Genomic DNA, 57,671 nt, shown 5'->3' on the forward strand with positions numbered 1-57,671 from the left:
TCAGCCAAAGAACAGCCGACGCGGGTAGGGGCTATTAGAACGGCTCTATTTAGCGACCTTGACCACGCCCGGGAAGTCCGGGAGAGGCTGGCGGCCATTGCTCCCCGCCGCCTCCTAGTGATCAGCACCTCCCGGGAAATGGCAGAGCGCATAACCAGCCGCCTGCAGCTGCCGCCGCCGTCCGTCTGGGTGGATATCACCGAAGTGGCCACGCCGAAAGAGATTGCCCGCGCACAGCAGATTCGTAACCAACTTGGAAAACACGTCATCCCGGCACCCACGGTGGAGGTCAAACCGCGTTTTAACGGGCCTTTCATCGAACCGTTAAAAACTTTTTTGCGCCGGCGCCAGGCACCGCCGGGTAAAAAGAAAAACCTTTGGGTGGAACAGACCACCGTTAGGCCGACTTTTAACTCCCTGGGCCACTTCTATATTGCCCATAATGCCGTGGGGCAACTTGCCGCTTATCTTGTTACCGCTGCCGGGCTGGCCAACCCCCGCGTCCAAGTGGAAAGCAGGAATGGCAATTTGGTTTTAAACCTGGAGGTTGCCGCCCCTTACGGTGTTTACTGGCCCCCTCTTCTACAGACTGCGCAAAAACGGGTAAAAGCAATGATTACCAATATGACGGCCCTGGAAGTTGAGGCTGTCAACATTACGGTCCGCGGGATTAAATTTGCTGGCGACCGGCTCTAGCTGGCTTCTTCCTCCAGGTCCTGGTTTAAAAGAGCCGCTATTTGTTGCAGTTTATGATTGACGGCGGCGTATTCCTGCCGGGCAAAACCAGCTTCTATAAGGGCTTTGAGCTGCACCAGGATGCGCTGGTAGGTGGCTTCGGCTTCGGCGGCTGCAGCGCGGGCCGCCAGGGTAGCCGGCGAGGCTGCCGGCAGACTTTCCGCTAGCGGCAGGAGCCGGGCGGCAGCCAGCCATGACGGGACTTCTGTTGCCAGGCCCAGCTCGGCATTTACCAGCCTTGCGAACTCCCTGGCTGCTTCTTCTTCCCCGTGGGTTATAAAAACTTTGCGGGGGGGTCGGGCAAAGGATTTAAGCCATTTTAATAAACCTGCCTGGTCAGCATGGGCGGAAAAGCCGTCAAGACTGACAATTTCAGCCCGTACGGCAATTTCTTCGCCGTGGATGCGCACCCGCTTTTCTCCGTCGAGCAGGCGCCGCCCCAGGGTACCTGCTGCCTGGTAGCCCACCAGGAGGACTGTACTTTCCGGCCGCCAGAGGTTGTGCTTCAGGTGGTGCTTGATGCGGCCGGCGTCGCACATGCCGCTAGCGGCAATGATGATGGCTCCTCCCTGGATCTTATTGATAGCCATGGATTCCTCGGCGGTGCGGCTTAAGTGCAGCCCCGGCAGATAGAAGGGACAGGTGGCGCCGTTATTACTTAACTCCTTGGTTTCCGCGTCAAAATAATCCTGGTGGCGGCAGAAGATCTCGGTGGCCGCCACTGCCAGGGGGCTATCGAGAAAAATTTTGTCTACTTTAATGGCTCCCTGACGCAGGAGGACATTAAGGGCATAGAGGAGGTCCTGGGTACGCTCTACGGCAAAGGCCGGGATAACCAGGTTGCCTCCCTTTTTCATGGCCTTGTTAATTACTTCTTTGAGACGCTCAATTTTGTCCCCCTGGACGTTATGGTGGCGGTTGCCGTAAGTAGACTCCATGACCAGATAATCGGTGGACTCAATGGGCGCCGGGTCATTGACAATGGGTTGTCCCGGGTTACCTAAATCGCCGGAAAAGGTAACCTTGACTTCTTGGTCCCCATCGCGCACCCAGATTTCCGCTATCGCTGAACCCAGGATATGACCGGCGTCCTGGAGGCGCAGGCGAAAGCCCGGTAAAATCTCCTTTTCTTCTTGATAATCCAGGGTATGAAAATGCTCCAGGCAGGCAGCGGCCTGGGCGGCGGTATAGATAGGGGTTAAAAGGGGCAGGCCGGCGCGGCTGTTTTTCCGGTTTTTGCGTTCAACTTCCATTTCCTGAATATGGCCGCTGTCCGGCAACAGGACGCCGGCCAGCTCAGCACTGACCGGCGTAGTAAATACCGGTCCCTGGAAGCCTTGCAGGTAAAGTTTGGGGATCAGACCGCAGTGGTCGATGTGGGCGTGGGTCAGGACCAGGGCATCGATAGTGGCCGGATTAAAGGGAAAAGGGCCGTAGTTGCGTTCTTTAACGGCTTTGGAACCCTGGAAAAGCCCGCAGTCAATAAGGAGGCGGTGCCGTCCGTTATCGATAAGGTAACAGGAGCCTGTTACCGTCCCGGCAGCCCCGTAGAAATGTAAATTGATCATTTTTCCTCTCCCTGTTTTAATTATTTGCCGGTCCCTAATTACCCTGCCGCCAATCTTTGTTAGGCGTGGGCAGCGGCCCGGTGCTTGAAGGCCAGGCGCCGGGCGACAAAGCGTTCCATACGGTTCATGGCTTCCATCAATTCGGCCAGGGAAGTGGCGTAGGAACAGCGGATAAAGCCTTCCCCGCTGCTGCCGAAGGCCGGGCCTGGGACCACGGCCACCTTTTCTTCTTTCAGGAGTTCTTCGGCAAATTGGGTGGAAGTTAAACCCGTAACTTTAATAGATGGGAAAACGTAGAATGCGCCCCGGGGTTCAAAACACTCCAGGCCCATTTCCCGCAGGCGACTGACGACCAAGCGACGGCGCCGGTCATACTCGGCCACCATCCGCTCCACATCCTGGCGCCCGTGGCGCAGGGCCTCCAGGGCTGCCATCTGTCCCATCACCGGGGCACAGAGGATGGTATACTGGTGGATCTTGACCATAGCGGCCAGGAAGTCGGGGTGGGCCGCCACATAACCCACCCGCCAGCCGGTCATGGCAAAGGCCTTGGAAAAGCCGCTGACCAGGATGGTCCGTTCCTGCATGCCCGGGAGAGCGGCAAAGGAGCGGGGCGGGCCGTCATAGCGCAGCTCGGCATAGATCTCATCGCTGATTACCAGCAGGTTATACTTCTTCACCAGAGCGGCAATGGCCTGCATTTCGGCATCGTTAAGGACGGCACCGGTGGGATTGTTGGGAAAACACAGGATCAGGACCTTGGTACGGGGTGTGATATATTTTTCCAGGCGCGCCGCCGTTATAGCAAATTCATCCTCCATGGTGGTGGGCACCGTGACGGGTACGCCGCCGGCCATCTGGACGATGGGCTGGTAGGAAACATAACACGGCTCGGGGATCAGGACTTCGTCGCCAGGATTGATGACCGTCCTTAAGGCCAGGTCAACAGCTTCGCTGGCACCAATGGTGACCATGACTTGCTTCTGGGGATCGTAACTTAAGCCAAAACGTTCCGCCAGGTAGCCGGCTATAGCCTGGCGTAATTCGGGCAGGCCATAGTTGGAGGTATACATGGTATAACCCCGCTCCAGGGATTGGACGCAGGCTTCCCGGATATGCCAGGGGGTGACAAAATCCGGTTCCCCCACGCCCAGGGAAATCACCCCCCGGGTGCTGGCTACCAGGTCAAAGAAGCGGCGGATACCAGATGGTGGTAGACTTTTGACCGTGGGATTAATAAAGCGCTGGGCCTCAAAACCGCAGGTAATGGTCATGGTTGCAACACCTGCCTCCGGTCTGCTTCTTGATCCTCAAAAATTACCCCATCCTGTTTATACCTTTTCAGGATAAAGTGGGTCACTGTACTCTGGACGTGTTCCAGGGTAGCCAGCTTCTGGGAGACAAAGGTGGCCACTTCCTTGAGACTCTTTCCCTGGACCAGGACGGAAAGGTCATAGCTGCCGGACATGAGGAAAACGGATTTTACTTCCGGGTAACGGTAGATACGGCCGGCTATCTCGTCAAAGCCCACATCCTGCTGGGGTGTTACCTTGACATCGATTAAGGCCGCTACCTCCTCTTCGCCGGCCTTTTCCCAGTTAATCAAGGTGTGATAGCGCAAGATGATTTTTTCTTCCTCCATGGCGGCAATTTCTTTAGCCACCTGGTCTGCCGGCAGGGCCAGCATGATAGCTATCTCTTTAGCGTTTAATTTGCCGTTATTTTCCAGGAGCTCAAGTATTTTTTTACGCATGGTTAAACCTCCGTATGATATATGAAAACCTCCCGCCCCGGAAAGGGACGGGAGGTTTATTCCCGCGGTACCACCCTCATTGGTCGTACGACCCTACTCTGTAGCGCCTTTATTAGTGCGCTTTGGCCGTTAACGGGGCCAGCGTCCTGCCTTAATGGGGAACCCCTTCAGGCGGCGGCTCCAGGGTGGCTTTCGACAGGTCTGCTACCGGGCTTGCACCCTCCCCGGTTCGCTGGCGAGCAGGGGGCCTGCCTACTCTTCCCTTCACTGCCTTTAAACTTGCTATAAATTTTAATGCTATTTTAGCACCGGCCCGGCTTTGGTGTCAATAATAAATTAAGTTAGCTGGTGCCAGCCGGCTTCCCTTCGCAGGCGGCGGGCCAGGTAGACCGGATTGGCCAGTTCATCGGCGGCGACTTTGCGGATGCTTATTCCCTGCTGGCGGCAGTAAAATTCATGGCGCCAATCGTAGTGCGTACCGGCCGGTGCAAAACCCAGCTGCAGGCGGGGCAGGAAAAAGGGAATTTTTCCTCCCCGGGTTTCATAGTTGATGACAAGTTCTTCGTCAGGGTAGGCCTGGAGGAGAGCCAGACGCAGGGTCTCCATGGCCTGACTTAAGGGATCTGCTGCCGTAGTTTGCTCCGGGAAGGACTTTCCCTCTTCCCCTTCACTGATGACTGGCAGCGTTTTATCTTCCACGACACTTTCAGGTTTTAGACCCGGTTCCTTTACCGGTTCTTCTGACATATTGCCAGCTGTAGCTTCAAGCGGAAACTGGTCGGTATCTATCTGCCCCGCTTGGGCGGCCGATGATACCGTATTTGCAACATCAACTGCTTCCCCGGGTGCAAGGGGTACACTTTCCTCAGAGGAAGTCTTTTCCTTTTCTTCCCTGGTCTTTAAGTAACGTGCTATACCCTCGCTGATTATATACTGGATGTCGCGGGGAAAGTTGCCAAAGCTCTGCAGGATACGACGGTCGGGTAGACGCTGGGCCACCAGCTGCTCAAGTATAGCCTGGAGATGTTGCTCCCGTCCTTCCAGGACTTCCAGGAGCAAGTCGCCCATTTTCTGAACCATGTCTATACCGCGGGCCAGCTGTTCGGCCCGGGTGGATTCGTCTTTAAGGCTTATGGATATGGCACACTGAACCAGTTCATCGACACGCTGCAGGATTTCATTTTCCAGCCGGTTATTGCGCAATATCCCCACCTCCTGGCAGCTCTTCCTCCCAACAATATATGCGGGTAGGTCGCCGGAAAGAACTGCAGGGTGAAAAAAAACCGGGGTGCAAACCCGGTGTCAAAATTTATTCCACCTTGGGCCGGGGGTAGAGGCCGGCTTCCTTGACGATGGTGGGGATAATCTCTTCCCACATTACAGCCATTATGTGTACACCGGCTACCCCTTCAATAGTCTTGAGGTGTTTAATCTGTTCGACACAGATGGCCACCCCTTCGGCCCTGGGGTCGGCAGCTTTTTCCATCCGGTTGACAATCTCATCGGGAACAATCATCCCGGCCACCGACTGCTGCATATATTTGGCGGCTTTAGCCGACTTCAGGGGCATGACGCCGGCAATGATATGGGCTCTTTTGTGCAGGCCTCTCTCCCTGACCAGAGCCATGAAGCGCTCGAAACGCTCCATATCAAATATGCACTGGGTCTGGATGAAGTCGGCGCCGGCGTTGATTTTCTTTTCTAGGCGCAGGACCCGGAACTCAAAGGGATCGGCGAAGGGATTGGCAGCGGCGCCGATGAAAAACCGCGGTTCATTGCCCTTCAGTTCTTCCCCGCAGGCAAATTTTTTCTCGTCCCGCAAGTCCTTGACGATTTTAATGAGCTGGATGGAATCCACATCATGCACGTTTTTGGCCGTCGGGTGGTTGCCGAAAGACTGGTGGTCCCCCGACAGGCAGAGGACGTTACGCATTCCCAGGCTATAGGCCCCGAGGAGGTCGCTCTGCAGGGCGATGCGGTTGCGGTCCCGGACCGTCATCTGGATAATGGGCTCGCCCCCCGCCTGGAGGACATGGACGCCGGCGGCTATACTCGAGAGGCGGACAATGGCCGTCTGGTTGTCCGTCAAGTTCATGGCATCAACATAGTCTTTTAACAGGGCGGTATGTTTTTTAATACCCTCGGGGTTGGCATGTTTGGGCGGGCCTATTTCGCCGCTGACCACAAAATGACCCTGGGAAAGGATTTTTTCCAGTTTGCTTTCTGTTTTCATGCCAGCCTCACATCCTCTCGTACCACTTTCCGGGGACCACCGTCCCGGGACTTGGACCAGTCCTTGGGTGGCTGAATTTCCATAAGGAGATCAAGTTTACCCAGGGCCTGCATCCGGTCGTAGATGAGCTGCCAGGCACAGGGGATTTCCGGGTTAACTTCACACTTACCATTCTGGGAACCGCCGCAGGGACCGTTTAAAATGCTCTTGGAGCAGCGGATAATAGGGCAAATACCCCCTGTTTTATAGAGGATACACTCACCGCAGAGGCCGCAGCGTTCTTCCCAGACGCCGTGTTCCACGGTCCCACCGGCAAACTTGGTGTTCAGGGCCGGCACTACCCACTTGTTATAGCGTTCAGCCAGGAACTGGACGCCGACACCGCAGGCCAGGGAGACAATGGCTTCAACATCGTCAGTGACATATTTAGCCAACATCTCTACATATTCCGGGTCACACTGGCGGGTCAGGGTAACCTCCACCGTCTCCAGGGGATTGCCTTCCTTTTGCCTCAGCATCCGCAAAGCGGCGGCCAGGATCCCCGTTTCTTTCTCCCCACCGGCCAGGCAAACGGTCACGCAGCCGCCGCAACCGACTACCAGTACCTTTCTGGCCCCTTGAATCAACCCGGCAACTTCAGCCAGGGGTTTACCCTCGGCGATAATCATTCCTGCTCACCTGCTTTCATCGAATTTGCAGCCTGCCGGCCGTCCTCTCCTTGCCTGGAGGAAGCATAATTCTTGTTTAACGGGCTGGGACCTAATTTGCGGATACGCTCGGTAAACTCCCGGGCAATTTCCGCGAAACGCGGTCCCATGGCCGCCGAGAGGTTGTACATCTCCAAGCGCTCACCACCGATACCGATCTCGTCCAGGATTTTTTTCGCCTGCTGGACCCGGCGTTTGGCCCGGAAATTCCCCTTCAGGAAGTGACAATCGCCTTCCATGCAGCCCAGGACATAGACACCGTCGGCGCCATCTTCAAAGGCTTCCAACAACACCCGGACGTCGGTTTTACCAGAACAGGGCATTTCAATCACCCGGATATTGGCCGGGTACTGCAGGCGTAAGGAACCGGCCAGGTCGGCGGCGGAATAGGCGCAGTAGAAGCAACAGAAGGCTATAATTTTCGGTTCAAACTCCTGCAAGCGGTTACACCTCCCCGAAGAGGCCGGCCACCTTGGCCAGCAGCTGGTCGTCTTTATAGAATTGGAGCTGGATGGCTTTGGCCGGGCATTCACCGGCGCAGGTGCCGCAGCCCATACATTGGACGGCATTGATCTCGGCTACGTTGCGTTCATTAATGCGCGGGACGCTGTAGGGGCAGACCCGCACACAGGTCAGGCAGGCAGCGCACTTGTTTGCATCGACCACGGCTACCACGCCGCCCACCATCAGGTTTTCCCGGCTCAAGACTGTACAGGCCCGGGCCACGGCACCTTCGGCCTGGGCAATGGCTTCACTGGCAAATTTGGGCGCATGACCGGCACCGCAGAGGAAAATCCCGGCCGAGGGGAAGTCAATGGGCGCCAGCTTGGCATGGGTTTCAACGTAGAATTTATCTTCGTTTAGAGGCAGTTTCAGCATGGTAGCCAGTTTTTCCACCCCATCCGGGGCTACGGCACCTGTGGCCAGGACCAGTTGATCGGGCCAGAGGACCAGGTCTTTGCCGGAGTCGGGGTCCTTAACTAATACCTCCAGCAGGCCGATGTCCCGCCGGCGTACCTCAGGTGGTCTTTCTGGCTCATAGTGGATAAAGAGGACGCCCTGCTCCCGGGCCTGGCGATAATAGTCCTCCATGAAGGCATAGGTGCGGATGTCCCGGTAAAGGATGTAAATTGAAGCCTCGGGATTACGCGCTTTAATGGCCAGGGCGTTTTTAATGGTCTGGGCGCAGCAGGTGCGGCTGCAGTAGGGGTGCTCGCCATCCCGGGAGCCCACGCATTGGATAAAGACCACCTGTTTGTTCTTGCCGGCATCCCAGTGGCCGTCGGCAAGGGCCTGCTCCAGCTGGGTATTTGTTACGACCCGCTCGTCCTGGCCATAGAGATAGGCGTCGGTTTTTAATTCCTGGCTGCCGGTAGCGACGATTACCACGCCGTGTTCCAGTTGCAGGGTACGGCGTACGTGTTCTTTTCCGGGTTCACTAAGGGATATGGTGGTGGTAAAGTGTCCCTGGTGGCCGCCAAAGTCTTCCAGGTGGGCACCAGTGAACACCTGGATACGGGGGTTGGCCCGGACTCTGGCGATCAGGTCTTTTAAGAGGGCCTGCAGGTCTTCCCCTTCCAGGGTGTTCCGTAAATACCGTACCTGCCCGCCCAGCTCGGCTTCTCGCTCGACGATAATGGCGTCAAATCCCTGCTCGGCGATATTTAATGCTGCCGTCAAACCGGCGATGCCACCGCCGATGATCAGGGCCTTCTGGACAACCGGTACCGGTTGCAGGTGCAGGGCTTCGTGGCGTTTGACCTTGGCCACGGCCATGCGCACCAGGTCAATAGCTTTTAAAGTTGCATTGGCCGGTTCGTTGCGGTGCACCCAGGAACACTGGTCGCGGATATTGGCCATTTCAAAGTAGAACGGGTTTAAACCGGCCTCCTTTAAGGCTTCCCGGAAAAGGGGCTGGTGGGTGCGAATGGTGCAGGAGGCCACTACCACCCGGTTCAGGTTATATTCCTGGATGGCGGCTTTAATCTTGTTCAGGGTGTCCTGGGAACAGGTGTAGAGGTTATCCTCGGCATGGACCACTCCCGGGAGTTTGGCGGCAGCCTCAACTACTGCCTTGACATCGACTACACCAGCGATATTAATGCCGCAGTGGCAGATAAAGACACCTACCCGCGGTTCTTCCCGGCTGACGTCCCTTTCCGGCGGGTATTCCTTGGGCGTTACCAGAGTGTTGCGGCCCGAAGCTATGGCGGCACCGGCTAAAGAGGCGGCAGCGCTGGCATTGACCACCGTTTCCGGGATGTCCCGGGGACCCTGGAAGACGCCGGCCACATAAACGCCCGGCCGGGTAGTGGCTACCGGCTGGAAGGGCAAGGTCTTAGCAAAGCCATAAAGATTAAGCTCAATACCGGCAGCAGCCGCCAGCTTTTCCGCCCCGGCCGGCGGCCTGACACCAACCGCTAGCACCACCATATCAAACTCTTCCCGGGTTATCCTGCCGTCGGCATAGTACTGGATGGTAAGGTTTTTGGTCTGCGGATCTTCTTCCACCCGGGAAATCATAGCCCGCACATAACGTACGCCGGCGGCTTTAGCCGCCTCGACGTAGCGATCGAAGTTTTTACCGTAGGCGCGGATATCCAGGTAGAAGATGGTCGGCTCAATATTGGCGTCATGTTCCCGGGCAATAATGGCTTCTTTGGTGGAATACATGCAGCAGATGGCTGAGCAGTAAGGACTGCCTTCCCCCTCGCAATCCCGGGAACCCACGCACTGGATGAAGGCCACCTTTTTGGGCGGCCGCTGATCGGAAGGCCGTACCACGTGGCTTTCCGTGGGGCCGGTGGCGCTGAGCAGCCGCTCAAACTCCAGGCTGGTCACCACATTGGCATAATAACCGTAACCGTATTCGCCGGCCAGGGTGGCATCAAAGAGTTCATAGCCGGGGGCCAAGACCAGGGAGCCAACCTTGAGTTCCACCACCTTTTCCTGCTGCCAGTGCTCCACAGCCTTCTTTTTACAAACAGCTTCACACTGGAGACATTCCGAGCAAATGCCGCAGTTCAGGCAGCGTTTGGCCTCCTCGATGGCTTCTTCCGGGGTAAAGCCCTGGTAGACTTCGCGGAAATCCTGGATGCGCTCTGCTACCGGCGCCATGGCCTGGATTTTGCGCCGGCCGGGGAAGGGTATAACATTGGGCGGCGGGTCCAGCTTGGGTTCCTTTGCCAGGGAACGGCCGGCAGCCAGGTCTTCACCCTCGAGGTAGCGTTTCACGGATTCCGCTGCTTCGTGGCCGCTGGCTACGGCTTCTACTACCGAGGCAGGCCCGCGGACGATATCGCCGCAGGCAAAGATGCCGGGTACGCTGGTAGCCAGGGTCAGGGGATCAGCGGCAATCAGGCCGCGGCTGGTAGCTATGTTACCGTGTTCGCCTAAGAAAGAAAGATCGGCAACCTGGCCGATGGCCAGAATAACGGTGTCGGCAGCAAGGGTTTGGTTAACTTCGGGATTATACTGGGGATTAAAACGGCCTTGTTCATCGAAAACCCGGGTACACTGCATTAGTTCAATACCCGTGACCCGGCCGCCTTCGCCGAGGAAACGTTTGGGGCCCCAGGAAGGATGGATGATAACGCCTTCTTCCAGGGCTTCTTCGACTTCCCATGGATGGGCCGGCATCTCATTTCTGGATTCCAAGCAGGCCAGGTGAACTTCCTTAGCCCCCAGGCGCAGGGCCGTCCGGGCCACGTCGATGGCTACATTACCGCCGCCGATGACGACAACCCTTGCCCCTACTTCGGGCCGGCCGCCCAGGGCGGTTTCCCGCAAGAAAGCTACCCCCGGTAGAATACCCTTTAAATCGGCACCCTCAAGCTTAAGCATGCGGCTCTGCTGCAGGCCGGTGGCGATGATAATGGCGTTGTACCGCTTTTGCAGTTCCGCCAGGGTAATATCTTTGCCGACAACGGTATTGGGTTCAAACTTAATCCCCAAAGCAAGGATGCGCCCGGTTTCCCGGTCGACTACCTCCAGGGGGAGGCGGTACCGGGGAATGCCCCCGCGCAGCATGCCGCCGGGCTGGCTCATAGCATCATAAATAGTAACCTGGTAGCCTGCCAGGGCCAGGTCCTGGGCGGCCGTAAGTCCTGCCGGTCCGGCGCCGATGATGGCTATTTTTTCCTGCCTGGCGGGAAGCTCTGGCCTCTGTTCCTGCTCCCGGGCGGCTTCAGCTTCCCAGCCGTAGTCATAGGCCGCCCTTTTCAGAGTCGCGATGGCAATGGGGTCGTCAAACTGCCCCCGATTACACTCGGTTTCGCAAGGGTGGTGACAGATGCGGCCGCAGATGCCGGCAAAGGGCATACGGCGATGGATTACTTCCAGAGCCTCAGCAAATTTACCCTGGGAGATCAGGGCCACATAACCCTGGGCATTAGTACCAGCCGGGCAAGTGCTGCGGCAGGGAGGTATACCCCTTTTGGTAATCAGGTATTTATTGGGCACCGCCTGGGGGAACATCTTGTGGATGGCCTTCCGGCTGCCCATATTCTGATTGTACTCATTGGGTACCGATACCGGACAAACCTGCTCGCAGTCGCCGCAGGCAGTACATTCCTCGATATTAACATAGCGGGGCTTTTGACGGATCTGGACGGTAAAATTACCCTTTTCCCCTTCTACCTTTTCCAGGGAGGCGCAAGTATACAGGCGGATGTTGGGATGGTTCAAGGTATCTGTCATCCGGGGACCCAGCAAGCACATGGCACATTCGTTGGTGGGGAAGGTTTTGTCCAGCTGGGCCATACGACCGCCGATGGAAGAACTTTCTGTCACCAGGTGTACCAGGTAGCCTGCATTAGCCAGATCAAGGGCCGACTGCATACCGGCAATACCGCCGCCGAGGACCAGGACCGCACCTACGGCCGGGACATTTTCCTGTTTTTCCTTCATGGCGTCTCACAACCTTTCTGCTAGGAGGCTACCAGCAACCCCTGCTGCCGTATAAGGGGCAGGGGATCGACTAAATGTTTCTTCAACCAGGGAGCGGCATCCAGCCCCAGGGCCAGGCCGATGACTTCCGTGATGAAAAAGATGGGTAGCGGATCTTTCCCGGCCGGCTGGCGGCTGTCCAGGTTGGTCTGGCACAGGGGACAGGCCGTCACTATGGCTACAGCTCCGGCATGGCGGGCGGCGGCTACAATTTTTCCCACCAGTTGCTCTACGATTTGGGGCTGGGGGATGGCGAGACTGGCCCCGCAACACTCGTTTTTATGGGTCCAGGCTATCGGAGTGGCTCCACACCAGGCTAATAGCCGGTCCATCAGCTGGGGTTGTTCGGGATTGGCCTCAAAACTGGCTACTTTCGGCGGCCGGGTCAGCAGGCAGCCGTAGTAGGACGCCAGGGGGAGGCCGGCCAGGCTTTTCTTTACCTTCCCATCCAGCAGAGCCTGGATGCGGGGATCGGCCAGCATGTCGACGACATGACGCACCCGCACTTCTCCCCGGTATTCCCGTCCCAGGATTTGACCTGCCTGCCGGTTGAGCTGCCGGGCTTCCTGGCTGCCGCCGGCCATAAAGGTTTGGGCTGCTTTTAAGGAGTTATAACAGGCGGCGCAGGGTACCAGCAGATCGTTACCGGCAGCCTCGGCCAGGACCAGGTTATGCAACGGTAAGGCATGGCTCAGGTAACTGCTGAGGGAGTGGCCGGAGGTGGCGCCGCAACAGCACCAGTCTTCCAGTTCCTGCAACTCCACTCCCAGGGCTTTAAATACAGCTTCGGTGGAGGCGGAATATTCGGCCGCCGTTGCGTGCAGGGAACAGCCGGGGTAATAACTCAATTTCATACCTGTCCCCCCTTTTCCCCTTGCCACAAGGACCGGAAGCGAGCTTTGTTTTTAAGCCCTTCGGGTAAAAGCCGCAGTTTACCGCGGCTAAGCATTTTCAGCCCTAGGGGAACATCCTGGAAGTAGGTACCTGTCTTCATTTTGAAGGCAATGATCATCCCCAGTTCATGGACCCGACCCTTGCTTTTAACCGAAGCCAGGAAGGCCTGGTGGAAAGCAGCCACTTCCGGCAGGGCCGGCCGGACGCCTTTAGCCAGGGCCCGTTGCTTCAAAGCGTCATTAATGGCGGCAATGTCGATACCGTTGGGACAGCGGGATACACAGGTCCGGCAGCAAGCACATTGCCAGATAGTTTTGCTTTTTAAAAGTTCTTCTTCCAAACCTAGCTGGACAAAACGTACTACCTGGTGGGGCATCAGGTCCATGGCCATGGTTACCGGACAGCCGGCTGTGCATTTATGACACTGGTAACAGCGGCTGACAGGTTGACCCGATTGCCTGGTCACGGCAGCAACAAGCTGGTGGGAAGGTATAATTTGTTGCTCAGCCAATCCCCTTCCTCCTTTCTACCCTGAAAAAGAGAGGACCAGCGTTAAGACAATACGCCGGTACCTCTCTCTTTTCCCGCGCATATTCCTACAGGTATCAACGTATTCCTGTAACGCTGCTATATGGAGTTCCTCCCCAATAAGCTTCGACGTTGTTGATAAAAGTCCTACCTGGTTTTAAACATCTTGACAAAAGAATCACAGTAAACCGTCTGGTTGAGCAAAATTTCTGCAGCTGCCGCTGTTTCCATGAGGGCTTCGTCGCAAGCATCGGCTATAGCGGCATCCAGGCCGCAGGCCATGGCCATGGCCAGGAAAGTCCGGTTGATAAGGGGCCGGTTCTGGCAGTTCTGGGACACGTTGCTCAATCCCAGTACGGTCCGGGGAGCCGGGTCGGCCAGCATTTTAATCTGCTGCAGGGTCTTTAAAACTTCAGGAGCGTGATCCTGGGCGACGTTGGCCGGGAGAATCAAGGGGTCTATATACAGGTCATCCATGGGCAGGCCGAATTCATCGGCAGCAGCTACCAGTTCCATGGCAAAGGCCAGGCGGGTATCGCTGTCCTTGGGAATGCCGGTTTTATTCATGGTGAGGCCGATGAGGGCCGCACCGTGCTCAACGGCCAGGGGGAACAATTTTTCTATTTTTTCCCGTTCGGCATTGGTGGAGTTGATGATAACCCTGTTCCTGGCTTTTTTCAAACCCGCTTCGATGGCCGCGATATTGGTGGAATCCAGGCACAGGGGCAGGCTACTGACTTCCTGGGTAACCTCTACCAGCCATTCCATGGCACTAACCTTATCCTGGACGGCCGGTCCGACATTGAGATCCAGGGCGCGGGCGCCGCCTTCTTCCTGGCGCCGGGCCCACTCTTGTACAGGGGCCGGGTCCCGTTCCTGGATGGCTCTTTTAATGTCGTTGAACATGCCGTTAATCCTTTCGCCAATGATAAGCATGCTTTAGACCTCCTTTTTACTTTATTAATAAGCGTTGCTGGCCATTAGCTGGTCGATATTTTCCTTCACTTTGGCCACGGCTTGCGGGTGACGCATGAGGAGAATATGGGCGCCGGCCTGGAGGAGGGCGGTGGCGGTAACGGCTTCCCAGAGGATACCACGCTCCACCTCTTTACCCCAGCCGGGGTATTCGCTAACCGGAGCCACAGCTTCCTTGGCGCGCCAGGCCTCATATCCAACCGTACAGATTACCGGCATGGATAGCATTTTATCACCTTGAAGGGCGCCCAGGCGGATGCGCTCCATAATGGAGTAGGCGTATTCTATCCCGTAACCCAGGCCGCCAATGGATGGGTCGATAACGATGCGGTCCAACCCCAGATTCATTTCGTTGATGAGGATGTTGAGCTGCTTGCAGATATTGATATCCAGGGGTGAACGGGCAATAATGTTGTGCTTGTGTACCATGCAGGCCGCCGTCAGGGATTTGTAGTTGTCCTGCTCGGCGTTACCCAGGAGCAGGTTTTCCCCTGCTGCCGCTTCGGCCACTGCCTCCAGGACGTCGTGGTCTTTCTCCACGTCGCCGCAGCCGACGACAATCAGCGGCACGCCGACCGCCTGCAGGACTTCCTTGACGGTAGCCACACACTGGTCTACCGTGCGGTTGGCTCCCTCGGGATCGGCACCGTCGAGTTTCAGGTAAATCAGGTCGGCGCCGTATGCAGCTACGCATTTCTGCGCCCAGCGGCCGGGCTCATTGATTACATCATTAAAGGGATCCTTCAAAACATCCGGCCAGTCGGGAACGATATCCTGGACTTCCATGGCAATGACGGGGCGGCTAACCTCGCCTTCAAAATGGTGGAAGGGAAGGGCGGCATCGCCGCCGACCACAACGGTGTGGCTCCGGGTACCGCCCTGCTCTTTGGTGGCACCCAGGACAACTTTTTGTACCGCGGCACGGCTGCGCTCACGTAAAATCTGGACGGCCATGAAAAACACTCCTTCCGCATAAATAGTTAAATACGGCACCTGCTAAGAATGGTATTGACTGCCTGCACGGCCGGGGCATCTGCCGGTAGGTCAAAAAGGGGTTTGCCGTAGGTGTCAAAAGCGACGACCTGTTCATCATAGGGAACCGTCCCGGCCAGGGGCAATCCTGTCCGCTCGATCTCTTCCCGGAGGGGACCAGGATCACCGGTAGTTTTGGTTACAACAAGGTACATATGGGGAATATCGAGCTGCAGTTCCCGGACCAATTCCCGTACCCTCCCGGCGGAGCGAATCCCCCGCACCGAGGCATCGCTGATGACGAAAAGAACCCCTACATTCTGGATAACCCGCCTGCTGATATGCTCCAGGCCGGCTTCACTGTCAATAACCATATAATCATAGTTGGCGCTCAAAGTTTCCAGGTGCTTGCGCAAAAGGTCGTTGGGATAACAGTAACAGCCCGGCCCCTGGGGCCGGCCCATGGTTAACAGGTCAAAGCTTCTAGTTTCTACCAGGGCCTGGGCCAGCTGGTATTGGATGAACATATCCTTGCTCATGCCAGCGGGGATGGCCCGCGGGTTTTTGGTGGCGTCAAGGATATCGGCAATAACGGTATCGACTTTAACGCCCAGGGCTTCGTTTAAATTGGCGTTGGGGTCGGCGTCCACGGCCAGGATGCTCCCCTTATGGTTCAAAACCAGATAGCGTACCAACAGGGCGGCAAAGGTAGTCTTTCCTGTACCCCCTTTACCGGCAACGGCAATATGGCGGGCCACTTACCCTTCCCTCCTTTCCAGACCGGTTTCCCCGGTTACAGAGGGAAAGAGTTCCAGCCGGGTATGGGGCAGGAACAGGGCCGAGACAAATTCCTCCATAAAGAGGTTGCCGGCGGAAAGTTCCAGATAGGTCATCTTGTGGCCCAGTTCCAGGGCTTCTTGCCAGGCCGGCCGGGAAAGGAGGGCCAGCTCGGCACCCTTGAGGGAAGTGTTGCCGGCAAAAATGTATTTTTCCGCCGGCAAATCGGGTAAGAGGCCGATTTCGACCGCATTGGGAACGTGCAGGTAATTGCCGAAACCGCCGGCAATGATAATCCTGTCGACTGCTTCCAGGTCCAGGGAAACGGTCTTTAACAGGCTCTGGATACCGGCAAAGACGGCTCCCTTGGAGCGGATGAGATTTTTGATGTCGGCGGCGGTAATGACGATATCCTTGCCGTGGCTGCTTTCTGCCGCCCAGGCCAGGACAAACTCGTAGCCTTCATCAGTAAGCCTTAGCCGGGGTGTGGCTACTTCCTGGAAGTTACCGGTCCGGTCGATGATGCCGGCCCGCCTGAGCTTCGCCAGGCAGTCGATTAAACCGCTGCCGCACAGGCCGGCCGGGCGGCCGCCGCCGATTACCTCCAGCTCTACTTCAAAGGTTTCCGGGTCGATGGTTACTCCTTCAACCGCTCCTTCCATGGCCCGCATACCGCAAGTGATACCGCTGCCTTCAAAGGCTGGCCCCGCCGAACAGGCACAAGCGATGAGCCATTCTTTATTCCCCAGGACCATTTCCCCGTTGGTGCCGATGTCAATGAAGAGGGTCAGTTCTTCTCCCCTGGCAAGGCGGGTAAAAAGGACGCCCGCGACAATATCGCCGCCCACATAGCTGGCAACGCTGGGGAAGACCTGGACGGTAGCCAGGGGATTAATGGCCAGCCCGATTTCCCCGGCAGTGAGGGCCGGCCACTCGGTAGCAGCAGGGATATAGGGTTGCAGGCGGATATACTTGGGATTTACGCCCAGGAGCAGGTGGCTCATGGTAGTGTTGCCGGCGATGGCTGCCGCCGTCACCTCCGCCGGGTCAATCCCGTGTTTGGCCAGTAAAGAATTACTGATCTCGTTAATGGTGGCCAGGGCCGCCTGGCGCAGCTCCTCCAGGCCCCCATGGTTACTGGTGGCGTGGATGATGCGGGAAATGACATCATCACCATACGCCGCCTGGCGGTTATAACTACCGCCCTGGCCAATCCTCCGGCCGTTACGCAGGTCCAGGAGGGAGACCACTACCGTCGTGGTGCCCAGGTCGATGGCCAGGCCGAAGCTCCTGCCTGACCCGGCAGGGGTAACCCGTAAGAGGCGGTTATCAGCCCTGGCCAGGGTGACATCAACCTGCCAGCCGGCCTGGCGCAAGCTCTCCGGCAAATCCTGGAGCAGGGCCAAGCTTACCTTCCCCTCCATCCCTTTTTCCCTGCGCAAAGCCGCCAGCAGGCGGCTGGCATCGCTGGTGTTTTCCGTCAGGGTAGGCTCGGCGAGATGCAGGGTTACGACTTCACAGGCAGCCTCCAGGGGATAGGAACCCGGTAAATCAGCCAGACCGTCCTGCAGCCGCCCCTTATCCTGGAGGAGCACCTGATGTTTGCCGAGAAGGGATTCTGCCGGGATCTCGATGGCTACATCACCCTGGATGATGGTCTGGCAGGCCAGGGTATAACCTTCTTCCTTCAATGCGGCCGGCAGGTGTCCTCCTTTTAACTGAACTTCTCCCCGGCAAATTTTAATGATACAGCGGCCGCAGGTACCGGCACCGCCGCAAGTACTTTTCAAGGGGAGGCCGGCCTTCTGGGCCGCCTCCAGGACGGTGGTGCCTGCCGTTACCAGAACAGTAATATCGGCGGGTAAAAAAGTAACGGAACACTGATTCACGGGCTTCTTCCCCTTCTTAAATAATAGAGATGATTTAGGACGCTAAATTGGCCCGGGCAAAGGCCACGATACCGCTGGCTTCCCGGGGTCCTACCAGTACCTCCCAGCCGGTCAGGTCTTCCAGCTTGCCCTTCAGGACGGCCACTGCTCCGGGAATAATAATCCGGCGATGCTTGACTTTATTTTCCAGACCAACTTTTTTCATCACGCTGGCAATTTTTTCAGCCTCAAACTTACCGTCGGCATAGGCCGTCAGCACGGACAGGCCATCGGTATCGACGGACAGCAGGTAACTGGGTATCTTGGTGCTTTCAATTTCTCCTTCTACCGAGTAATAGGTCAGGGAGAAGTTGGTGGTCACATAAACCGGTGAATTTTCATTAACGGCTCCTATTTCATTGAGTTTCTCCTCTACCCGGATAGGTACCTGCGGGTCGGTATAGAGATTCTGGCGCCAGGACAGCAGGGGCAACAGGTGTTCTTTGGCGGCGGTACGCAAGACTACCAGGCTGGCATACTTGCTGATATAGTTTGTAGCCTGGAGGATTTCCGCCAGGGGATCGCTTGCCGTCGTCAGGGCAATAATGGGATAGCCGAAAGAGCGGAAGCGTTTTTTAATGGCCAGGCGGCGGATCTGGGTAAAGTCGGCAACGGCGCGTGAAGTTTCCCGGGCTCCGGGGTCGAGGACCAGCTGCTTGTGGCCCAGGGCGACGATTTTGTCCACTAAGCCGGCCAGTTCTTCCAGGCCGTTGCCGTATACCGCCAGGGGGCAATTAAACTCTTTTGCCAGGGCAGTCATGGCCTCGTAATTGGCAGCAGTGGCCGCATATAACAGGGGCTTGCGGTCGGCTACTCCCGCCAGGGCAGGTTTTATCACAGCGGCATCGTCAGCCATGAGAATAAGGTTTAACGAGGTGGCGGCAGCAACCCGAGCTACTGTTGCCTGAAAAGCGGCCGGGTCATCAGCATCGTGGCGGATGGCAATAGCCTGGATGGTATAATGCTGCCCCACCCGGTCAAACTGCAGCTCGTTAATAGCAGCAACTTTAGCCGTTAACTCTTCGGTGCTGAGGTTATCGCTTACCTGGATGGCAATGGCCGTTTCATGATAGAAGCGCTTATCGTGGCGGAAGAGTTCGGTCTCATCCCCCATTTCTACTGCTGCCGAACCTGTGCCCAGGATCACCTTGGCAATGGGCGGGGCCGCGGCGGCATTAAGGGCCTCCCGGGCGGCTTCGGAAACGTAGGGACAAGAGTCCAGGCTGGCTTTACCGGCAGCCAGGTTCATGGCAAAGGCCAGGCAGGTAGGCGTACCGCATTCGCCACAGTTCTTTTTAGGCAGCTGCTTGTAAATTTCCAATCCCGTTAAAGCCATAACTGTTAACTCCTTTCCTTCAAGATTTAAATATTCCGGGCCGGGTATATACAACGAACAGGCATATACCCGGCCTTACCAGCAACAGGGGGTAGAGCCTACATGATGGGATCCAAGCTCAGGGCCGGATGGCCCACCTCTTCCAGGTAGGGCAGGATTTCATCAACGGTGGTGCCTATGGTTTCATCGGCAATTTTATCGATAAAGTCCTCGCCCAGGCCTTCCTCGATGCTGCGCCGTACCAGATCTTCACGGAGGAAGTCCTTCAAAGCTTTGGGCATCCAGACAATGCGGGCGATACCGCCGTCGGCCTTAATAAATTTTTTGCTGACAATATAGGTGCGGCCGATGCCCATAAAGCCGGGGGTCTGGACGCCGCCGCCGATCATACCGGCCAGGGTGGAGAAGGTCATCCCGGAAGGGGTCATACCGGGATGGTCCCGTGTGGTAATCATAATACCATTACATTCGGGTACAATGGCCATGATGGCCTCGAAACAACCGCAAGAGGTCATGGGGTTCTCCATAAGGGTGTACAGGCAAACCTGTTCCAAGTTGCGGTTGGAAGCCGTGTAGAGGTAGTCGTTGACGCTCTTCCAGATGCCTTTAACGGGATCAATCTCCCCTTGTTTAGGTATGGGCTGGTTGGGCCCGGCATGGTTGATTTCATAAGAAGCCTTGGCGTCCAGCCAGCTGACAGCGCCGCACAGGCCTACCCGCTCGGGGGTGACAATACAGACATGATTGGGGGCAAAGGACTGGCACAGGACGCAGGAATAGAAAGTATCCACCGACTCGTCGGTCAGACCGCGCATACGGTCGTCGCGCTCTTTATATTTCTCCCGGGCAATGGCCAGGTACTCTTTCACTTTTGCTTCATCGGTAAAGATGGTTACCTGGACGCGGTCAACAATGGCCGGGAATTCTTCTTTCATTTTCGCCACCAGGATTTCTCCATAGTGCTTGAATCGGAACCCTTTGGCCACGGCATCTTTGCTCACCCGCAGCCAGTTGATGGCGCGCTGGCCGGTGTGCCACAGGCCTTCACCGTAGTTAATGAAGTCATGGATTCTCCGTTCCAGGACCCCTTCAAAATCGGCCTGCATTTTACGGCCGTAAATATCCACCAGGATACCCAGGGGTAAAGTGCTGCCCTCCGGCACCTGGTCAATATCCGGGCCGACAAGCTCGATCTTACCGTCGGTAATCTCCGCCTCGGAAACGGTACGTACCAGTTCAAAGGCCGGGCTCCGGTTGCCGCCCATTTCGACATACATATCGTTCTTACGGATACTCTCCCCTTCAAAGGCCGGGCCGAAGTTGATGGGCAGGTCGAGCTTGATCTTGGTCAGCTTGATACCCCGGGTCTCCATAGCTATCTGGACTATTTTATCATAGTCTTCGACGCTGAAGAACCAGTCGGGAATCTGCTTGTCTTCCGGCAGGGGTTGGTCGGTAATCACCGGGAAGCCGGTGAAAATGGCCCCGAAGGCGGCGGCCGTTTTGACCATGTCGTGTTCGCCCAGGTAAAGGACGAAAGCGCGGATGCGGCGCCGCTGGTAGTCGCGCTGCTCATCGCGCAGGCCCGGCGTTACGCCGCCGAACATCATCCCGGCCCGCAGGGCGTAGTTGGCGGCGTGGACGATCTGGGTGAAATTGCCCAAGGGGTAGGCGATGTAGTCGATACCCAGCTTGACGTTTTCCTCCAGCAGCTGTTCTACCGCCTCATCGCAGATGAAAAGCATAAAGCCCATACCCATGAGGTCCTTGACGATCTTCGCCAGAGCTTTGGAATCCCTGGCCCGGCCCATGATAATGGCTTCTCCGGGAATGGTCCAGTCTACCATTTTAATACCAAAACGGCGGACGACCGGGTCGCCGATAAAGCCGGTCCAGGGCTCGGGCAAGAGCGGATCTTCCGGTTTATATTTAAGATAACGCAGGGCTTCGATGATTTCAGCCGCGTACCAGGTGGCTTCTCCCGCCAGGCGGGCATTTTCAAAATTAAGCACCGGGCTTATTTGCGCCCGCTTGCGGTTGAGGATGGGCGGCAAGTCGCCGAGTTTCTTTACTTCTTCCCCGCTGTAGCAACGAATAACCGGTAAATAATAGGCGGTATCCGGATAACCGACGGGATGGTCGGGACCGTAGGTCCGGATGGCCTGGTTTAAAAGGATTTCCGCATAGCTGGTGGCTGTAATGGCGCCGTGATAAACTTCGCGGAAAAGGGCTACAGGTTCTTTGCCTTCGGGAATGGCACCTTCAAAGATCTTGTCGAAATCAGTCATGGCCTGACCCCCCCTTTTAGTAACCCTGGCAGAGTTTGGTTTCATAACGCTCAGCAACATTTTTGTGCACGCCCAGCTTCCAGGTGCGATATTCCAGGGCGTCGAGGATCTTCCGGGCAGCTACGTGGGGATCCATTTCAAACATAAAGTAACCGCCGTAAACGTCGCTGGCAATCTGGGTGAGGATACTGTAGATCAGGTCGCTGCCTTCCACCGGCGGCATGGTACCGACGTGAGTCGGTACACCCAGGGATACCCACCAGGTGCCGATGGCTACCGCTTTGCCGCTCATGGCTTCCGGGGCCGAGGCTACGAAAGGAACTTTCGGCGTATCGACGCCAAGGTCGTTGGCCATGGCCATTAAGAGGTCGGCGGCCCGGGAGTTATCCACGCAGGAACCCATGTGGAAAACAGGCGGCAGGCCGATTTCAATATTGGCTCCTTGGCTGAGGCGGTTGAGGAAAGCTCTTAGGCCATCGCCACAATAGGTTTCTACATTGGCCGGGTCCATTAAACCGGCTTTGGCCGCTCCCTGGGCCGAACACCCGGTAGCGATGACAAAGACGTTATTCTTCAATAACTCTTTCATAACTACCAGGTGCGAGTTATCCTGGAACCCTTTCAGGTTATTACAACCGCAGATAAGCGCCACCCCGGCCAGCTCGCCGTCAAGGATGGCTTTATTGAGCACGCGGATGGGATTTTCAGCATCTTGGGTAGCCAAAAGCTGCTTCAGGGCCTCTAGGCTCCAGCCGGCGACCACCCTGTTTTTGATTTGAGGGATAAAAACCGGCCGGTTGCTTTCTTTGCGCTCTTTGAAGGCTTCAATGGCCATGCGGACAGCGGTTTTGGCATTATCCAGAGCCGTAGTCGTCTGGTAGTCGAGGTGATAGGCGCCCGGGATCTTGACGTTGTCGGCAGTGGTAATGATCCGTGTATGATAACATTCAGCCACGGCGCTAATGGAAGGCATAATGCACTGGACGTCGACGCACATGGCGTCGATGGCACCGGTGCAGATTGCCAGTTCCTGGGACGCGAAGGAGGTGACCAAAGGTATACCCTGGCGCATCAGGACTTCATTGCCGGTGCAGCAAATGCCCACCAGGTTGATACCCTTGGCACCGGCAGCCCTGACCTCCCCTTCCAATTCCCGGGCGGCCTGGACGATAATTTCACTAAGTAAGGGGTTATGGCCGTGGAGGACAAAGTTAACCTGATCCGGGTCCAGGACGCCCATGTTGGCTTCGCTGACCACCGGCTGGGGGGTGCCGAAAAGGATATCGGAAAAATCAGTGGCAATATGTTCACCGGTATAATCGGCCAGGGCGACGCGGATAGCACTGAAGACCAGGTTCACGGGGTCGTTATCCATACCCATATGCGCCTGGTTGACCAGTTCGGAAATAGAGGCATGGATACCGTAGGGACAACGTTATGAGTGCGGAATTTTTCCCGGCGGCCTTCAGTTATAGTTGTCATCAGCCAGGTGGCCTCACCCTCGCCCTTCAGGCGGCGGAAGTCTTCCAGGGCTTTTTCCCCTACTTCCAGGGCCAGTTCCATCACGCTTTTGCCTTCTACTTCGATACCCACGCGCCGGCAGACTTCCCTTAACTTGGCTTCATCCTTGACGGTATAGTCCGGCGCTTTGCCTTTGGCCATTTCTACCAGGGCATGGGCAATATGATTGCCGTGCTCGCTGTGGGCGGCGGAACCCGTAAGGAGCATTAAACCGACGTTACGGGCAACGATGGTCCAGGCTGAAGCGCCGCAAATGCCGCGGCTCCCGGGACCATCGGCGGCCTTGATGCGGCAGGGGCCAGCCAGGCAAAAACGGCAGCAAATACCTTCATACCCGATTTTACACTGGGGCTGCTGGGCAACAAAGCGATCAAAGGCGGTTATTACCTTGTCGTCCCTGCTTTTAGCCAGCATTTCCAGGGCCGCCGGATCGACCGTGCGGTCCCTGCTTTTGGGTTCCATAACCCGCGGGGCCCCTGAAGGCCTGGAAGTGTGGGTGAGATCGCGGAACCTGGGCATATTACTTACCTCCTTGGCTTTATTCCATTTTTACAATATCTCTCCGGAGAACTCCGGTTCTCCTGCATATGCCCTGGCAACATCCAGTTAGTTAAGCAACCTGGTAGCCAGCTCAGCAATACCTGCTGCGGTAAAAGACTGCTCACCGGTAAAACCAGCAGCTTGATCTAAAATTTCTGCTTGGAAGGGTATCAGGCCGATGACATCGTCCGGCGGCAGGTGGCTGAGGATAAATTCCTTATCCCTGGGTTGACGCAATTTGTTGCCCACAAACTTTATTTGCTCAATACCAAGTTCTGCGGCCAGTTTTTGGACGACCAGGGCGGTCCGGATGCTGACCAGGGTGGGCTCGGTAACAATCAGCATCAGATCTACCCCCCGGGCCGTACCCCGGGTCAGGTGCTCAATGCCCGCCCCCATATCCAGGACCACCATTTCCCGGCGTTTTAGGATGAGGGAATTAACCATGGCATTTAAGACAGCATTTTCCCGGCAATAGCAGGTTGACCCCCCAGGTTTGATGGCTCCCATTTTTAAAAAAAGAATATTATTGCTTCTAATGGTGTAATCCTGCAGCAGGCTATCTACTTCCGGGTTTAAAGAAAAGAAGGCACCGCTACCGCCGGTATATTCGGCAATTAGCTCTCGCATCTCCACAACGGGTTTAAGAGAACCGAGCCTTTCTCCGGGAAGTCCCAGGACCATCCCCAGGCTGGTATCGGGATCGGCATCGACGGCATATACCTGGTAACCCTGCCGGGCAAAATGCGTAATTAAACCGGCAGCGATGGTGGTTTTGCCGACGCCACCTTTCCCGGAAATGGCCAGCTTCACTCGAACACCTCCTTTGTTCAAAAAAGTGAACATACATTTTTCCGGTTATATTAGTGAACTTCTACACAAAGTCCGTTTTTCCTGCCATCTTTTCCTTTAACTAGTTGTTAATTTTTGCTCTCTTCTCTACCCGGTCAACAAATCATTCAACTTTTTTTAACTGTCCTTTTTCCTTTCAATCCTATGTTTTATCCACTTGGCCAATATTATAGACTATTTAGCGCAAAAATGGAATAATTTTTGTCAATTAAGAATGCGCTCACAATATAAAGCCTGCCATTACATATTGACTAAATCATAACGGCAGAACTTATTTGTGTCAATAGTTTGAGGCAATAACAATTCTTTACGCAAGCAGTTAATTTCCCTACTAAAAATTTCCTGGAGAAGGGTCTGCGGTTTTCAAGATATAACACCCAGGCCAGTAAAAAACTTAACGATGAGTGCCAGCTTATTCCTTCCGGATTATTGTACTATATTCTGTCCGGGTTATATTTGGTGGGGTAATAAAAAAGCTCCTTAAAGGAGCTTAAGGGGTAGTGGCATCTTTTTTGGTAAAGGAATCTTTGGCACCACATTCGGGGCACTTGCGGGGTTTGCAACGGGCATCCTTTTCATAACCGCACTGGGTGCATTGCCAGACTGCCATGGCTTGTACCTGCCTTTCTAATAATAGTAACTGATATGAGTATAAGCTATCCGGGGCTTCCTGTCAAGGTTTAAGTTACCTTGACTTGATACACCGGTTGTGAAAAAATATGAATATATGTAATCAAGGAGGCTCTTGCTTTGCCCCCCCAAAATAATACCCTTTTTGCTCCCCACCCCCGACGCTGGCTTATCCTTTTTGCTGTCATGACCGCCGGCATAATGGGGCCTATTGATGGCAGCGTAGTAAATGTCGCCCTGCCAACTATTAGCAGGGTGTTTAATGCCGATTTAAATACGGTAGGCTGGGTGGCCATGGCCTATCTTTTAGTTTTGGGAAGTTTGATTTTGACCTACGGCCGCCTTGGGGATATGTACGGTTTTCGCCGGGTGCTTTTAATGGGGATTGCCATTTTTACAGTAGCTTCCGGAATTTGCGCCCTAGCCCCCAATATCTGGGTCTTGATTGCCTTCCGCGCCATCCAGGCCATTGGTGCCGGGATGTTCATGGCCATGGGCCCGGCCATTATAACCTCAGTTTTCCCTCCTTACGAACGCGGGCGCGCCCTGGGGACCAACGGCATGATTATTGCCACCGGCCTGGCCGTGGGACCAACCCTGGGCGGTTTGCTAGTAACGGTAGCCGGGTGGCAGGCCATTTTTACTATTAACATTCCCATTGGTATCCTCAGTTATATCTTATGCCGACAGGTAGTACCTGCCACGAAAGATTTGCAGCCGCAGCGGTTTGATTTAACCGGTGCGGCCCTTGGTTTTTCCTCTTTGAGCGCTTTCCTGCTGGCCGGTAGCTATGGTGAAGAATGGGGCTGGACATCACCGGTCACCTTATTGCTGGGTTTGGTATTTTTAGCGGGTACCTGGGCCTTTATCCGCTGGGAGAGGCGAGTTGAACAACCCATGCTGGATTTAACCCTGTTTCATAATAAGGTGTTTACAGCTGCCAACTTTGCGGCCCTAATGAATTTTATGTCCCAGTATGCAGTTATTTTTTTAATTCCCTTTTACTTGCAGCAAGTATTGAACTACAGTCCCGGGCAGGCTGGTTTAATTTTAACGGCTTCTCCCCTGGTGACTCTTTTAATTGCGCCTGTTAGCGGGGCCTTATCGGACCGCGTGGGAACGCGCAGGTTGGCCTTTACAGGGCAGTCTATCGTCAGTATGACCCTCTTTCTGATGGCCGGTCTTAAAGTTACTTCCCAGGCCCTGGATATTATCTGGCGCTTATGCCTTTTTGGTTTGGGTACTGGTATCTTCCAATCCCCCAATAATAGCGCTGTAATGGGCAGTGTCCCCCGCCATCGGCTGGGGATTGGCTCTGGCGTCCTGGCTACGGTCCGCAATGTTGGTATGGTGCTGGGGATAGCCGTTAGCAGCGGCGTCTTTACCTGGCAACGGGCGGCCAAATTGGCTGTCCTGGGACCCGCCGGGACCACCCAGGCTTTTATGGCCGGGCTAAAGACGGCCTTCATTGTTGGGGCATGCCTGTCTGCCGCCGGTGCTCTGGCCTCCCTGGTAAGGAGCGATAATTTGCCCTCAAGGGAGTGCTAAGGTATTGCCTGCCGGTCACAAGCATGTTAAAATATGAATGCTGACGGGATGTAGCTCAGTTTGGCTAGAGCACCTGCTTTGGGAGCAGGGGGTCGCAGGTTCAAATCCTGTCATCCCGACCAGCTTTTATGCCAACGTAGCTCAGCCGGTAGAGCAACTGACTTGTAATCAGTAGGTCAGGGGTTCGAATCCCCTCGTTGGCTCCAGAAATTGTAATGCCTCCGGAGTTTACCCGGAGGCTTTCTGTTTGTTTATGCTTGGGTTACTGTCGCAGTAGCAATAACCTCATTTCCGAAGACATCAATTACTTGCACGGCAATGGTCCTTGGAAGTTCAGGTTCCAGGATGGCCGTAGCCTGTACAGGCAGGTTTTGTTCATCCTTGCCGTAATCTCTCCAGGCCTGCCACTGGCTTTTAAAAATTTGACCGTCGTAATTCCAGTCCACGGCCCAGTAATCGATAAGGAGAGCAAAGTTTTCTCTAGCTTTAGCCAATAAAGTCTCCCACTCGCCCTTTTTAATATATGCGTGGTTATCCTGGAGGCCGGGCAGGGCATAAGCCTTCAGGCCTACTGTTATCTGTACCTGACCACTGGCCAGTCTGGTTACCGCGGGTTTCCTTAAGCTCAGCTGGGGTCTGCTGTCTGATGCAGTTACGCCTGCAGTTCTGGTATGGGTCACGCATCGCGGCAGTTTGCTTTCGACCCGGTTGGACCTGATTGTTTCGATAAGAAAAGGACCGGCCCCTTCCGCCACCAGGCGCTTGCGCGTAACTTGGATTCCCACCTGGCCCAGTTCGCAGCCCAGCCAACGCCGGCCCAACTTTTCAGCCACTACCAGGGTGGTACCGGAACCGCAAAAAAAATCAGCTACCAGATCCCCCGGGTTGGAGGAAGCCTTGATGATACGCCGGAGGAGGCTTTTATTTTTCTGGGTGGCAAAGCCGGTCTTTTCTCGGGAGAAACTCTTTATCTGGATAGAATCCAGGCTCTCTTCCCCTTTCAGTTGAAATTCTAAGGGATTAGCGTTCCATACATCTTCCATAGGGTAGCCTTTCCCCGTCGTTTGCTGGTTGCCGCGGCGCCGGTAATCAGGAGGGTAGGGTAGGTATTCTTTGTTAAAAGTAAACTTTCCCGGGTTTTTGACATAGAAAAGCAGCGTGTCATGGTTGCGGACCCAGTTGCGTACAGCGCTCTTGTAGCCCGAAATCCAACCAATCCGCCAGATAATCTCCCGCTGGAAGGCGTCCGGGCCAAAGATCTCATCCATAATTACCTTTATATAATGACTGATGCTGGCATCCAGGTGGACATAGATACTGCCGTCCGGTGCCAGCAGCTTTTTCATGAGCTGGAGGCGGGGGTAGAGCATATCCAGGTAGGCATCCAAGCCTCCGGCCCAGGTATCCTGGTAGGCCGGGCGTTCGATAACCGGGACCTCCTGACCGGTTGCCGCACCGGCAATGGGAACCCGGTGACTGTAATTGGCCTGGCTGAAAAAAGGAGGGTCGATGTAGATCAAGTTGATTTTACCCTCATACCCCCCGGCCAGGAGGGCGAGCATGGCCTGGAGGTTGTCACCGTAAATTAGGCGGTTGATAACTGGATTTCCTGCGGCGATTTTTTGTTGAGGCACGTTTTCCCGGCCTGATTGCGGTATGACCAGTTCTTGCGCCTGGAAAATAAATTCACCCGCCCGTGGTTCCCCCGCCGGTTTTGTCTCCCAGACCAGCCGGGCAGAACTTTGTTGGGGCAGGCGCCTGTTAGCCATGGTGACCTCCAACCTTATATTTTGGCTTTGTACCAGAGTGGCTCACAAGAGTAAATCCCTCACCGTGACTTTTTAACCGCACCCGGCCGGCATCATGCTAGCTGCTTTCAGGCTCTCTTCCCGGATCTGCTCCAGGATGCGGGTCTTGAGTTCCAGGAAAACCCGGGAATTTTTGATTTCAATTGTCCGGGGCCGGGAAAGGGGAACGGGGATGCGCGCCTTGAGGCGGCCCGGACGGGCCGTCATGACATAAACAGTATCCCCTAAAAAGATAGCTTCTTCCACGTCATGGGTAACAAAAAGGATGGTCTTCCTGGTTTCTTCCCAGACCTTGAGAAGCAGTTCCTGCATGACCAGGCGGGTCTGGGCGTCCAGAGCGCCGAAAGGTTCGTCCATAAGGAGGATATCAGGATCGTTGGCCAGTGCCCGGGCAATGGCCACCCGCTGTTTCATACCGCCGGAGAGGCTTTTGGGAAAGGCATCGGCAAAGGCCGCCAGGCCGATTATATCCAGGTAGTGATCGACAATTTCCCGGCGCCGGTCAGCTTCTATCCCCTTCAGGGTAAGGCCAAACTCGATATTCTGGCGTACCGTCAGCCAGGGGAAGAGGGTATAGCTCTGGAAGACCATGCCCCGGTCCGGCCCCGGTCCCTGGATCAAACGTCCGTCTTTATATACCTGGCCGCTGCTGGCTTCTGCCAGGCCGGCAATAATGCGGAGCAGGGTGGATTTGCCGCATCCCGAAGGCCCCAGGATGGTAACGAACTCTCCTTCCTTTACCTCCAACGATATGCCTTCCAGAGCGGTAATCTTCTGGCGCTTAAAGTTAAATTCCCTGGTCAGGTTGACAACAGTTAGCTTGTTTCCGGATATCCCGGGTGCTGCGGCCAGTGCCATGGTTATACCTCCCTCTCCATCCAGGGGAATAAAAGGCGATTGAGGGCCTTAAATGCCATATCGCAGATAATCCCCAGGACGCCAATGGTTAAAATGCCCACGAACATATCAGGGGTACTCAGCTGCCGGCCGGCATTCATAATGAGGAAACCCAGGCCGGAATTGGCCGCCACCAGCTCGGCGACGATGACATAGGTCCAGGCCCACCCCAGGGTGACCCGCAGGGTATCCATTATCCCCGGCAGAGCTGCCGGCAATAAGACCCGCCGGAAGACCTCCAGCGGGCGCGCCCCCAGGGTATAGGCGGTATCAATCAGGTCCTGGGGAACGTTTTGGGTGACATCCATAATCATCAGGACAAGTTGGAAAAATATCCCTATAAAGACTACACCTATCTTCTGGGCTTCAAAAATGCTCAACCAGATTATGGTAAGAGGGATAAAGGCCGAAGCCGGCATATAACGAAAAAAGGCCAGCAAGGGTTCAAAAAAAGCCTCGGCTACCTTTAGGCTACCCATAAGTATCCCCAGGGGGACGCCGACAGCCGCAGCCAGGAGAAATCCGGTAGTAACCCGGAAAAAGCTGATGCCAATATCGCTAATTAAACCGTTGGCCGCCAGGTCGACGGCCGCCCTGGCTACAGCACCGGGCGGCGGCAGATGGGAAGGCGGTAGCTGCCCCACCGTTACTCCCAGCTGCCAGAATAACAGGAGGAGGGCAAAGGCAGCTACGCTCAGGCTGAAATATAGTTTTGCCGGAATGGGAGTGTTAAGTTTAAGATACTTGCGCATTTAAACAACACCGTATCTCTGGTTTCAAATTTTGGCTTTGTTGACGAAGGTTGGGTCGAGCATGGCTTTAGCATCAGGTTTCGATTTAATTATCTTGTTGTTAAACCCGAAATCGATGGCCTGCTGCAGGGAGGTATAGAGGGTTCCCGGTTTGTCGGCTGTACCGAACATTTCCTTATTCTGGGCCAGATTGAAGAGGCGCAGGGTTTCCAGATTGTTTTCAAACTCTTCCTGTTTAATTCCCAGCCCCTTGGCCATAATGGCGTTGGCCTCCGCCTTATTGTTTTCCCAGTACTGCATAGCTTCAGCCAGGGCATCAACCATGGCCTGAAGCGCTTCGGGATGTTTATCGGCCCAATCGCTCCGCAGGGCGACTGTATCCATAATCAGGCCAGGGGTCTCTTTGGAGGTTGCCAGGAGATTGCCTTTATTTTCCTTGACGGCCTTGCTAAGCCATGGTTCCCAGGTGACGGCGGCATCCACTTTACCGGCTACGAAGGTCGCGCCGGCGTCGCTGGCGGACATCTGGATATGGTTGATGTCCTTTTCCGTCATACCGTTTTTAGCCAGGATGGCCAGCAGCAGGATATGGCTGGCGGTGCCAAAATCATAAGCCACATTTTTACCTTTGAGCTCTTTTATAGTCTTGATCTCCGGTTTGGCGAGGATGCCGTCGCCGCCGTAGGAATCATCCAGCGCCCAGATCTGTTTCAGGGGGATACCAGCGTCTACAATCTGGGTCACGATATCCAGAGTGGTAGCAATGCCGTCCACCTGCTTACCGGCCAGGGCCTGCTTGCGTTCGCCCAGACCCTGGATGACAATAAGCTGTACGTCCAGGCCATGTTTCTTGAAGAAGCCTTTATCCCGGGCCAGAAAAAGGGGTCCATAGCCCGACCAGGTGGTCATGGTGAGCTTGACTGTAGTAAGCTGTTGCTCCTCCCCGCCGCTGGCAGCCTGCTTATCAGTAGCCTGCTGCTTGCTGCCGCCTCCACATCCGGCTAACAACAGGCCGGTCAAAGCAACTACCAGGAATAGGATAATGATTCTGCTGAACTTATTTTTCATGATAGGCCTCCTTATAAATAACTCTCTACGACTAAATTGTACTTCTTTCCTCACTCGCCTCAGGCTAGCTCCTGCCCCAGGCGGTCAGCTGCCAGGAGGGCTTCCTTGATCATAGCTGCCGTTACTGGAAAGGGCATATTGGCCATATCAGGGCTCTCCGCTGCTGCCCGGCTGATCAGGTCCAAGGAAGGCTCATCCTCTGGAGATAACCCCACCTCTGCCAGGGTTATCGGCAGTCCGACCTGACGATTAAATGCGGCCAGGTGTTTGATGGCTTTGGTTTCCCTCCCTTCCAGGAACAGCTGGACCAGGTTGCCGAAGGCTACCAGTTCCCCATGGCAGCAACCCCGCGTCAGGGGTGAGGCAGTTAATCCTTCATAAATACCGTGGGCACCGGCTGTTCGCCCATCGTCGCCGCCCAGGCCGCTGACCAAACCACTGATGAGGATCACAGCGTCGATTACCCTTTCCAGGTCAGGGGTGACCACTTGATTTTCTACCGCCGCTCTGGCGCCCGGACCGGCGGCCAGGATGCTGTCATAGCAGAGGCGGGCTAAACCCAGGGCTCCTTCCAGGGCCAGGTGAGGGGAGACTGCTGTGCTGGTAGCCCGGAGCTCGATATATTTGGCCAGGGTGTCCCCCATACCGGCGGTCAGATAGCGCCAGGGGGCAGCGGCGATTATCTGGCTGTCTACCAGGACCAGGGAAGGGTTTGCGGCTTCATGGGATATGGCCAGGAAGTGCCCTTCCTGGTCATAGATAATAGCGATAGATGTAAAGGCGGCGCACGTAGCGGCGATAGTGGGTACCGTTACCAGGGGCACCCCTGCCTGCCAGGCAGCCCCCTTGGCGGTATCCAGGGCTTTGCCGCCGCCAACCCCCACCAGGAAGTCGGCGCCCTTTTCCTTAATTGCAGCCGCTACCATGGCTATATTCTCCGGGCAGCATTCACCCCCGTACCACACCTGACCCACCGGCTCCACCCCGGCAGAAGCCATGGCCTCCCGCAGGGCCGGGGCTGCCGCCGCCAGGGCCCGGTGGCCTCCTACCAGGCAGGCCCTGGCGCCCAGGCTCCTCAAGGCCCGCCCGGACGCCCTGATCACACCGGCACCCCGGCGGTAGCTCCCGGGGGCTATAATCCTTGCGAGCATCCTGTTCCTCCTGTTGATTTTGTCGCCAATGACGGCTCCTCAATCAATGATTTCTCTACTCTGCCTCTCTATCACTTTACCATGAAAAAATAATATTCGCCGTTAAAAACGAGAATCCTGCTGGCAGGTAAGCACCGGTATTTGGGGGATGCAAATTGCCTCCCCAGGTTTATCGGTGACGGCCTTGCTTCCTATCCTTCTAAAGGTGTAGGATAGTTATTGTTTGGGGGGAGGTCTATGAAGCTCGTCTACATTAACCCGGAGACAGACCTGGACCTTCTGGCCGGCAGCCTGTGGGACGGTCAGAGTGAGGAATGCCGGCAGCATGTAGTTATCAGCATCCGCCGGGGCCGTATCGCCGCTGTACAATCACAGGAAATGGCCGTTACAGAAAAAAATGTCCGGCAGCTCAACCTTCCCGGACTGATGGTTTTACCCGGTTTGATCGATGCCCACGTCCATCTAGCCCTGGACGGCATCGATTTTCAGGCCTCACTGGCCCGCTGGCAGGACCCGCCGGCCCGGGAATCCGCCCTGGCCCGGGCCCTGCGGGCATCCCTGGAGCATGGATTGGTAGCTATAAGGGACGGCGGCGACCGGGAGTGTCTCAACCTCCAGGCGCGGGAATGGGTCCGGACAGGCAAATACCCGGGTCCCCGGGTGGTGGCCACCGGGATGGCCGTTACGAAAAAAGGAAAATACGGTTCTTTTCTTGGTCCCGGCATCACCGATCCGGCCTCCATTAGGGAGCTGATTGCCGGCCTGGTAAACCGCGACGTCGACCAGGTAAAAGTTGTGGTGTCAGGCCTGGTTACCTTCCGTCGTTACGGAGAGGTGGGCAGCCTGGAATTTGACGCAGCCGAACTGGTTACTGCCGTGAAGGAAGCCCACGCGTCCGGGCGGCCGGTGATGGCCCATGTCAACTCGGCCCCCGGCGTGGACCTGGCCCTGGCCGCCGGGGTGGACAGTATTGAACACGGCTATTTTCTTACAACGGCCCAACTGGAAACCATGGCGGCCAGGGGTACATACTGGGTACCGACTGTCGCCGCTATAGCCAACCGGCTTTCTACCACCGTGAAAAAGTTCTACCCGGAGAGGGAAAAGGAAATTATACAGCGGACCCGGGAATCTCAGCAGCAGATGATTGCTAGAGCTTACCAGCTCGGAGTGAAGCTGGTCGTAGGCACCGATGCCGGCGCACCCGGTGTCTACCACGGGGAATCTTATGTGGACGAACTGCTGTACTGGCACCAGGCCGGCGTCCCGGCGGCGGCTGTGCTGCGGGCGGCTACGGTTACAGCTGCGGCCGCCCTGGGCCTGGGCGGGGAACTGGGGCAGGTAAAACCAGGCTACCGACCCTGCCTGATTGCCGTCCGGGGTAACCCCCTGGAGGATTTAAAGGTCCTTGCTCAACCGGAAATGGTTTTTATTGACTTCTAACCTTTTGCCACCGCACCTTCTTAACAGGGGAACCTTTCCGCCCAACTATCAGTTGTTCTTTTCCAGGGCCTATGCTATCTTTAATTAATAAGATTTTTGCCAGGGAGGTCTTGGCTTTGTCCATTGTGCGGGCGCACTTCTGGGTGAAGGGCCTGGTCCAGGGGGTGGGTTTTCGTTATTTTGTCCTGCGGCAGGCTGCGGCTTTGCAACTTAACGGCTGGGTGCGCAATCGCTATAACGGCAGCGTTGAAGGGGTAGTTGAAGGACCGGCTGAGAGGGTGAAAGAATTCCTGGACTACTGCCGCCATGGGCCGGCCATGGCAGATGTTCAGGAACTTAAGATCCAGTATGAAAAACCTCAAGGTGAAAACACCTTCAGGATCCGGGGGTCAATATGAACAGAATTTAATATAGCTCATGATTACTTAGGAGGCCAAATTACTTCTTCTCCTTGATGGCAAATACAACCGATAAGCGCCTATGTCCTTCTCATGAATAAAGGTATGTGGCGCAGCCAGGCAATCACCGCCAGGCCCAGGCCGAGAATAAAATACCAGCCTGGTCCTTCGCGCAGCCAGAAATAAAAAGGCAGGCCGCTGAAAGTAATGACGGTCGCCAGGTCGCTGTTGCGGGTCAGGAATACCAGCACGCCAAGGGTAATGGCCGCCGGCGGGACTACCGGCGGATAAATGGCCAGGGCCACCCCCAGGCTGGTGGCCAGGCCCTTTCCACCTTGAAATTGCCAGTAGAGGGGCCAGTTGTGCCCGGCCACGGCTGCCAAAGACATCAGGACGGCAAGTTCGATTCCACCCCACTTCCACCCCAGGACCGCCAGCAGGTAACCTTTGGCCGTATCCCAGAGGAAAGTAGCTATTCCTGCCTTCAAGCCCAGGTTGCGGAGGACGTTCATGGTACCAGCGTTACCGCTGCCCACCCGACGCACATCCACCCGGTGCCAAAGGCGGGCGGCAATATGCCCCCCGGCCAGGGAACCGCCCAGGTAGGCTAGTATAGTGCCTGCCAAAACCGGCGACAAGGGCAACAAATCTTATCCCCCTCGTATGGAGATCTTGTTCATTAGGTTGTGACTCTACTGCCAGTTTCCACCGGATCCTAACTCATGATGGACACCCTTGCCTTTAGCTAACAGGCTGTTGCCGCCTTGCCCCCAGTAGACTTTTTTACCAAGTCAGTGCCATGCCGGGTACACAAACACTATAGGCGGTCCCCTTGTTGCGAGAACCGCCTCTCTCAATAACCTCTATTCAACAGGAATATGTTTGCCGCGCTTTAATCCGGCCTCTTTCTTTGGCAATATTACCGTTAACAGGCCGTTTTTATAACTGGCGGAAATTTTTTCTTCATCCACGCCTTCTAAATAAAACCTGCGTTCAATGCTGCCACTCCTCCGCTCTTTGCGGATGAAGTTTTCCCTGGTTTCGTCGATTATTGTATCCTGTTTGACAGAAATATTAAGCGCGCCATCGTCATAAGTAATTATAATATTCTCTTTTTCCATTCCCGGCAATTCGGCTTCCACAATATACTCGCGTTCTGTTTCCTTTATATCTGCCTTAAAAGGTTGGCCGAATACAGGGACCCAAAACAGGTCTTCGTTGAATACCCGTTCAATGAAATTCTCGACATCGGAGAATATTGGCCTTAAGCCTTTTCTCCTGCTATAGAAAGGTATTAACCCAAACATCGTACTATACCCCCCCTTTAAATTTTTTGTTTCGCTTTTATTCTATAAAGATAGTCAAGGAAAGTCAATGTCAAACAAAGACAAACATGGTCAAAAATTTAAGGTTATGGATTTTTGGCGCCAAATTTATCAGCAATTAGCAAGCCAGGCTTATCCTAGCAGAACTTCACGGGGCGGAGCGGTAACTTGGGTTCTGAGACTTTGTCCGGGAGTTTACTTCTTCTAAACAAAGAAGTCTTCGCTGCTTCCCTGATCGCAAAGAATTACTTAGTTGGGATACATTGGATGGCTCACGAAGCCATAAACTCCGGTGGAGCAGCGGGGATCCCTTTTAGCATCCGGCCGGCACCATGCATAGGATATGATAAACGGCCGGGCTGAAGGAGGTGAATACAGTTGGAAGATCTCAGCCGCTTCTTTGCCGTTATCGGGGCGGTCTTTGCGGCGGCCAAAGGTATTACCGACCAGGTCAAGGCCCGCTGGCCCTGGCTGGGGGAGCCCAGGAATGATCCCCGGGAGGAAAAACAGCGGGAGCTATGGGTGATTTTATTTAACGCCGTTATTGCCGCCCTCCTGGCTGGCATGGCCGCGATTGATGTCTTTGCCCTGATGGGACTGAATGCTTTTGCCGGCCTGAAGGCTGCTTATCCTGGACTTTATTTATTCATTAATATGGTGGCCGTGGGCCTGATGTCTACCTTTGGCAGTCCCTTCCTCCATGAGATCCTGTCAATCCTGATTGAATTCAAGGAAAATATTCGCCTGCGCAACCAGATGGCCACCTTACAGCTCCTGCCGGCGAAAAAAGTCAAAACGCCCAGGGATGAAAATGACTGAACGCAACACTTCAAAATTACTGACCCGGGCTGTGGACCGACTCAAATGGCCAGTTTGGACCTGGAACGATAAGGAATGAAGCCCAGGAGCTCTTCTTTATTTTTCGGTACCGGCGCCGTTGCCGGCAGCCACCCTTTATTTTTCAGGTCTTCATAAACATCCAGTAGCCAGGGCCGGGCCAGATCAGCAGATTCCAGGAGGGTGGCATCGCTAAAGATTTCGGCCGGCGTCCCGGCGCCGATTACCTGGCCGCGGGCCAGGACGTAAATATAGTCGGCCCAGGTATAGGCTATGTCTACATCATGGGTGGATAAAATAATCGTCTTTCCCTGGCGGCTGATATCTGCCAGCAAGGCCATAACCTCCCGGGTTGAACGCGGATCCAGGTAGGCCGTCGGCTCATCAAAGATGATGACCCTGGGTTCCATGGCCAGGACGCTGGCAATGGCCACCCGCTTTTTCTGGCCATAGCTTAAGAAATGAGTCGGCTTATCCTGGAGGCCGGTGATACCCGTTGCCGCCATGGCGGCTTCAACCCTTTGCCCTGCCTCTTCCCTGCTCAGGCCCAGGTTTAACGGTCCGAAGGAGATCTCCTGGCGAACGCTGGCCGAAAAAAGCATGCTGTCGGGGTCTTGAAAGACGATGCCCACCTGCCGGCGTAATTCTGTTAAGGCTTTATGGCTGTAATTAATCCTGGCCCCGGCAAAGTAGATACAACCATCCTGGGGCCTTAAGATGCCGTTGAAATGAAGGAAAAGGGTCGATTTGCCGGCACCATTGGGACCCAGGACGGCAATTTTCTTGCCTTCAGGTATGCTCAAGGTAACATGATGCAATGCCCGGGTACCGTCAGGGTAAGTAAAGGAAACCTTTTTTGCTTCTAATATGGCGGCCAAAAAATCCACCTCCAGTAGTCGGCATAGACTGGGGCATAAAAGGCAAGTGGAGAAGCCGGTCTGAAGACAGCCGGCATTATGTAAGCAGCATTAAAATCACTAAAGCCAGGTCAAAGATGGCGGCCAGGCATAAAAAGGGCCACGAGAAAGGATAAGCAGCCTCCAGCACGCGCAGCTCTTCATGGTAGCCCCTGGCCGTCAGGGCGGTGAATAGTTCCTGGGAGCGGCGGTAAGTCTTAATAAAAAGGCTGGCCGCCAGCTGGCCCAGGGAATGATAGGAAGTGCGCAGGGAAGTATAGCCCAGGCGGGAAGCCTGGGCGGTATAAATATCGTTGACGGTCGCCAGCAGGACAAAGATAAAGCGGTAGGTCAGGCTGATTAAATCCACCAGAAGGGCCGGGAAGCGCAATTGTCTGAGAACGGTAAGGATATCGACCATGGGTGTTGTTAGGGACAGAAAATAAAGGCAGGCAGCGGCCCCCAGGGACTTGAGAAAAATTTTGCCGGCCAGGTGCATGCCGGCTGGGGTAACACCAAAGGTCCACCCCAGGATGGTCACGCCCTTAAGACCGGTCTGAGGCTGGCCGGTAATGGTGAGGGCGATCATGATCACCCCTGCTAGTAAAAAAGAAAAGGGCACTAGCATAAGCTGCAGGTAAAAACGGGCCGGGATGCCGGCGAATCCAATGGTAGCTCCGGCCATCAGGGCAATAATAATGGCAGGAATTGAAGGCCGGGGCGCCACCAGGGCGATCAGGAGGGTTACCAGGGCAAAGGCTATTTTTTCGCCCGGATGGACGTTCTTCAACCGGTTACTATAGGCATACTGATCAATGCTGAACATTTACTGTTGCTCCCGCTGTTTCTTTCCTTTGCTGTAACCCAGAAAGTAGCAAACAATGCCGCTGCCGATGGCGGCCTGGGCGGCAAAGAGGAAGGATTCCACTTCCCCGCTGGGGGGTTCCCACACAGGTTTAAACCAGGGTTCATAATCAGGCCGGATCTGGGTAATAGTATCTTCCGCCTGGTCGTCAGCACCAGCAAATTCAGCGCTGCGGTGAAGGAAAAAGGGTGCCGCTGCCAGGAGAATAACGATCAAGAGTAAAAAGATATTTTTCTGGGCGGTACTCATTACTTGTACACCTCCATGAACTGGATGTCAGTTACAATAGTTAATAAGTCCGTTTTAACCCTTTTTTACCGGATATGCTGCTGGTTGCGGCCTCCCACCACCAAGGCCTTATTATCATCTAAAATAGACAGCTCTAGCAATTCGTTTTTATTATAAGTGGCCAGCAAGTTAAAGACGATGACAGTTAAGATACCTTCGCTAATGGCCAGGGGTATCTGGGTAACGGCAAAAATGCCCATGAATTTCAGCATGGACGCCAGCACCCCGCCGGGCTGGGCCGGGAAGGCCAGGGCCAGCTGCAGGGAAGTGGTGATATAGGTCATCAGGTCCCCCAGGGTGGCGGCCAGGAAGACGGCTACGGGCATTGAGCCATTGAGCCTCCGTACCAGGCGGTAAAGGCCGTAGGACACAAAGGGTCCGACGACGGCCATGGAAAAGGTGTTGGCACCCAGGGTGCTCAAGCCGCCGTGGGCCAGCAGGAGGGCCTGGAAGAGGAGGACAATACCTCCCAGGATGCTCATGGCAGAGGGGCCAAAGAGGATGGCGCCCAGTCCCACGCCGGTGGGATGGGAACAGCTACCGGTTACTGACGGGATTTTCAAGGCCGACAGGACAAAGGCATAGGCGCCTGCCAGGCCCAGGAGCATTTTCAGCCCGGGGTTGCTTTTAACGGTCTGCTGGATGGACCGCAGGCCCCAGAACCAGAAGGGTAGGACGACGACAAACCAGAAGGCGGCCCAGTTGAAGGGCAGGAAGCCCTCGGCGATGTGCATGGCATAGGCCGGCTGGGGCAGGACGGCCATGGCCAGCACGATATACATACCCAGTATGGTTATACGGCGGAACACGCTATATACCTCCCTCTGGAATTGAACTTGGAAATGCCGTTGCTATTTTTTTCAACAGGGCGATGGCTTCGGCAACTGTGTAAACTGGATAAAGGTACTGGATGGAAGGCCGCTTGATTACTACTACCGGGATCTTCAGCGCCAGGGCGGCGGCAATTTTGGACCCGGTACCGCCGGCCGGACCGGCGTCCCGGGTGACGATAACACCGGCCCTATAGGCTTTAAACATGGCTTTATTTATTTCTTTGGAAAAAGGCCCTTGCATGGCGATAATGTCGCGGGGTGTCAAGCCCAGGTCCTGGCATTTTTTAATTACCCGGTGCTCCGGTAATACCCTGACCACAATGCGTTTACCTTTAAGCAGGGGGTTTTTGACGAACACTTCCAGGTTATTGGTACCGGTAGTTAAAAAGATAGTCTCCCCCAACCCGGCGGCAGTACGGGCGGCTTCTTCCCAGGTTGCCACCTGGTAAATGAGGCGGTCGTCCGGCAACTTTGTTTCTGGTCGTAAAAAACGCAGGTAAGGTAAGCAGTGTTGCCGGCACCAGGCTTCCAGGGTCCTGGATAGCTGGTTGGGGTAAGGAAGGGTGGCGTCTATTACTGCTTCCAACGCCCGGCCAACCTTCAGGGCGGCTAGATTACTTTCCGTTAAGGGATCTGTTAAAATTAACGTCGCCCCATCCTGCCGGGCCAGCTGTTCGCCATAGGTGCTGTCAGTCCAGGTGGCAACCTCGTAGCCTTCCTGCCGCAGGTTACGGATTAACTGCCTTCCCTCGCCGGTACTCCCTACCACTAAAATCAAAACGCGCCGTCCTCCCTGTAGAAACTAAAAATCCCCGGCTGTTTTGCCGGGGAAACCGGTGGCGCCGCTAAAACAGGCATGCCTAACTAAACCACCTCCCCGGGTTGAGACCCTGGTGGCCTCAGAACAGGCTAGCCTGTTGGCCGGGCATCATCGGTTGCGGCAAGTTCCCGCTTCCAGGCGGTGATTTGCCCAACCTCTCCCCTGCCGGCGGCTGAATTTAAGCCCGGTCTTCTCGAGACCGCGCACCCATACTGTATGCAATTTAAAACCCTCTGCTCCTACACAAGCAGAGGGTATGCTTGCCATGGTTTTGGCCAACCACCCCCTATCCGGCGTAGGGGTAAAGGTTTCCAGGCAACCGGTATCCTGACTCGGGATCACTGCTCCGGCACCGCCTTCCCAGGTATTACCCAGTGGCTTGATGGTGCCTCGCTCCCCCTCACAGTGGCGGGACCGTGTCAGATTTGCACTGACTTCCCGTATTTGCCTGGAACATATTCACTTTAATGTTATTCTAGCATAACCTGGATATGATGTCCAGGGGTTTTAACGTAGCTTGGTAAGTCCTTATTCCTGATGATTTTTTGCCAGGAGTTGTTATGCCAGCCCGGCTCGCCGGGCGACACGCAGGATGGCTTCACCGGCCTTTTTCCGGACTTCACCGGCATCAATGGTCTTCAATTGCCTTTCCTCCATGACAATTTTGCCGTCGACCATGGTCAGGGTGACATCCGAGCCTCTGGCCTGGTAGACCAGCTGGGTGTAGACGTCGACGCAGCCCGCCGGCTGGGTATGGAGGCCCGCCAGGGAAACCAAGGCCAGGTCGGCTTTCTTCCCTACTTCCAGGCTGCCGATTTCCTTTTCCATGCCCACGGCCCGGGCCCCGCCCAGGGTGGCCATTTCAAAGACCAGAGGCGCCGGCATAGCGGTGGGCCCATGGAGGGGTTTCTGGATCAAAGCTGCCACCCGCATTTCCATAAAGGCGTCCAGGTTGTTATTGCACGGCGCGCCGTCGGCGGCCAGGGAAATCACAGTACCCCGGCTCAGGAGATCCGGTACCGGGCAGATACCGGAAGCCATCTTTAAGTTAGACGAAGGACAGTGGACCACTTTCGTACCGGTGCGGGCCAGGATATCCTTCTCCTCTTCACTGAGCCAGATACAGTGGACCAGGATGAGGTCGGGACCGGTGAGGCCGAGATCGTCAAGGTAAATGACGTTGCGCCGGTTGTGGAGTTTTTCCACCAGGGCGCATTCACCCCGGTTTTCTGAAGCATGGGTGTGGATTTTAACGCCGTAATGGCGGGCGAGGTCCCGGACTTCTAATAATAATTCTTCGGTGCAAGAGACGACAAAACGGGGCGTAAAGGCGTACTGGATGCGGCCATTGGCGTGGCCGTGCCACTTCTCCAGCAGGTCGACGCTTTCTTTAAGGGAGGCCGCCGTTGTTTCTTTAAGGCTGTCCGGAACGTCCTCGCCAAAGTCCATCATTACTTTGCCGGTAATGGCCCGGATGCCGCTTTTGGCAATAGCTTCAATGGCCGCATCGGTATGATGGACGGTCTCCATGTCGACGATGGTGGTGGTGCCGCTTAAGAAAAGTTCACCGATGCCCAGCAGGGCGGAGTAATAAAGGGACTCGGGGTCGTGGGCACCTTCCAGGGGCCAGATGCGCAGGCGCAGCCAGTCCAGGAGTTCCAGGTCGTCGGCGCGACCGCGGAAGAGGGACTGGCAGAGGTGAATATGGGGCTGGATGAGGCCGGGGATGACCAGCTGGCCCGTGGCGTCGATAATCCGGTCGGCAGTGGCCGGTGTATTGCCGATGGCGGCGATGTGGTCGTCTTCAATATAGATATCCCCCTGGAAAACTTCCCTCCGGGGGTTCATGGTAACCAGGGTACCGTTCTTGATTAAAATACTCATTTCTTCTCTCCTTCTTTTTCCCGCAGGGCGGCCAGGATTTTCTCCGGTGTAACCGGCAATTCAGTAATGCGAACTCCCACGGCATTGTAAATAGCATTGATAATGGCCGGTACGGTGGGGATGGTAGCGGGTTCACCAACTCCTTTGGCGCCGTAGGGGCCGGTGGGCTCATGGGTTTCCACAATCAGGGGCTGAATCTCGGGTATATCCAGGGCAGTAGGAATGAGATAGGTAGAAAAGGAATTATTAACGATCCGGCCCTGCTGCAGGTGAACCTTTTCCAGTAGGGCCATACCCAGGCCCTGGGCGACACCGCCTTCAATCTGGCCCTCTACCCCGAGGCGGTTTACGGCCCGGCCCACGTCATGGGCGGCTATGAGCTTTAAAACCCGCACTTCCCCTGTTTCCGTATCCACTTCCACCTCTGCAATCTGGGTACCGAAGGCGTAAGGCCAGTATGGTGCCCCCTGGCCGGTCTCCCGGTCAACGGCCGTGGTATGGGTGACGAAGGTTCCCTGCCCCACCAGGCGGTAGCCAGCCAGGCGGGCCCGGGCGGCTGCCTCGGGGTAGGATATTTGTTTCTTGGAGTAACCCTTGACGTAAATTATTCCCTCCCTGGCTGCCAGGCCAGCAATGGTATTAACCCCTAAGAGGGTCCGGGTGTATTCAAAAAGGACTTCCCGGGCCTGGCGGCAGGCCATTTGCACGGCATTGCCGGAGGCATAGGTCTGGCGGGTGGCCGCCGTCGTGCCGGCATCGGGGGTGGTATCGGTGTCGGCGGTGATTACCGTTATCCATTCATAGGGTACCCCCAGCTCCTCGGCGGCAATTTGCGCCAGGATGGTAGTAGAACCCTGGCCGCAGTCCACAGCGCCGCTGCGCACGGTGGCCGTACCGTCATCGTGGATTTCTACCGTGGCCGTTGCGACATCGGGAAAACCATTACCGTAGCCGGTACCGTAGAAAAAGCAGGCCATACCAATACCGCGTTTTTTACTCATCCTGCATCCCTCCCGGTATTAACTCTGCCAGCGACCAGCCGGCGGCCCGGGCCGCTTGCAGCATAGTCTCCGTCAGGCCGACGCTGCTTTCCAGGACCTGGCCCGTGGCGGTTACATCCCCCTGCCGGAAGGCATTGAGCCAGCGGATGGTAAAAGGATGGATCCCCAGGCGGCTGGCCAGCTCGTCCATCTGGCTTTCATAAGCCAGGGGCGGCTGGGTGGCGCCGAACCCGCGCATGGCGCCGGTAAAAGGATTATTGGTATAGACCGCGTAGGCATCAATCTTAACGTTGGGGATGACATAAGGACCGGTGGCATGGATGGCAGCTTTTCGCAGAACGTTAGGGGCCCAGGAAGAATAGGCGCCGCTGTCGCCGATGATTTCCGCTTCCAGGGCCGTTAACTTTCCATCCCTGGTGGCACCGGTCTTATAGCGCATGATCATGGGGTGGCGCTTGCTATGGGCCAGGAAGGATTCTTCCCGGGTAAGGACCATTTTCGCCGGCCGCCGGGTATGCACGGCCAGCAGCGCCACCAGGGTCTGCAGGGTCATATCTTCCCGGCCGCCGAAGGCACCGCCTACGGCCGGGGCCACGATGCGTATGCGGTCCTGGTTCCAGCCCAGCACCCTGGCTACTTCCACCCGGTCCCAGTGGACATACTGGGTGGCTACGTAAATTACCAGGTGGCCGCGTTCATCCACCAGGGCCACGGCAGCCTCTGGCTGGAGGAAGGCGTGGTCCAGAAGCTGGGTACGATAGGTATTTTCCACAATCACGTCGGCCGCGGCAAACCCCGCTTCGATGTTTCCTTTACGGATGGGCAGGTGGTATATAATATTGTCCCGGTCGGGATGGACCCGAGGCGCCCCCGGTTGCATGGCCGCCACAGGATCTAAAAGGGCCGGCAGTTCTTCGTAGGTTATCTTTACTTTAGCCGCCCCAGTCCTGGCGGCGTCCGGGGTGGTAGCACCTACCAGGGCGACGACGTCATTCACCGAACGCACCTCGTCCCGGGCCAGGACGGGCATGTCCTGGTAGACGACGCCATGGCCGTTATGGCCGGGGATGTCCCGGGCGGTCAGGACGCAGAGGACCCCCGGGACCTGCAGGGCGTCCGAGGTATCAATATTGACTATCCGGGCATGGGCGTAGGGGCTGCGGACGGCCTGGCCGTAAATCATCCCCGGAAAATTAAGATCAGCCGGGTAGATGGCCTGGCCGGTGACCTTAGCCCGGGCATCTACCCTGGGCGGGGAAGTACCGACAACTGCCAATACGAATCACTCCTCGCGTCGGTTATAAAAAATAAGGCAACCGATGCACAGCAACGAAGGATTAACTTCGTAGCCGGGCAATTTGCGGTTGCCTGGTAGAGACCCTCAGTCCATATTGCTGAGGATATACGAAGTATAATTATAATTCGACCTGTTACAGTTAAAATCCTGCTAAAGTTTTAAAAGATGGGGTTAGGGAACCTGAACCTAACCGGCGGCACGCAGGGCCAGGAGCCGCTAACATCTCCCTTATTATTTTGGCAAACAGGGCGATGATGGGCATTATCACCAGCGTCGGCCTGGGGCCTATCAAGCTACTGGCCAAGATGGCGGCCGAGATGCAGAAGCCCGCCGGCCTGACGGTCCTCGATTAGCCGGACGTTCCTAAAAAGATGTGGCCCCTGCGGGTGAAGAAGCTTTTCGGCGTAGGCGCCCCGGATGGAGGCGCATCTGGCCAAGCTCGGCATCCATACCATCGGCGACCTGGCCCGGGTAACCAGGGTCGATGCCCCATGTTACCCGGAAAGTAGATACCGTGCCTTCTTTTATTGCGTCTGCTCTATGTTACCTCTCTGGTTTCGCTTTCTTGATGATCATTACTTATGGTTAGCTCATGACTTCCCCTGGTGTAGAAGCTAAATAACCCGAATAGTACGCCGACAGCAGCTATTTTTATAGCGTAATCGAGGGATTTTTTACCAATCATGGCCATCTGGGTGGCCGCCGGACCGCCGATGAGAAATCCCGCACCAAATATGAAAGCCACCAGCGCACCAATGAGGACGGCAATCAAAACAAAGATGCCAAAAAGGTTGTTAAACAGGTCTACCAATACTTTTTTCATTTCAATACCCCCAGCCAGATGCTTATTTTATAAATATCGGTAAGACTCCGATAAGGAGTAAGAAGGTGACTATAAGGTGAGCAAATACCCAGACGTAAGTCAGTTTAGCCGTCTCCCAGAACTTGGACCGGGCAATCCCCATAGCCGTATACATGGCCAGGGCCAGGGGCGGGGTCATACCTTCCATTACGCCGGTAATGGCCGGCATAACGATGGCTACCAGGAAAGGATCGAGGCCTACCGCCGCACCAGTAGAGATAATGGCTGAACCCAGGATGGCTACCTGGGAAGATCCGGGTAAAACCATCCCCAGGAAAGCGGTAAAGACGACTATCAGTAAGGCCCAGCCTGCTTTACCCAGGCCGAAACTCAAGAACCAGGTCTTAATTGCTTCGCTCATTTCTACTTTCTGGAACACCAGGGCAATGGCATAGGCAAGGTAAATAGTAGCCGAAACCGGCACCACCCCTTTTAAGCTATCCCGGAACATGGCGAAAACGCTATTCAGGTTAAAGCCACCGGGAATCTCCTTGCGTCCGACAATAATGGCGTAGAAGGTACAGAACCCTGCCGCCATCAGGAGCACCGAAGCGGAAAAGGCCTTGGCTCCATCAGGACCGTAGCGGGCTATAAGGGTAGTCTTAAAAACTGAATCGATAATAATCGGACCCAGAATAAAAACCGGAATTAGCAGGGCGCTCCAGCCTTCTTTAAGGGCCTGGGCCAGGTTGGGCCGCTCCTCTTTAGGTACGGGCTGTACCTTGTAATATTTGCAAAAGGCCAGCAGGGTGAGCCAGCGTTGTAAAATCAACCAGCCGAAAACAATATATAGCCCCAGCCAGAAAGTAGAAAGGGAATATTTATCGGGGTATAAAGTCGAGAGTATGGCAAAAGCTACCAGATTTAAACCGGGGCCGACCTGGTTACCCAGCATGCTGGCCGCCATTTCCACTGTTGCTGCCAGGTGGCGGGGAAAACCGCTCCGGATCATGGCCGGGATGGTAAAAACACCGGTAGCCGCGACGTTGCCCGGTCCGGTACCGGTCATGGTGGCCAGGGCGCAACTGCCAAAAAGGGAGACATAACCGGCACCGCCTGGTAGACCGCCAATGAACGCTAAAATAATGTTAATTAACTTTTCTACTACTCTGGTTTGACCTAAAATATAGGCAAAGACCAGAAAGCCTACGATAATATAAAAGAGGCCGCTTGTGGTAGGGGCCAAGAGGCCCGGCCAGAAGAGATCGTAACGTCCTGTCATGACAATAGTGAAGGCAAAAGCAATGGCCATGGCCTCATAAATAGGCCGTTTGAAGGCTATAAAGACCAAGGCGATAACTATAAGCAGCTCAATTAACCAGAATACCTGGATGGGGAAAGGCCCAACCGTTTGGACTGGCACTTATAATAACCTCCTTTAGGTTAAATTCCACTTTTGATTATTTAAATTATTTAATCCGTCTTTCCTGTTTGAGTCTACCTGGCACCTGCATTAACCAGCTCTCTAAAGAGTTCCAACCAGAACGACTCCTGTAAAACCTCCGGGTGAAATTGCACCCCTAAAACAAAGTCGTGCTCAAGGCTAGCCATGGCTTCAACTATGCCGTCCGGCGCCCGGGCGACAACTGCAAATCTCGGCGGCGGTTCCATGACTGCCTGGCGGTGAAAACTGTTGACCATAGCCTCTCTCTTCCCGGTAAGACGGGCCAGGATACCATCCATCTCTACTTTGTGAATAGTTTCTGCCGGCGGCCTGCTACCCTGCTGGTGGACAACGCCGCTATTCTCCGGCCGCATGTGGATATCATCCAGGTACATGGTCCCGCCGCAAACAACATTTAGAACCTGGTGCCCGCGGCAGATGCCAAGGATAGGCATGTTCCTTTCCAAGGCACCCAGCAGGTAGTCCCTTTCATTGGCAAAGCGTAGAGGGTTCTGGCTTTCTAAATCTTTAGCCTGGTCCCCGTTTAAAACATTGCGCTTGACACTGAGGACCTCGCCAGCGGCTATAAGGGCATCAATGTTGTTTAAAGTCTCCCGGCGAATTTCGGGGTCTTTGACTACCGGTAGCAATAAAGGAATACCACCAGCCTTCTCCACCGCTTCTACACAGGCCTTGACTGTGTAGATGAGGGACCAGCCCGGGACAACATTGCCCTGCTCCCATCCGGTAGTAATACCGACACGAGTGGAACGCATCTAATTGTTATATCCCCCTTTCATTTTTTGTTATAACTTGTTATAACTATACGATACGCCACTCGATTTTCCTGCTGGTTTTAAAACTTTTATTTAATTTTTTTATAATCCCGAAACAGAGAAATACGTCATATACAAAGATAAAGCCCCCGGGGTGCTCGTAGCACTCCGGGGGCTTCTTTGCCAGAATCAGGCTTCGTTGCCCAATCTTTTATTTACAATGATATTATACCATTATCGCCCCAATTGTCAATACCAGTTATAACCTTTTTCCCGGGTTAACCGGCCGGGTTATATAAAAGCTATATTTGTCGCCCCGGTAGGCGGCCTGCTTGTATTCTACCGGGCGGCCTTCGGCCGTATAAACCAGGGAAGTTACCAGGAGCAGAGGTTCCCCCTGTTTAACGCCCAATATTCTGGCCTGTTCCCTACTGGCGGCAATGGCCTCAAAGGATTGGGTCAGCATGGCAGGCGCAGGTATTCCTGCTTTTTCATACAAATCAAAAGTAGAAAAAGCAACCCTTTGCTGGGAAAGTTCGCGGGCCAGATCGCATAATTTTTGCCCCAGCTCGCTGGCGAAGTAGGAACGGTAATATACCATGGGTTCATTGTTTCCTAGGCCCAGGAGTTCCATCCGCATCACATCGGTGGAAATGGGAATTGCCAACACAGTGGCGAGGTGGTAGTCGGCCGGTAAAAAGCTGGCGCCTAAATATTTAGTGGAAGGTTCCAGTCCTTTGCTACGCAGGGTTTCCTCAAAAGGGGTCACCCTTACCAGTTCCTGCTGGATGCGGGGTCGGGCGACAAAGGTGCCTTTACCGTGACTGCGATAAATAAGCCCTTCCCTGGTGAGTTCCGCCAGGGCCTGGCGCACCGTAATCCGGCTGACATTATACATGGCGCAGAGTTCCTTTTCCGAAGGCAGGCGATCATCCGCCTTGAGGATGCCGTTTTTAATTTGACCTGCCAGGACCTCTTTTAATTGTTGATAAAGTGGTTTGGATTTTTCCGGTGATATTTCCCATTCCCCGGGTTCTAATGGAAATATATTTTCCGGCATAGTTAGGTCCTCCAAGCTTGCAACATTGTTGTCATAACAAGACTAGCACAATCCGGCGTTAAGATCAATATCAACGATGATTTATGAACGGCCCTTTAAACCTATCCCTCTAAAATTTAATTTTTTATTTTAACCAGAAGGAAAAAACGACATCCGTGTAGAATAGAGAAATTAATTCGTTATAACACGTAATAACATCCTGGAGGGAAGAGTTATGGAAAGGAAACCGCTGCGTTTTCTCTGCCCCAACGGTCACCTGGGATTTGCCCCCATCAAGACGGATAGTTTTTACCGGGGAGTTGCAACGAAGCCCGATTTCATCCTAGCTGACTCTGGTAGCGATGACATCGGCCCCGGGCCCCTGGGCGCTGATACATCCACCAGCCCGCTAGAATGGCAAAAACACGACCTGGAGCACATGTTGCTCGCCGCCCGCAAGCTGGGTGTACCGATGATCATCGGTTCCGCCGGCGACACTGGTGCCAACAGCCGTGTCGACCTCTACGTCAACATTATTAAGGAACTGGCCGAGAAACACAACCTTTCCAAATTTAAAATCGGTTACTTCTACTCCGAAGTAAGCAAGGACTACCTGGCCCGCAAAATGGAAAAGGGCGAAGCCATCAAGGGCCTGGACGGCCGCCCCGACCTGACCAGGGAAGAGCTGGAAAAGACTGATCGCATCGTCGCTGTGGCTGGCGTCCACCCCTACATTAAACTCCTGGATATGGGTGCCGACGTCATCATCGGCGGCCGCTCCAGCGACTGTGTTATTTTTGCCGCCCCGGCCATCCGCGCCGGTTTCCCGGAGGACCTGGCCTACTACTTGGGTAAAGTCCTGGAGTGTGCCTCTTTCTGTGCTGAACCCTACGGTGGTAAGGAGACGGTCATCGGCACCATTACCGAAACGGAAGTCCTGGTCACGGCCATGCACCCGGACCAGCGCTGCACCGTGGCCTCGGTGGCCGGTCACGCCATGTATGAAAGATCCAATCCCTATTACGAGTACGTCCTGGGTGGTATGCTGGATATGAGCAACTGCCGCTATGAGCAGTATGACGAGAAGACCTGCCGCATTACCGGGCCTAAGTTTATTCCTTCAAAAGAATGGCGGGTGAAACTGGAGGGTTCCGGTAAGGTGGGCGAGCGCTATATCGGCATTGCCGGGATCCGCGACCCCTATACCATCCAGAACATCGACAAGGTCATTGAGTGGGCGAAGGCCCAGGCCCGGGAGCGTTTCGGCGATACGGATTATGAACTTCATTACCATGTTTTTGGCAGGAACGGAGTCATGGGTGACCTGGAACCGGTGAAAGAGATTCGCTCCCATGAACTCTGCGTCGTCGTCGAGGGTGTCGCCCCTACAAAAGCCATGGCTGAGGAAGTCGCCATGATCGGCACCCGACAGATGTTTTATGCCCGCCTGCCGGAGGTTAAAGGCACTGCCGGCGGCGTCGCCTTTGTCGTCGACGAAGTGCTGCCGGCGTCACCCGCCTATATATGGACCATAAACCACACCGTCGCCCTGGATGACCCGTTAGAATTGTTCCCCACCTACCTGACGGAAGCAGGAAAGTAAGGAGGTAATATCAATGGCTACCGTAAAACTGATCAACCTGGCCAAAACCATCCGCAGCAAAAATGCCGGTACCGATAAAATTACCTTTGATATCATTTTCCGGGAAAAGGAAAGCTACGAGCTGGTCAAAAAAAGCGGGGTCCTGACCCCGGAAACCATCTGCAAACTTTATGCTATCAGCCCGGAAAGAATCGCTGATTTCGTTGAATTTGACCCGGCTTATGCCATCAAGTTCACCATCTACCGGCAGCGGCCCAGTGGTAGTCCGGGAGATTCCGATGTATTTGGCTGCCAGCAGTATGCACCCCTTCTTGATATCGAAGTGCCGGTGGATTAACTCATCGCTATTCTTGACCCGGGAGGCATATATATGCCTCCCGGCACTCATAAATCTGGGGAACGTCCTGTTAATTAGAGGAACGGAAGCGGAGTAATTTCGTAATTGTCATAATTGAGTCCCTATCTCGGGCCTTGTTTATACACTATTACAGGAGGGCAACAACCCTATGTCCTTGCAATTACTGATTATCCTAGCCTATTTTGCCCTGACCATCGCTATCGGCCTCTATGCCCGGAAAAAGACCAGCAGCGCCAGATCCTTCCACGGGGCCGGCCTGGGTGTCCTGATGGTGGTCGTCGTCGGGGTCGGTGAGTGGCTTGGCGGCACTTCGACTACCGGTATCTCGGAATACGGTTTTATTGCCGGCCTTTCCGGGGCCTGGTATACCATAGCTAACGGTATCGGCGTCATTGTCCTGGCTTTATTCTTTGCTAAATTATACCGTAGCCTGGATACTGTAACCATACCGGGAATTGTGGAAAAATTTCTCGGTGTAAACGCCCGCGTCGTTACCAGCGTTTTACTTATCTTCGTCATGATCGCCGTCGGTACCGCTCAGGTCATCGCCGCCGGCACCATGGGCGTCTCGGTCCTGGGCATCAGTTACGAGACAGCTGTTGTCATCCTGGGAATCGGTTTTATCGCCTACACCCTGGCTGGGGGGATGACGGCCATCGGTTATACCAATCTAGTACACCTGAACGCCATGTACGGTGGCGCCGTCCTGGCCGTGATCTTTGTCTTGGCCGACATCGGTGGATTGGCCTCCCTCAAAAGTCACCTGCCCGCCCAGCCTTTCTTTAGCTGGACCGGCATAGGCTGGTCTCATATCTCTTCCTGGATTATCGCATCCGTCCTCGGCGCCTGCACCGCCCAGGCCGGCATCCAGCCCATCCTGGCGGCAAAGGACGTCCGGGTAGCGCAAAAAGGGGCCTTTATTACCGCTTTTGTCGTCGCCCCCTTCGGTATTCTCACCGCCCTACTGGGCATGGCCGCTAAAGTACGTTTCCCGGAGCTTGCCAATGCCAAGCTGGCTTTACCCACCCTAATGATGCACTTGAACCCGGCAGTCGGCGGCATTGTTCTGGCCTCTATAATGGCGGCTATCCTCTCGACTGTAGCGCCGATTATCCTGGCTGCCGGGACGATGTTTGCGAAAGACCTCTACCAGCGCCTCTGGTACCCGGAGGCCGATGAAAAGCAGTTATTACTGGTTTCCCGGATAAGCACCGGTGCTGCCGGGATCGCCTGCCTGCTCCTGGCCCTCTTAATGTACGGCAGTACTCGCATCCTGGATATGGTTTATTTCGCCTATACCATCCGGGGTTCCCTCTTTGTCATCCTCCTGTTTGCCATCTACTGGCGCAAAACCTCGCCCCAAGGAGCCGTCTATGCGATGGTTATCACCGCCATGGCGGGATTCTTCTGGGTCTTTTATAAGGCCAAATATGGCCATTTCCCCGTCCATCCCGCCTTTACGGAAACCTATGCCGCCGTGGTAATGGCCGTGATCAGCACTGTTGTTTTGAGCCTTATCACCGGGAAAATTGAGGGGCAACATAACGCCGGTGTCGCAACTTTTAATACTGCTTCAGGAGAAGACCGCTAAAGTGACCTGCGGGTGCAGGCCCCGGTAGTTACCACCGGGGCCCTTTACCAGGCTTTATGTTTTCCAACTTTAGCCCGAACGAGTCTCAGTATGATCCTCTACTGCGTCCCGAGCCACTGGTTTGCGCTCCACTTCTACCGTCCACGGCCATTTAAGCCGCCTAGAGAAAAAGGGCTACATCCGCCGGGACCCAACTCGCTCCCGGGCCATCGAAATCGTTGAACCAGGCCCAACCACAACTGTCGCCGAAAACGGTGATATCGTCGTTGCTCTGCTGGGCGAGAAAGCCACCGTCAAATATTTCTACCACTACGAAGACCATGTTGAACTGGTGCCGGCCAACAGCCAAATTCAGCCCATAAAAGCCCGCGAAGTGACCATCCTGGGGAAAGTGATCGGCCTTTTAAGGCGCTTCGCTTAACGGGCAGAGTCCTATATGTATCCCCTGCCAGCAGAAATTTCCATCGCACATCTGTTCTTTTCCCCTTGCTTTCTCCCCGACGCCGGAGTTATAATATACCCAAACGTTTGTTCCGGCGGTGAGCTTAAGTGTCTTCCTCCTGCACCATCCTCCTCTGTGACGCCAACAGCTTCTTCGCCTCCGTTCACCAGGCCCTTGACCCAAGTTTACACGGGCGGCCGGTCATCGTCGCCGGCCGGGAAAGCACTCGCCACGGCATCGTCCTGGCGGCCAGCTATGAAGCCAAAAGGGGTTACGGTATTAAAACCGGGATGACCGTCCGGGAGGCAAAGAGTCTTTGCCCGGATGGCATTTTCATCCCTCCCCACCATGACCTGTACATCGAATTTTCCACCCGTATTTTGCGCATCATGCGGGACTTTACTCCCCTGGTCGAACCTTTTTCCATTGACGAAGCCTGGCTGGATGTGCGGGGCTGCTGGGAACTTTACGGCTCACCTTTAACCATCGCCCGGCGGCTGAAGGAAAGGATTAAAAACGAGGTGGGCATCACCACCAGCGTCGGCCTGGGGCCTACAAAGCTATTGGCCAAGATGGCGGCCGAGATGCAGAAGCCCGACGGCCTGACGGTCCTCGATTATCCGGACGTTCCTAAAAAGATGTGGCCCCTGCCGGTGAAGGAGCTTTTCGGCGTAGGTCCCCGGATGGAGGCGCATCTGGCCAAGCTCGGCATCTATACCATCGGCGACCTGGCCCGTTTTCCCGTCGAGGTACTGGTCAGGCGCTTCGGTGTCGTGGGGCAGGTTTTACACCAGTGCGCTCACGGCATCGACTACAGCCCGGTGGACCCCCACTCCCTGGATAGAGTCAAATCCGTCGGCCACCAGATCACCCTCCCCCGGGATTACTACAGCCACGAAGATATTGAGGTGGTTTTACTGGAGCTTTCCGAGCTGGTGGCCCGGCGGGCGCGCCTGGGAAATTACCTGGGCCGCACGGTGAGCATCAGCCTTAAAGACGCCGAGTTTAACTGGGTAGGGCGGTCTTACACTCTGCCCTATTATACCGATACGGCTGCCGATATTTACGCCGCGGCCCGGCAGCTCCTCCACCGCCACTGGCCGCCCGGCAGGCCGGTGCGGCTGGTGGGAGTGAACCTGGCCGGGCTGGTACCGTCAGCGGCACGCCAGGAAGACCTTTTTGGCCGGGTGGAAAAACAGGCCCGCCTGGACCGGGCCTGCGATCGGTTGAAGAACCGCTACGGGGAAAGGGTCATCTACCGGGCGGCATCCCTAACTCAGGCAGGTGTCCTCTATGCGCGGGGCTAATGCTTTGTATGAAGGCCACCGGTTGATGCTGCCGGGGCTCAAAGATCGGGCCACGGCTACCTGCCGGGGCTGTCGCTACTATGCCCTGATCCTGGGCCGGGAGGAAAATAAGCCGGCCTGCCTGGCCACCCTGGATCTTTATCTTTCCGGGGAACGCCGGGTGCCGGGGGAACTCCAGGCCCGGGACTTTATCTGGCTGGCCGGCAAAGAAGCCCTGGTCAAGGCTGTGGCGAAGGTCCGGCCGGAAAGGCAGGCCTGCGGCTTTTACTGCCCGCGGGAGTAACATGGATTATCGTGTTGCCCTCCACCTTTCTGCATTCTGGATTCTTTCCAGAGGTGAGGGGTGAGATGCGGTGAGCCATGCGATAAAGGGCGGCGGGGCTATGTCGCCCAGGTTCTTCCGGGCCAGGTCCACCTGCAACCTGATCATGGCCCCGGGATTACCGGTAAGCTCCAGGGCCACCCGGTCGGCTTCGGTTTCATAACGGCGGGAGATGGCGTTCGGCACCGGTTGGCCCAAAAAGGACATCAGCTGGAGGAAAAGGAGCATGGCAACCAGGAGGTGGGGAGGGTATGGCCCCGGCCGGGCTATTTCGTAGGTAAAGGTTAGTTTCAGGACAGCATATAACAATCCCAGAAGCAAGAAATTAGCCAGGATACCCCACAGCAATCCCCGGAGAATATGGCCGCGCTGCCAGTGGGCCATTTCGTGGGCGATTACGGCTTCTACTTCATCAAGGGGATAATCGGCCAGCAAGGTATCATAAAGAACAATGCGTTTGGTAGTTCCCAGGCCGGTGAAATAGGCATTGGCCTTGGTGGTCCGGCTGCTGGCATCCATTACTAACACTTCCTTAACTTTCAACCCAGCGCGGCCGGCCAGTTGTGTCACCATAGTTTTAACCGGACCTTCTGGGATGGGCTGGAAACGGTTAAAAAGCGGGGCGACCAGAAGCGGCCAGAGGAAGGCTGAGATAAAGAGCCAGCCGGACAGGAAGAGGCCGGCGGGGGCCCACCAGGTATGGGGCCAGCGCCCGGTAGCCCAGAAAAGGAGGAGCACCCCGGTTCCGGAAAGGATTAGATCGAGGACGCCACCCTTGAGGTAATCCAGCCACCAGGAAGTCAGGGTTTGGGTAGAGAAACCCCACTGGTGCTGGACGATAAAGCTGCTGTAAAAATTAAAGGGTAAAGCGACTGCCTTCACCAGTAACCAGATAAGGACGAAATAGATTACCAGGGCCGGATAATAGCGCCCGCCGGTGATGCGTAAAGCTCCATCCGACCAGGCGGCTGCCCGGGTACTGGCGACCAGCCAAACCAGGAAGGTTATCTGGGCCAGGAAGGCCAGGATACTTACCAGGCGCATGGTCTGCTGGTAATGCCGCGCCCTTTCCACCTCGGCCGGGGTGAAATACTGCCAGGCGGCAGCCGGCACTTTACCCGGAAAAAGGGTGAAAAAGATAAAGGCGAGGCTTAAAACGCCTGCCAGTATTAAAAGGATGGTCCAAACTATGCCGGCTTTAGCCGTCATTAAATTGCCCCCCTCTACCACCTGCCCTCGATGCTATTTTATTCGTCGCGGGCGGCTCTATTCTCCCGCTTAAATTTTTAGTAAAGGGAGCCGGATTACCTCTGGCCCCTGAGGCTACAGGGTTGCATATCAACAGTGGCCGGCCTTTCAAGACGCCTTTTTATAGCTGTGGGCTGACAACAGGGTCTGCAGGATCATAATATTGGCGCGGGCGTTTTTGCGGATGGCTTCCTGGCCGGCAGGACGCAAATAGTCTAGGGGGTGCAGGCAGGGTTCGCCACAGACGTCGGCCCCGGCCACATTTTTCTGCCGTGTAATTTCCCGCAGGGCAGGTAAAAGCTCCCCAAGGGTCATTGACCCCTGTTCCCAGTTGGTGATTGCCTCCTGCGGGCTTAACACATCTTTATCGATGCTGATATAAACAGTCCCGGCGGTTTTCTTTAATGCCTGACGGATCATGGATAACCGGGCGCCGGGGAGGTAAACCAACTTGGCCAGGTAATGGGGAGCAATGCCCTGCAGGCTTACCGTCCGGGGGCCGATAATAACGGCTTTTTGCAAAGTTGGCAGTTCCAGAGCCCTGGCGAGCCAGGAACCGCAGGAAATAGCCACCCCCTGGGGGGCCTGGTACAGGTCGATATGGTAATCAAAAAGGATTAACGTAAAGGGGCAGGCTATGGACGCCGCGAGAAGATAAGATACATAGTGGAAATCCCCGCTACCGATAAAGGTAATGCCCCTCTTTCCCTTCCCCAGCCTGGCGGCGATCTGGTCTAGGGCCTCCTGGCCGCAATACAGCCTGGTACCCTTGATGTCCCGCATATCGATTAATTCATAGGGAAAACGCCGCAATTCTTCCTGTCGGGTTAAAGTATCATCGAAATTCAGCAAGGTAATAACCTTAGATCCTGTAAACATAAAAAGGTTATCACCTCGGCTTTTTATTGTACTTGGGGCCTAAAGTTATTGTGGATTTAATTTCCGCAGCTGCTTTACCAGGGGAATGCCGAGAAGCAGGACGGCGATGGCTTCCCCTAAGGCGACGGTAGTTACGGCAAGGTAAATATTAACATGTAGCAAATATGACAGGTAAGCCCCAACTATGAGGCCATTCAAGATGATGGGCGGTAGGTAAGCGAGGCGGCTCTGCCGCCAGATATAGGTCAACCAGGCAGCTGCCAGGGTGGTCAGGCTGCCCAGGACGATGTCTATGGGGCCAAGGCCGCCGTAAATATTGCTTATCAGGCAACCGAGAAAGAGCCCCGGGATTGCTTCGGGGTAAAGGATCGGTAAAAGGGTTAAAGCTTCGGCTACCCGTACCTGAAGATAACCGAAACTAATGGGCTTGAGTATAATCGTTACTACCGCGTAGAGAGCAGCAATAATGGCTCCGCGGGCGATCCTCCTGGCAGTCACTTTTGTATCCTCCTCAACTTAGTATTTTTTTACTTGCTAAAGACTGGATATTGGGCCAGGTTTACATAAGCAGGCAGTCCGTTATGGTAAGGTATATTAACTTCACCCTGAATCAAAGGCCGGGCGTAGTTGATAAAGTCCATAGTGACGTCGTTTCCTGCCTCATTTATCCAGGCCCTCGGCACCTTTTTCTCCCGGTTGGCCACCTCATCCAGTTTTACCAGTTCATACGTACACCGGTACTCTTCCCCTTTCAGGCGCTTGATGGCCACCATATGGCCGCTGGCTCCCCGCAGAGCCTCCTCAACAGCTACGCGGCCTACGTTATAGGCTTCTTCGGCATCGGTCCGGGAGGCCAGGTGCATGGCACTGCGCTGGCTGGTGGCCGGGAGGATGACGCGGCCTTTGATTTTCAGTTCAGCTTCAATTTTATTAAGAAGGAACTGACCCACTCCTCCCAGGCGCTGGTGGCCGAAAACATCTACAGTAGCGGTGTCATTAAATATATAGTTCCCATTTTTGTCAACCAGGCCTTCGGAAACAACTACCAGGACCGTGCCGTATTGGCGGTAGGCTTTTTCCACATCGGTCATAAAAGTCTCAAGGTCAAAGGCTACCTCCGGCAGGTAGATTAAATGGGGAGCTTCTCCTGGTGCACGCCGGGCCAGGGCCGTAGCTGCCGCCAGCCAGCCGGTATTGCGGCCCATGGCTTCTACAATAGCTACTTTGGTAGAGGTGACGATGCTTTTAATGTCGATCCCCATCTCCAGGACAATGGTAGCCAGGTATTTGGCGGCGCTACCATAACCTGGACAGTGATCCGTGAGGGGCAAGTCGTTGTCGATGGTTTTGGGGATGCCAATTACCCGGAGTTCATACCCTTTTTCCTGCGCCAGCTGGTTGACTTTATGGGCTGTATCCATAGAGTCATTGCCGCCGATGTAGAAAAAGTACCGGATATTAAATTTACGGAAGACAGCCAGGAGCTTATTATAGTCTTCCTTCTTCTTTAACTGATACCGGCAGGAGCCCAGGGCTGCTCCAGGGGTGAAACGCAGGCCTTGAAT

General features: G+C 55.2%; 51 protein-coding genes, 2 tRNA genes, 2 pseudogenes, 2 riboswitches and 1 other annotated feature (2 of these 58 running past the window's edge). Of the genes and pseudogenes, 13 read left to right on the top strand and 42 right to left on the bottom strand.

The window, feature by feature from the left end; genetic code table 11:
• A protein-coding gene (locus E308F_RS09305) for an Asp23/Gls24 family envelope stress response protein (RefSeq protein WP_141264655.1) crosses the window boundary here: on the top strand, window positions 1-696 show its 3' portion. It extends 138 nt beyond the left edge of the window; the window shows 696 of its 834 coding nt (coding positions 139-834); its start codon lies off the left edge, out of view; its stop codon occupies window positions 694-696.
• Here the strand turns inward: E308F_RS09305 and E308F_RS09310 are convergent.
• The 19 genes and pseudogenes from E308F_RS09310 to E308F_RS16915 all read right to left on the bottom strand — a co-directional run bounded on the left by E308F_RS09310 (window position 693) and on the right by E308F_RS16915 (window position 25,164).
• On the bottom strand, window positions 693-2,303 hold the full coding sequence (locus tag E308F_RS09310; RefSeq protein WP_141264656.1) for an MBL fold metallo-hydrolase RNA specificity domain-containing protein: 1,611 nt from the start codon (window positions 2,301-2,303) through the stop codon (window positions 693-695). The two genes, E308F_RS09305 and E308F_RS09310, sit on opposite strands and share 4 nt — an antisense overlap.
• A 59-nt stretch (window positions 2,304-2,362) precedes the next feature.
• On the bottom strand, window positions 2,363-3,577 hold the full coding sequence (locus E308F_RS09315; RefSeq protein WP_141264657.1) for an aminotransferase class I/II-fold pyridoxal phosphate-dependent enzyme: 1,215 nt from the start codon (window positions 3,575-3,577) through the stop codon (window positions 2,363-2,365).
• On the bottom strand, window positions 3,574-4,056 hold the full coding sequence (locus E308F_RS09320) for an Lrp/AsnC family transcriptional regulator (RefSeq protein WP_141264658.1): 483 nt from the start codon (window positions 4,054-4,056) through the stop codon (window positions 3,574-3,576). Before E308F_RS09320 ends, E308F_RS09315 begins: the two co-directional genes overlap by 4 nt.
• Window positions 4,057-4,096: 40 nt before the next feature.
• Window positions 4,097-4,333 (bottom strand) — a binding site (T-box leader).
• Between the two features lie 59 nt (window positions 4,334-4,392).
• Complete coding sequence (locus E308F_RS09325; protein ID WP_141264659.1) at window positions 4,393-5,259, bottom strand: hypothetical protein; 867 nt, start codon at window positions 5,257-5,259, stop codon at window positions 4,393-4,395.
• A 106-nt stretch (window positions 5,260-5,365) separates the two neighbouring features.
• Window positions 5,366-6,289, bottom strand: coding sequence for a methylenetetrahydrofolate reductase (locus E308F_RS09330; RefSeq protein ID WP_141264660.1), 924 nt, complete (start codon window positions 6,287-6,289; stop codon window positions 5,366-5,368).
• On the bottom strand, window positions 6,286-6,957 hold the full coding sequence (locus E308F_RS09335; protein WP_141264661.1) for a methylenetetrahydrofolate reductase C-terminal domain-containing protein: 672 nt from the start codon (window positions 6,955-6,957) through the stop codon (window positions 6,286-6,288). The genes E308F_RS09330 and E308F_RS09335 overlap by 4 nt, the downstream gene beginning before the upstream one ends.
• On the bottom strand, window positions 6,954-7,436 hold the full coding sequence (locus tag E308F_RS09340; RefSeq protein ID WP_141264662.1) for a hydrogenase iron-sulfur subunit: 483 nt from the start codon (window positions 7,434-7,436) through the stop codon (window positions 6,954-6,956). Before E308F_RS09340 ends, E308F_RS09335 begins: the two co-directional genes overlap by 4 nt.
• 4 nt (window positions 7,437-7,440) lie before the next feature.
• On the bottom strand, window positions 7,441-11,904 hold the full coding sequence (locus E308F_RS09345; protein ID WP_141264663.1) for an FAD-dependent oxidoreductase: 4,464 nt from the start codon (window positions 11,902-11,904) through the stop codon (window positions 7,441-7,443).
• Window positions 11,905-11,924: 20 nt separating this feature from the next.
• Window positions 11,925-12,797: a CoB--CoM heterodisulfide reductase iron-sulfur subunit B family protein gene (locus E308F_RS09350; RefSeq protein ID WP_141264664.1), complete on the bottom strand. Its 873-nt coding sequence runs from the start codon at window positions 12,795-12,797 to the stop codon at window positions 11,925-11,927.
• A complete protein-coding gene (locus E308F_RS09355) occupies window positions 12,794-13,348 on the bottom strand; it encodes a 4Fe-4S dicluster domain-containing protein (protein ID WP_141264665.1) in 555 nt (184 codons plus the stop codon). The genes E308F_RS09350 and E308F_RS09355 overlap by 4 nt, the downstream gene beginning before the upstream one ends.
• Before the next feature lie 164 nt (window positions 13,349-13,512).
• Entirely contained in the window at window positions 13,513-14,301 is a 789-nt protein-coding gene (locus tag E308F_RS09360) for a methyltetrahydrofolate cobalamin methyltransferase (RefSeq protein WP_141264666.1), read from the bottom strand.
• A 24-nt stretch (window positions 14,302-14,325) separates the two neighbouring features.
• A complete protein-coding gene (locus E308F_RS09365; RefSeq protein ID WP_141264667.1) occupies window positions 14,326-15,294 on the bottom strand; it encodes an acetyl-CoA decarbonylase/synthase complex subunit delta in 969 nt (322 codons plus the stop codon).
• Between the two features lie 26 nt (window positions 15,295-15,320).
• Entirely contained in the window at window positions 15,321-16,070 is a 750-nt protein-coding gene (locus E308F_RS09370; protein ID WP_141264668.1) for an AAA family ATPase, read from the bottom strand.
• On the bottom strand, window positions 16,071-17,978 hold the full coding sequence (locus tag E308F_RS09375) for an ASKHA domain-containing protein (RefSeq protein ID WP_141264669.1): 1,908 nt from the start codon (window positions 17,976-17,978) through the stop codon (window positions 16,071-16,073).
• 34 nt (window positions 17,979-18,012) lie between these two features.
• Entirely contained in the window at window positions 18,013-19,353 is a 1,341-nt protein-coding gene (gene acsC, locus E308F_RS09380; protein WP_141264670.1) for an acetyl-CoA decarbonylase/synthase complex subunit gamma, read from the bottom strand.
• A gap of 98 nt (window positions 19,354-19,451) precedes the next feature.
• Window positions 19,452-21,641 (bottom strand): acetyl-CoA decarbonylase/synthase complex subunit alpha/beta, encoded by a 2,190-nt coding sequence (gene acsB, locus E308F_RS09385; RefSeq protein WP_141264671.1) that lies wholly within the window; start codon window positions 21,639-21,641, stop codon window positions 19,452-19,454.
• A 16-nt stretch (window positions 21,642-21,657) separates the two neighbouring features.
• Window positions 21,658-23,681 (bottom strand): annotated as a pseudogene (gene cooS, locus E308F_RS09390) (anaerobic carbon-monoxide dehydrogenase catalytic subunit).
• Between the two features lie 87 nt (window positions 23,682-23,768).
• Window positions 23,769-24,515, bottom strand: coding sequence for a P-loop NTPase (locus E308F_RS09395; protein ID WP_141264672.1), 747 nt, complete (start codon window positions 24,513-24,515; stop codon window positions 23,769-23,771).
• Window positions 24,516-25,044: 529 nt separating this feature from the next.
• Window positions 25,045-25,164 carry an RCKP-type rubredoxin-like domain-containing protein gene (locus E308F_RS16915; protein ID WP_373995608.1) on the bottom strand — a complete coding sequence of 40 codons (120 nt, stop codon included), beginning with the start codon at window positions 25,162-25,164 and terminating at the stop codon, window positions 25,045-25,047.
• A gap of 140 nt (window positions 25,165-25,304) precedes the next feature.
• On the opposite strand from E308F_RS16915, the gene E308F_RS09400 reads away from it, so the two are divergent.
• From E308F_RS09400 to E308F_RS09410, 3 genes are all read left to right on the top strand, one after another.
• Window positions 25,305-26,732 (top strand): MFS transporter, encoded by a 1,428-nt coding sequence (locus E308F_RS09400; RefSeq protein WP_253260438.1) that lies wholly within the window; start codon window positions 25,305-25,307, stop codon window positions 26,730-26,732.
• Between the two features lie 44 nt (window positions 26,733-26,776).
• Window positions 26,777-26,854: transfer RNA gene (locus tag E308F_RS09405), tRNA-Pro, on the top strand.
• An 8-nt stretch (window positions 26,855-26,862) separates the two neighbouring features.
• Window positions 26,863-26,938: transfer RNA gene (locus E308F_RS09410), tRNA-Thr, on the top strand.
• A 45-nt stretch (window positions 26,939-26,983) separates the two neighbouring features.
• Here the strand turns inward: E308F_RS09410 and E308F_RS09415 are convergent.
• From E308F_RS09415 to E308F_RS09435, 5 genes are all read right to left on the bottom strand, one after another.
• The gene (locus E308F_RS09415) at window positions 26,984-28,501 is read right to left on the bottom strand and encodes a site-specific DNA-methyltransferase (RefSeq protein ID WP_141264673.1); all 1,518 of its coding nucleotides are present in this window, start codon (window positions 28,499-28,501) and stop codon (window positions 26,984-26,986) included.
• Window positions 28,502-28,573: 72 nt separating this feature from the next.
• Window positions 28,574-29,398: an ABC transporter ATP-binding protein gene (locus E308F_RS09420; RefSeq protein WP_141264674.1), complete on the bottom strand. Its 825-nt coding sequence runs from the start codon at window positions 29,396-29,398 to the stop codon at window positions 28,574-28,576.
• A 2-nt stretch (window positions 29,399-29,400) separates the two neighbouring features.
• Window positions 29,401-30,189 carry an ABC transporter permease gene (locus E308F_RS09425; protein ID WP_141264675.1) on the bottom strand — a complete coding sequence of 263 codons (789 nt, stop codon included), beginning with the start codon at window positions 30,187-30,189 and terminating at the stop codon, window positions 29,401-29,403.
• Between the two features lie 24 nt (window positions 30,190-30,213).
• Window positions 30,214-31,257, bottom strand: a complete 1,044-nt coding sequence (locus tag E308F_RS09430) for an ABC transporter substrate-binding protein (RefSeq protein WP_141264676.1) — start codon at window positions 31,255-31,257, stop codon at window positions 30,214-30,216.
• A 59-nt stretch (window positions 31,258-31,316) separates the two neighbouring features.
• The gene (locus tag E308F_RS09435; RefSeq protein ID WP_141264677.1) at window positions 31,317-32,408 is read right to left on the bottom strand and encodes an iron-containing alcohol dehydrogenase family protein; all 1,092 of its coding nucleotides are present in this window, start codon (window positions 32,406-32,408) and stop codon (window positions 31,317-31,319) included.
• 237 nt (window positions 32,409-32,645) lie between these two features.
• Here E308F_RS09435 and E308F_RS09440 point away from each other — a divergent pair, with 237 nt between their 5' ends.
• Window positions 32,646-33,851, top strand: a complete 1,206-nt coding sequence (locus tag E308F_RS09440; protein WP_141264678.1) for an amidohydrolase family protein — start codon at window positions 32,646-32,648, stop codon at window positions 33,849-33,851.
• Between the two features lie 125 nt (window positions 33,852-33,976).
• Window positions 33,977-34,249 (top strand): acylphosphatase, encoded by a 273-nt coding sequence (locus E308F_RS09445; protein ID WP_253260464.1) that lies wholly within the window; start codon window positions 33,977-33,979, stop codon window positions 34,247-34,249.
• Window positions 34,250-34,329: 80 nt separating this feature from the next.
• On the opposite strand, the gene E308F_RS09450 is transcribed toward E308F_RS09445, so the two are convergent.
• Window positions 34,330-34,896 (bottom strand): glycerol-3-phosphate acyltransferase, encoded by a 567-nt coding sequence (locus E308F_RS09450; RefSeq protein ID WP_141264680.1) that lies wholly within the window; start codon window positions 34,894-34,896, stop codon window positions 34,330-34,332.
• Between the two features lie 216 nt (window positions 34,897-35,112).
• Window positions 35,113-35,556, bottom strand: a complete 444-nt coding sequence (locus tag E308F_RS16665) for an Hsp20/alpha crystallin family protein (RefSeq protein WP_141264681.1) — start codon at window positions 35,554-35,556, stop codon at window positions 35,113-35,115.
• 396 nt (window positions 35,557-35,952) lie between these two features.
• Between E308F_RS16665 and E308F_RS09460 the strand changes: the two genes are divergently transcribed.
• Window positions 35,953-36,393 carry a hypothetical protein gene (locus tag E308F_RS09460; protein ID WP_172613885.1) on the top strand — a complete coding sequence of 147 codons (441 nt, stop codon included), beginning with the start codon at window positions 35,953-35,955 and terminating at the stop codon, window positions 36,391-36,393.
• Between the two features lie 41 nt (window positions 36,394-36,434).
• On the opposite strand, the gene E308F_RS09465 is transcribed toward E308F_RS09460, so the two are convergent.
• The 12 genes from E308F_RS09465 to E308F_RS09525 form a co-directional block, all read right to left on the bottom strand.
• Entirely contained in the window at window positions 36,435-37,289 is an 855-nt protein-coding gene (locus E308F_RS09465; protein WP_141264683.1) for an energy-coupling factor ABC transporter ATP-binding protein, read from the bottom strand.
• Between the two features lie 76 nt (window positions 37,290-37,365).
• Window positions 37,366-38,133, bottom strand: a complete 768-nt coding sequence (cbiQ, locus tag E308F_RS09470; protein ID WP_141264684.1) for a cobalt ECF transporter T component CbiQ — start codon at window positions 38,131-38,133, stop codon at window positions 37,366-37,368.
• On the bottom strand, window positions 38,134-38,421 hold the full coding sequence (locus E308F_RS09475) for an energy-coupling factor ABC transporter substrate-binding protein (RefSeq protein WP_141264685.1): 288 nt from the start codon (window positions 38,419-38,421) through the stop codon (window positions 38,134-38,136).
• A gap of 65 nt (window positions 38,422-38,486) precedes the next feature.
• On the bottom strand, window positions 38,487-39,242 hold the full coding sequence (locus E308F_RS09480) for an energy-coupling factor ABC transporter permease (protein ID WP_172613733.1): 756 nt from the start codon (window positions 39,240-39,242) through the stop codon (window positions 38,487-38,489).
• 28 nt (window positions 39,243-39,270) lie between these two features.
• Window positions 39,271-40,062 carry a precorrin-6A reductase gene (gene cobK, locus E308F_RS09485; RefSeq protein WP_253256563.1) on the bottom strand — a complete coding sequence of 264 codons (792 nt, stop codon included), beginning with the start codon at window positions 40,060-40,062 and terminating at the stop codon, window positions 39,271-39,273.
• Between the two features lie 351 nt (window positions 40,063-40,413).
• Window positions 40,414-40,614, bottom strand: a riboswitch (cobalamin riboswitch).
• Window positions 40,615-40,671: 57 nt separating this feature from the next.
• Window positions 40,672-41,997 carry a 5'-deoxyadenosine deaminase gene (locus tag E308F_RS09490; protein ID WP_141264687.1) on the bottom strand — a complete coding sequence of 442 codons (1,326 nt, stop codon included), beginning with the start codon at window positions 41,995-41,997 and terminating at the stop codon, window positions 40,672-40,674.
• A complete protein-coding gene (locus E308F_RS09495; RefSeq protein ID WP_141264688.1) occupies window positions 41,994-42,998 on the bottom strand; it encodes a xanthine dehydrogenase family protein molybdopterin-binding subunit in 1,005 nt (334 codons plus the stop codon). Before E308F_RS09495 ends, E308F_RS09490 begins: the two co-directional genes overlap by 4 nt.
• The gene (locus E308F_RS09500; RefSeq protein ID WP_141264689.1) at window positions 42,991-44,274 is read right to left on the bottom strand and encodes a xanthine dehydrogenase family protein molybdopterin-binding subunit; all 1,284 of its coding nucleotides are present in this window, start codon (window positions 44,272-44,274) and stop codon (window positions 42,991-42,993) included. Before E308F_RS09500 ends, E308F_RS09495 begins: the two co-directional genes overlap by 8 nt.
• Before the next feature lie 50 nt (window positions 44,275-44,324).
• Window positions 44,325-44,426, bottom strand: a riboswitch (purine riboswitch).
• A gap of 407 nt (window positions 44,427-44,833) precedes the next feature.
• Window positions 44,834-45,118 carry a hypothetical protein gene (locus E308F_RS09510; protein WP_141264690.1) on the bottom strand — a complete coding sequence of 95 codons (285 nt, stop codon included), beginning with the start codon at window positions 45,116-45,118 and terminating at the stop codon, window positions 44,834-44,836.
• A gap of 22 nt (window positions 45,119-45,140) precedes the next feature.
• The gene (locus E308F_RS09515; protein WP_141264691.1) at window positions 45,141-46,520 is read right to left on the bottom strand and encodes a TRAP transporter large permease subunit; all 1,380 of its coding nucleotides are present in this window, start codon (window positions 46,518-46,520) and stop codon (window positions 45,141-45,143) included.
• 74 nt (window positions 46,521-46,594) lie between these two features.
• Entirely contained in the window at window positions 46,595-47,317 is a 723-nt protein-coding gene (locus E308F_RS09520; protein WP_141264692.1) for a gamma-glutamyl-gamma-aminobutyrate hydrolase family protein, read from the bottom strand.
• A gap of 259 nt (window positions 47,318-47,576) precedes the next feature.
• Complete coding sequence (locus tag E308F_RS09525) at window positions 47,577-48,377, bottom strand: GntR family transcriptional regulator (RefSeq protein WP_141264693.1); 801 nt, start codon at window positions 48,375-48,377, stop codon at window positions 47,577-47,579.
• A gap of 214 nt (window positions 48,378-48,591) precedes the next feature.
• Between E308F_RS09525 and E308F_RS09530 the strand changes: the two genes are divergently transcribed.
• The 6 genes and pseudogenes from E308F_RS09530 to E308F_RS09555 all read left to right on the top strand — a co-directional run bounded on the left by E308F_RS09530 (window position 48,592) and on the right by E308F_RS09555 (window position 53,940).
• A complete protein-coding gene (locus E308F_RS09530) occupies window positions 48,592-49,959 on the top strand; it encodes an acyclic terpene utilization AtuA family protein (RefSeq protein WP_141264694.1) in 1,368 nt (455 codons plus the stop codon).
• A 13-nt stretch (window positions 49,960-49,972) separates the two neighbouring features.
• Window positions 49,973-50,296 carry a DUF4387 domain-containing protein gene (locus E308F_RS09535; RefSeq protein ID WP_071554468.1) on the top strand — a complete coding sequence of 108 codons (324 nt, stop codon included), beginning with the start codon at window positions 49,973-49,975 and terminating at the stop codon, window positions 50,294-50,296.
• A 169-nt stretch (window positions 50,297-50,465) separates the two neighbouring features.
• Complete coding sequence (locus E308F_RS09540) at window positions 50,466-51,908, top strand: sodium:solute symporter family protein (RefSeq protein WP_141264695.1); 1,443 nt, start codon at window positions 50,466-50,468, stop codon at window positions 51,906-51,908.
• Between the two features lie 112 nt (window positions 51,909-52,020).
• A pseudogene (locus E308F_RS09545) lies at window positions 52,021-52,329 on the top strand (LexA family protein); the annotation flags it as partial.
• A gap of 128 nt (window positions 52,330-52,457) precedes the next feature.
• The gene (gene dinB, locus E308F_RS09550) at window positions 52,458-53,657 is read left to right on the top strand and encodes a DNA polymerase IV (RefSeq protein WP_141264697.1); all 1,200 of its coding nucleotides are present in this window, start codon (window positions 52,458-52,460) and stop codon (window positions 53,655-53,657) included.
• Entirely contained in the window at window positions 53,644-53,940 is a 297-nt protein-coding gene (locus E308F_RS09555) for a hypothetical protein (protein WP_141264698.1), read from the top strand. The genes dinB and E308F_RS09555 overlap by 14 nt, the downstream gene beginning before the upstream one ends.
• Before the next feature lie 6 nt (window positions 53,941-53,946).
• On the opposite strand, the gene E308F_RS09560 is transcribed toward E308F_RS09555, so the two are convergent.
• The 4 genes from E308F_RS09560 to E308F_RS09575 form a co-directional block, all read right to left on the bottom strand.
• Entirely contained in the window at window positions 53,947-55,188 is a 1,242-nt protein-coding gene (locus E308F_RS09560; protein WP_141264699.1) for a M48 family metallopeptidase, read from the bottom strand.
• Between the two features lie 147 nt (window positions 55,189-55,335).
• On the bottom strand, window positions 55,336-56,106 hold the full coding sequence (locus E308F_RS09565; protein WP_141264700.1) for an arginase family protein: 771 nt from the start codon (window positions 56,104-56,106) through the stop codon (window positions 55,336-55,338).
• 45 nt (window positions 56,107-56,151) lie between these two features.
• Window positions 56,152-56,604 carry a QueT transporter family protein gene (locus E308F_RS09570; RefSeq protein ID WP_141264701.1) on the bottom strand — a complete coding sequence of 151 codons (453 nt, stop codon included), beginning with the start codon at window positions 56,602-56,604 and terminating at the stop codon, window positions 56,152-56,154.
• A 29-nt stretch (window positions 56,605-56,633) separates the two neighbouring features.
• Window positions 56,634-57,671, bottom strand: partial view of a 6-phosphofructokinase gene (locus tag E308F_RS09575; protein WP_141264702.1) — the 3' portion only. Its footprint extends 189 nt past the window's final position; only the last 1,038 of its 1,227 coding nucleotides appear in the window; its start codon lies off the right edge, out of view; its stop codon occupies window positions 56,634-56,636.

This window comes from Moorella sp. E308F, from assembly GCF_006538365.1.
GTDB lineage: Bacteria > Bacillota > DSM-521 > Neomoorellales > Neomoorellaceae > Neomoorella.

Excerpts from the sequence above, each read along its gene's own strand:
- E308F_RS09440 (WP_141264678.1), top strand. The coding sequence starts at position 32,646 with ATGAAGCTCGTCTACATTAACCCGGAGACAGACCTGGACCTTCTGGCC.
- E308F_RS09475 (WP_141264685.1), bottom strand. The coding sequence starts at position 38,421 with ATGAGTACCGCCCAGAAAAATATCTTTTTACTCTTGATCGTTATTCTC.
- E308F_RS09430 (WP_141264676.1), bottom strand. The coding sequence starts at position 31,257 with ATGAAAAATAAGTTCAGCAGAATCATTATCCTATTCCTGGTAGTTGCT.
- E308F_RS09555 (WP_141264698.1), top strand. The coding sequence starts at position 53,644 with ATGCGCGGGGCTAATGCTTTGTATGAAGGCCACCGGTTGATGCTGCCG.
- E308F_RS09330 (WP_141264660.1), bottom strand. The coding sequence starts at position 6,289 with ATGAAAACAGAAAGCAAACTGGAAAAAATCCTTTCCCAGGGTCATTTT.
- E308F_RS09530 (WP_141264694.1), top strand. The coding sequence starts at position 48,592 with ATGGAAAGGAAACCGCTGCGTTTTCTCTGCCCCAACGGTCACCTGGGA.
- E308F_RS09310 (WP_141264656.1), bottom strand. The coding sequence starts at position 2,303 with ATGATCAATTTACATTTCTACGGGGCTGCCGGGACGGTAACAGGCTCC.
- E308F_RS09365 (WP_141264667.1), bottom strand. The coding sequence starts at position 15,294 with ATGGCCGTCCAGATTTTACGTGAGCGCAGCCGTGCCGCGGTACAAAAA.
- E308F_RS09480 (WP_172613733.1), bottom strand. The coding sequence starts at position 39,242 with ATGTATATCGTGCTGGCCATGGCCGTCCTGCCCCAGCCGGCCTATGCC.
- E308F_RS09520 (WP_141264692.1), bottom strand. The coding sequence starts at position 47,317 with ATGCGTTCCACTCGTGTCGGTATTACTACCGGATGGGAGCAGGGCAAT.
- E308F_RS09540 (WP_141264695.1), top strand. The coding sequence starts at position 50,466 with ATGTCCTTGCAATTACTGATTATCCTAGCCTATTTTGCCCTGACCATC.
- E308F_RS09425 (WP_141264675.1), bottom strand. The coding sequence starts at position 30,189 with ATGCGCAAGTATCTTAAACTTAACACTCCCATTCCGGCAAAACTATAT.
- E308F_RS09525 (WP_141264693.1), bottom strand. The coding sequence starts at position 48,377 with ATGCCGGAAAATATATTTCCATTAGAACCCGGGGAATGGGAAATATCA.
- E308F_RS16665 (WP_141264681.1), bottom strand. The coding sequence starts at position 35,556 with ATGTTTGGGTTAATACCTTTCTATAGCAGGAGAAAAGGCTTAAGGCCA.
- E308F_RS16915 (WP_373995608.1), bottom strand. The coding sequence starts at position 25,164 with ATGGCAGTCTGGCAATGCACCCAGTGCGGTTATGAAAAGGATGCCCGT.
- E308F_RS09560 (WP_141264699.1), bottom strand. The coding sequence starts at position 55,188 with ATGACGGCTAAAGCCGGCATAGTTTGGACCATCCTTTTAATACTGGCA.
- cbiQ (WP_141264684.1), bottom strand. The coding sequence starts at position 38,133 with ATGTTCAGCATTGATCAGTATGCCTATAGTAACCGGTTGAAGAACGTC.
- E308F_RS09420 (WP_141264674.1), bottom strand. The coding sequence starts at position 29,398 with ATGGCACTGGCCGCAGCACCCGGGATATCCGGAAACAAGCTAACTGTT.
- E308F_RS09490 (WP_141264687.1), bottom strand. The coding sequence starts at position 41,997 with ATGAGTATTTTAATCAAGAACGGTACCCTGGTTACCATGAACCCCCGG.
- E308F_RS09510 (WP_141264690.1), bottom strand. The coding sequence starts at position 45,118 with ATGAAAAAAGTATTGGTAGACCTGTTTAACAACCTTTTTGGCATCTTT.
- E308F_RS09350 (WP_141264664.1), bottom strand. The coding sequence starts at position 12,797 with ATGAAATTGAGTTATTACCCCGGCTGTTCCCTGCACGCAACGGCGGCC.
- acsC (WP_141264670.1), bottom strand. The coding sequence starts at position 19,353 with ATGGCTTTAACGGGATTGGAAATTTACAAGCAGCTGCCTAAAAAGAAC.
- E308F_RS09565 (WP_141264700.1), bottom strand. The coding sequence starts at position 56,106 with ATGTTTACAGGATCTAAGGTTATTACCTTGCTGAATTTCGATGATACT.
- E308F_RS09435 (WP_141264677.1), bottom strand. The coding sequence starts at position 32,408 with ATGCTCGCAAGGATTATAGCCCCCGGGAGCTACCGCCGGGGTGCCGGT.
- acsB (WP_141264671.1), bottom strand. The coding sequence starts at position 21,641 with ATGACTGATTTCGACAAGATCTTTGAAGGTGCCATTCCCGAAGGCAAA.
- E308F_RS09495 (WP_141264688.1), bottom strand. The coding sequence starts at position 42,998 with ATGAGTAAAAAACGCGGTATTGGTATGGCCTGCTTTTTCTACGGTACC.
- E308F_RS09415 (WP_141264673.1), bottom strand. The coding sequence starts at position 28,501 with ATGGCTAACAGGCGCCTGCCCCAACAAAGTTCTGCCCGGCTGGTCTGG.
- E308F_RS09315 (WP_141264657.1), bottom strand. The coding sequence starts at position 3,577 with ATGACCATTACCTGCGGTTTTGAGGCCCAGCGCTTTATTAATCCCACG.
- E308F_RS09320 (WP_141264658.1), bottom strand. The coding sequence starts at position 4,056 with ATGCGTAAAAAAATACTTGAGCTCCTGGAAAATAACGGCAAATTAAAC.
- E308F_RS09360 (WP_141264666.1), bottom strand. The coding sequence starts at position 14,301 with ATGCTTATCATTGGCGAAAGGATTAACGGCATGTTCAACGACATTAAA.
- E308F_RS09335 (WP_141264661.1), bottom strand. The coding sequence starts at position 6,957 with ATGATTATCGCCGAGGGTAAACCCCTGGCTGAAGTTGCCGGGTTGATT.
- E308F_RS09345 (WP_141264663.1), bottom strand. The coding sequence starts at position 11,904 with ATGAAGGAAAAACAGGAAAATGTCCCGGCCGTAGGTGCGGTCCTGGTC.
- E308F_RS09535 (WP_071554468.1), top strand. The coding sequence starts at position 49,973 with ATGGCTACCGTAAAACTGATCAACCTGGCCAAAACCATCCGCAGCAAA.